The organism is Alkalibacterium pelagium (genome assembly GCF_900109325.1).
Lineage (GTDB): Bacteria > Bacillota > Bacilli > Lactobacillales > Carnobacteriaceae_A > Alkalibacterium > Alkalibacterium pelagium.
Genome location: NZ_FNZU01000002.1, coordinates 1 through 57,671 on the forward strand (window position 1 = coordinate 1; position 57,671 = coordinate 57,671).

55 protein-coding genes, 8 tRNA genes, 1 other RNA gene and 1 pseudogene (1 of these 65 running past the window's edge) are annotated in these 57,671 nt (G+C 42.5%); 10 read left to right on the plus strand and 55 right to left on the minus strand.

Going from position 1 to position 57,671, the window contains the following annotated elements; all coding sequences use genetic code 11:
* Positions 1 to 247 (plus strand): transposase (locus BMX79_RS01665; protein ID WP_143059405.1); only part of this gene is annotated, 247 nt, incomplete at its 5' end.
* A gap of 111 nt (positions 248 to 358) precedes the next feature.
* Here BMX79_RS01665 and BMX79_RS01670 read toward each other — a convergent pair.
* The 4 genes from BMX79_RS01670 to BMX79_RS01685 all read right to left on the minus strand — a co-directional run bounded on the left by BMX79_RS01670 (position 359) and on the right by BMX79_RS01685 (position 3,715).
* On the minus strand, positions 359 to 1,147 hold the full coding sequence (locus BMX79_RS01670) for a mechanosensitive ion channel family protein (protein ID WP_091478600.1): 789 nt from the start codon (positions 1,145 to 1,147) through the stop codon (positions 359 to 361).
* A 66-nt stretch (positions 1,148 to 1,213) separates the two neighbouring features.
* Positions 1,214 to 2,098 carry a bile acid:sodium symporter family protein gene (locus BMX79_RS01675; protein WP_091478601.1) on the minus strand — a complete coding sequence of 295 codons (885 nt, stop codon included), beginning with the start codon at positions 2,096 to 2,098 and terminating at the stop codon, positions 1,214 to 1,216.
* Positions 2,099 to 2,881: 783 nt separating this feature from the next.
* Positions 2,882 to 3,256 carry a DUF6933 domain-containing protein gene (locus BMX79_RS01680; protein WP_091478603.1) on the minus strand — a complete coding sequence of 125 codons (375 nt, stop codon included), beginning with the start codon at positions 3,254 to 3,256 and terminating at the stop codon, positions 2,882 to 2,884.
* Positions 3,257 to 3,715 carry an 8-oxo-dGTP diphosphatase gene (locus tag BMX79_RS01685; protein WP_091478604.1) on the minus strand — a complete coding sequence of 153 codons (459 nt, stop codon included), beginning with the start codon at positions 3,713 to 3,715 and terminating at the stop codon, positions 3,257 to 3,259.
* A gap of 250 nt (positions 3,716 to 3,965) precedes the next feature.
* On the opposite strand from BMX79_RS01685, the gene BMX79_RS01690 reads away from it, so the two are divergent.
* From BMX79_RS01690 to BMX79_RS01700, 3 genes are all read left to right on the plus strand, one after another.
* Positions 3,966 to 4,193 (plus strand): DUF378 domain-containing protein, encoded by a 228-nt coding sequence (locus BMX79_RS01690; RefSeq protein ID WP_091478606.1) that lies wholly within the window; start codon positions 3,966 to 3,968, stop codon positions 4,191 to 4,193.
* A 227-nt stretch (positions 4,194 to 4,420) separates the two neighbouring features.
* Positions 4,421 to 5,737, plus strand: a complete 1,317-nt coding sequence (locus tag BMX79_RS01695; protein WP_091478608.1) for a Na+/H+ antiporter family protein — start codon at positions 4,421 to 4,423, stop codon at positions 5,735 to 5,737.
* Between the two features lie 180 nt (positions 5,738 to 5,917).
* On the plus strand, positions 5,918 to 6,154 hold the full coding sequence (locus BMX79_RS01700; protein ID WP_143059406.1) for a hypothetical protein: 237 nt from the start codon (positions 5,918 to 5,920) through the stop codon (positions 6,152 to 6,154).
* Positions 6,155 to 6,243: 89 nt separating this feature from the next.
* Here the strand turns inward: BMX79_RS01700 and ndk are convergent, their stop codons facing one another.
* The 5 genes from ndk to gpsB all read right to left on the minus strand — a co-directional run bounded on the left by ndk (position 6,244) and on the right by gpsB (position 9,209).
* The gene (gene ndk / locus BMX79_RS01705) at positions 6,244 to 6,648 is read right to left on the minus strand and encodes a nucleoside-diphosphate kinase (protein ID WP_218025339.1); all 405 of its coding nucleotides are present in this window, start codon (positions 6,646 to 6,648) and stop codon (positions 6,244 to 6,246) included.
* 72 nt (positions 6,649 to 6,720) lie between these two features.
* A complete protein-coding gene (fosX, locus tag BMX79_RS01710) occupies positions 6,721 to 7,125 on the minus strand; it encodes a FosX/FosE/FosI family fosfomycin resistance hydrolase (RefSeq protein ID WP_091478611.1) in 405 nt (134 codons plus the stop codon).
* A gap of 147 nt (positions 7,126 to 7,272) precedes the next feature.
* On the minus strand, positions 7,273 to 8,397 hold the full coding sequence (locus tag BMX79_RS01715) for a THUMP domain-containing class I SAM-dependent RNA methyltransferase (RefSeq protein ID WP_091478613.1): 1,125 nt from the start codon (positions 8,395 to 8,397) through the stop codon (positions 7,273 to 7,275).
* 99 nt (positions 8,398 to 8,496) lie between these two features.
* Positions 8,497 to 8,875: RNase P RNA component class B (rnpB, locus tag BMX79_RS01720), an RNA gene on the minus strand.
* Between the two features lie 19 nt (positions 8,876 to 8,894).
* Positions 8,895 to 9,209 carry a cell division regulator GpsB gene (gene gpsB, locus BMX79_RS01725; protein WP_091478614.1) on the minus strand — a complete coding sequence of 105 codons (315 nt, stop codon included), beginning with the start codon at positions 9,207 to 9,209 and terminating at the stop codon, positions 8,895 to 8,897.
* A 222-nt stretch (positions 9,210 to 9,431) separates the two neighbouring features.
* On the opposite strand from gpsB, the gene BMX79_RS01730 reads away from it, so the two are divergent.
* A complete protein-coding gene (locus BMX79_RS01730; RefSeq protein WP_091478616.1) occupies positions 9,432 to 9,701 on the plus strand; it encodes a hypothetical protein in 270 nt (89 codons plus the stop codon).
* 33 nt (positions 9,702 to 9,734) lie between these two features.
* On the opposite strand, the gene BMX79_RS01735 is transcribed toward BMX79_RS01730, so the two are convergent.
* A complete protein-coding gene (locus BMX79_RS01735; protein WP_246117623.1) occupies positions 9,735 to 10,328 on the minus strand; it encodes an SLOG family protein in 594 nt (197 codons plus the stop codon).
* 46 nt (positions 10,329 to 10,374) lie between these two features.
* Here BMX79_RS01735 and recU point away from each other — a divergent pair, with 46 nt between their 5' ends.
* Both recU and BMX79_RS12490 read left to right on the plus strand, forming a co-directional pair.
* The gene (gene recU, locus BMX79_RS01740; protein ID WP_091478618.1) at positions 10,375 to 11,001 is read left to right on the plus strand and encodes a Holliday junction resolvase RecU; all 627 of its coding nucleotides are present in this window, start codon (positions 10,375 to 10,377) and stop codon (positions 10,999 to 11,001) included.
* A gap of 129 nt (positions 11,002 to 11,130) precedes the next feature.
* Positions 11,131 to 13,713 carry a transglycosylase domain-containing protein gene (locus tag BMX79_RS12490; RefSeq protein ID WP_170230951.1) on the plus strand — a complete coding sequence of 861 codons (2,583 nt, stop codon included), beginning with the start codon at positions 11,131 to 11,133 and terminating at the stop codon, positions 13,711 to 13,713.
* Between the two features lie 674 nt (positions 13,714 to 14,387).
* Here the strand turns inward: BMX79_RS12490 and BMX79_RS01750 are convergent.
* The 12 genes from BMX79_RS01750 to perR form a co-directional block, all read right to left on the minus strand.
* A complete protein-coding gene (locus tag BMX79_RS01750) occupies positions 14,388 to 14,582 on the minus strand; it encodes a hypothetical protein (RefSeq protein ID WP_091478621.1) in 195 nt (64 codons plus the stop codon).
* Positions 14,583 to 14,734: 152 nt separating this feature from the next.
* Positions 14,735 to 14,806, minus strand: a tRNA-Gln gene (locus BMX79_RS01755).
* A gap of 6 nt (positions 14,807 to 14,812) precedes the next feature.
* A tRNA-His gene (locus tag BMX79_RS01760) sits at positions 14,813 to 14,885 on the minus strand.
* A 59-nt stretch (positions 14,886 to 14,944) separates the two neighbouring features.
* Positions 14,945 to 15,015: transfer RNA gene (locus BMX79_RS01765), tRNA-Trp, on the minus strand.
* Between the two features lie 6 nt (positions 15,016 to 15,021).
* Positions 15,022 to 15,102 (minus strand) — tRNA-Tyr (locus tag BMX79_RS01770).
* 9 nt (positions 15,103 to 15,111) lie between these two features.
* Positions 15,112 to 15,184 (minus strand) — tRNA-Phe (locus BMX79_RS01775).
* A gap of 10 nt (positions 15,185 to 15,194) precedes the next feature.
* A tRNA-Glu gene (locus tag BMX79_RS01780) sits at positions 15,195 to 15,266 on the minus strand.
* 18 nt (positions 15,267 to 15,284) lie between these two features.
* Positions 15,285 to 15,372 (minus strand) — tRNA-Ser (locus BMX79_RS01785).
* A gap of 9 nt (positions 15,373 to 15,381) precedes the next feature.
* A tRNA-Asn gene (locus tag BMX79_RS01790) sits at positions 15,382 to 15,454 on the minus strand.
* Positions 15,455 to 15,721: 267 nt separating this feature from the next.
* Entirely contained in the window at positions 15,722 to 17,386 is a 1,665-nt protein-coding gene (locus BMX79_RS01795; protein ID WP_091478623.1) for an alpha-amylase family glycosyl hydrolase, read from the minus strand.
* A gap of 97 nt (positions 17,387 to 17,483) precedes the next feature.
* Positions 17,484 to 18,389, minus strand: coding sequence for a diacylglycerol/lipid kinase family protein (locus tag BMX79_RS01800; protein ID WP_091478624.1), 906 nt, complete (start codon positions 18,387 to 18,389; stop codon positions 17,484 to 17,486).
* 114 nt (positions 18,390 to 18,503) lie between these two features.
* Complete coding sequence (gene perR / locus BMX79_RS01805) at positions 18,504 to 18,941, minus strand: peroxide-responsive transcriptional repressor PerR (protein ID WP_091478626.1); 438 nt, start codon at positions 18,939 to 18,941, stop codon at positions 18,504 to 18,506.
* 165 nt (positions 18,942 to 19,106) lie between these two features.
* On the opposite strand from perR, the gene BMX79_RS01810 reads away from it, so the two are divergent.
* Entirely contained in the window at positions 19,107 to 20,195 is a 1,089-nt protein-coding gene (locus BMX79_RS01810; RefSeq protein ID WP_091478627.1) for an FUSC family protein, read from the plus strand.
* Positions 20,196 to 20,291: 96 nt separating this feature from the next.
* Here BMX79_RS01810 and BMX79_RS01815 read toward each other — a convergent pair whose 3' ends face one another.
* The 7 genes from BMX79_RS01815 to BMX79_RS01845 all read right to left on the minus strand — a co-directional run bounded on the left by BMX79_RS01815 (position 20,292) and on the right by BMX79_RS01845 (position 26,279).
* The gene (locus BMX79_RS01815) at positions 20,292 to 21,140 is read right to left on the minus strand and encodes an SGNH/GDSL hydrolase family protein (protein WP_091478629.1); all 849 of its coding nucleotides are present in this window, start codon (positions 21,138 to 21,140) and stop codon (positions 20,292 to 20,294) included.
* 104 nt (positions 21,141 to 21,244) lie between these two features.
* On the minus strand, positions 21,245 to 21,781 hold the full coding sequence (gene ntdP / locus BMX79_RS01820; RefSeq protein WP_091478631.1) for a nucleoside tri-diphosphate phosphatase: 537 nt from the start codon (positions 21,779 to 21,781) through the stop codon (positions 21,245 to 21,247).
* A gap of 121 nt (positions 21,782 to 21,902) precedes the next feature.
* Positions 21,903 to 23,072, minus strand: a complete 1,170-nt coding sequence (mutY, locus tag BMX79_RS01825) for an A/G-specific adenine glycosylase (protein ID WP_091478632.1) — start codon at positions 23,070 to 23,072, stop codon at positions 21,903 to 21,905.
* Between the two features lie 8 nt (positions 23,073 to 23,080).
* Positions 23,081 to 24,043 (minus strand): recombination regulator RecX, encoded by a 963-nt coding sequence (gene recX / locus BMX79_RS01830; protein ID WP_170230950.1) that lies wholly within the window; start codon positions 24,041 to 24,043, stop codon positions 23,081 to 23,083.
* 179 nt (positions 24,044 to 24,222) lie between these two features.
* The gene (locus tag BMX79_RS01835) at positions 24,223 to 24,474 is read right to left on the minus strand and encodes a hypothetical protein (protein WP_091478636.1); all 252 of its coding nucleotides are present in this window, start codon (positions 24,472 to 24,474) and stop codon (positions 24,223 to 24,225) included.
* Positions 24,475 to 24,493: 19 nt separating this feature from the next.
* Positions 24,494 to 25,366, minus strand: coding sequence for an SDR family oxidoreductase (locus tag BMX79_RS01840; RefSeq protein ID WP_246117622.1), 873 nt, complete (start codon positions 25,364 to 25,366; stop codon positions 24,494 to 24,496).
* 22 nt (positions 25,367 to 25,388) lie between these two features.
* Positions 25,389 to 26,279: a general stress protein gene (locus tag BMX79_RS01845; RefSeq protein ID WP_091478637.1), complete on the minus strand. Its 891-nt coding sequence runs from the start codon at positions 26,277 to 26,279 to the stop codon at positions 25,389 to 25,391.
* 358 nt (positions 26,280 to 26,637) lie between these two features.
* On the opposite strand from BMX79_RS01845, the gene BMX79_RS01850 reads away from it, so the two are divergent.
* A complete protein-coding gene (locus BMX79_RS01850; protein ID WP_091478639.1) occupies positions 26,638 to 27,405 on the plus strand; it encodes a helix-turn-helix transcriptional regulator in 768 nt (255 codons plus the stop codon).
* A 68-nt stretch (positions 27,406 to 27,473) separates the two neighbouring features.
* Here BMX79_RS01850 and BMX79_RS01855 read toward each other — a convergent pair whose 3' ends face one another.
* From BMX79_RS01855 to hisS, 5 genes are all read right to left on the minus strand, one after another.
* Positions 27,474 to 28,412, minus strand: a complete 939-nt coding sequence (locus BMX79_RS01855) for a tocopherol cyclase family protein (RefSeq protein ID WP_091478641.1) — start codon at positions 28,410 to 28,412, stop codon at positions 27,474 to 27,476.
* Positions 28,396 to 29,079, minus strand: coding sequence for an NAD(P)H-hydrate epimerase (locus BMX79_RS01860; RefSeq protein WP_091478643.1), 684 nt, complete (start codon positions 29,077 to 29,079; stop codon positions 28,396 to 28,398). The genes BMX79_RS01855 and BMX79_RS01860 overlap by 17 nt, the downstream gene beginning before the upstream one ends.
* 79 nt (positions 29,080 to 29,158) lie before the next feature.
* Complete coding sequence (locus BMX79_RS01865) at positions 29,159 to 30,058, minus strand: deoxyribonuclease IV (RefSeq protein ID WP_091478644.1); 900 nt, start codon at positions 30,056 to 30,058, stop codon at positions 29,159 to 29,161.
* Position 30,059: 1 nt separating this feature from the next.
* On the minus strand, positions 30,060 to 31,844 hold the full coding sequence (gene aspS, locus BMX79_RS01870) for an aspartate--tRNA ligase (protein WP_091478646.1): 1,785 nt from the start codon (positions 31,842 to 31,844) through the stop codon (positions 30,060 to 30,062).
* 1 nt (position 31,845) lies between these two features.
* Positions 31,846 to 33,153, minus strand: coding sequence for a histidine--tRNA ligase (hisS, locus tag BMX79_RS01875; RefSeq protein WP_091478647.1), 1,308 nt, complete (start codon positions 33,151 to 33,153; stop codon positions 31,846 to 31,848).
* Between the two features lie 507 nt (positions 33,154 to 33,660).
* Between hisS and BMX79_RS01880 the strand changes: the two genes are divergently transcribed.
* The gene (locus BMX79_RS01880) at positions 33,661 to 34,992 is read left to right on the plus strand and encodes an N-acetylmuramoyl-L-alanine amidase family protein (protein ID WP_091478649.1); all 1,332 of its coding nucleotides are present in this window, start codon (positions 33,661 to 33,663) and stop codon (positions 34,990 to 34,992) included.
* A gap of 91 nt (positions 34,993 to 35,083) precedes the next feature.
* Here the strand turns inward: BMX79_RS01880 and dtd are convergent, their stop codons facing one another.
* From dtd to BMX79_RS01985, 21 genes and pseudogenes are all read right to left on the minus strand, one after another.
* Positions 35,084 to 35,530 carry a D-aminoacyl-tRNA deacylase gene (gene dtd, locus BMX79_RS01885; RefSeq protein ID WP_091478650.1) on the minus strand — a complete coding sequence of 149 codons (447 nt, stop codon included), beginning with the start codon at positions 35,528 to 35,530 and terminating at the stop codon, positions 35,084 to 35,086.
* A 28-nt stretch (positions 35,531 to 35,558) separates the two neighbouring features.
* Positions 35,559 to 37,772 carry a RelA/SpoT family protein gene (locus tag BMX79_RS01890; protein ID WP_091478652.1) on the minus strand — a complete coding sequence of 738 codons (2,214 nt, stop codon included), beginning with the start codon at positions 37,770 to 37,772 and terminating at the stop codon, positions 35,559 to 35,561.
* Between the two features lie 144 nt (positions 37,773 to 37,916).
* Entirely contained in the window at positions 37,917 to 38,585 is a 669-nt protein-coding gene (deoC, locus tag BMX79_RS01895) for a deoxyribose-phosphate aldolase (protein ID WP_091478653.1), read from the minus strand.
* Between the two features lie 5 nt (positions 38,586 to 38,590).
* Positions 38,591 to 39,544, minus strand: a complete 954-nt coding sequence (prmA, locus tag BMX79_RS01900) for a 50S ribosomal protein L11 methyltransferase (RefSeq protein WP_091478655.1) — start codon at positions 39,542 to 39,544, stop codon at positions 38,591 to 38,593.
* A complete protein-coding gene (locus BMX79_RS01905; RefSeq protein ID WP_091478656.1) occupies positions 39,522 to 40,073 on the minus strand; it encodes a DUF3013 family protein in 552 nt (183 codons plus the stop codon). The genes prmA and BMX79_RS01905 overlap by 23 nt, the downstream gene beginning before the upstream one ends.
* Positions 40,074 to 40,086: 13 nt before the next feature.
* Entirely contained in the window at positions 40,087 to 40,710 is a 624-nt protein-coding gene (locus tag BMX79_RS01910; RefSeq protein WP_091478658.1) for a DNA-3-methyladenine glycosylase, read from the minus strand.
* Positions 40,711 to 40,741: 31 nt separating this feature from the next.
* Complete coding sequence (locus BMX79_RS01915; protein WP_091478660.1) at positions 40,742 to 42,013, minus strand: HlyC/CorC family transporter; 1,272 nt, start codon at positions 42,011 to 42,013, stop codon at positions 40,742 to 40,744.
* 272 nt (positions 42,014 to 42,285) lie between these two features.
* The gene (lepA, locus tag BMX79_RS01920) at positions 42,286 to 44,109 is read right to left on the minus strand and encodes a translation elongation factor 4 (RefSeq protein ID WP_091478661.1); all 1,824 of its coding nucleotides are present in this window, start codon (positions 44,107 to 44,109) and stop codon (positions 42,286 to 42,288) included.
* Positions 44,110 to 44,350: 241 nt separating this feature from the next.
* Positions 44,351 to 45,514 carry a molecular chaperone DnaJ gene (gene dnaJ, locus BMX79_RS01925; protein WP_091478663.1) on the minus strand — a complete coding sequence of 388 codons (1,164 nt, stop codon included), beginning with the start codon at positions 45,512 to 45,514 and terminating at the stop codon, positions 44,351 to 44,353.
* A gap of 165 nt (positions 45,515 to 45,679) precedes the next feature.
* Positions 45,680 to 47,521: a molecular chaperone DnaK gene (dnaK, locus tag BMX79_RS01930; protein WP_091478665.1), complete on the minus strand. Its 1,842-nt coding sequence runs from the start codon at positions 47,519 to 47,521 to the stop codon at positions 45,680 to 45,682.
* Between the two features lie 35 nt (positions 47,522 to 47,556).
* On the minus strand, positions 47,557 to 48,129 hold the full coding sequence (gene grpE, locus BMX79_RS01935; protein WP_091478666.1) for a nucleotide exchange factor GrpE: 573 nt from the start codon (positions 48,127 to 48,129) through the stop codon (positions 47,557 to 47,559).
* A 21-nt stretch (positions 48,130 to 48,150) separates the two neighbouring features.
* Complete coding sequence (gene hrcA / locus BMX79_RS01940; protein WP_091478668.1) at positions 48,151 to 49,179, minus strand: heat-inducible transcriptional repressor HrcA; 1,029 nt, start codon at positions 49,177 to 49,179, stop codon at positions 48,151 to 48,153.
* A gap of 154 nt (positions 49,180 to 49,333) precedes the next feature.
* The gene (locus BMX79_RS01945; protein WP_091478670.1) at positions 49,334 to 50,290 is read right to left on the minus strand and encodes a bifunctional riboflavin kinase/FAD synthetase; all 957 of its coding nucleotides are present in this window, start codon (positions 50,288 to 50,290) and stop codon (positions 49,334 to 49,336) included.
* Positions 50,291 to 50,302: 12 nt separating this feature from the next.
* Positions 50,303 to 51,217 (minus strand): tRNA pseudouridine(55) synthase TruB, encoded by a 915-nt coding sequence (gene truB, locus BMX79_RS01950; RefSeq protein ID WP_091478671.1) that lies wholly within the window; start codon positions 51,215 to 51,217, stop codon positions 50,303 to 50,305.
* 118 nt (positions 51,218 to 51,335) lie between these two features.
* Complete coding sequence (rbfA, locus tag BMX79_RS01955; protein ID WP_091478673.1) at positions 51,336 to 51,692, minus strand: 30S ribosome-binding factor RbfA; 357 nt, start codon at positions 51,690 to 51,692, stop codon at positions 51,336 to 51,338.
* A gap of 48 nt (positions 51,693 to 51,740) precedes the next feature.
* Positions 51,741 to 54,209: a translation initiation factor IF-2 gene (infB, locus tag BMX79_RS01960; RefSeq protein ID WP_091478674.1), complete on the minus strand. Its 2,469-nt coding sequence runs from the start codon at positions 54,207 to 54,209 to the stop codon at positions 51,741 to 51,743.
* Between the two features lie 21 nt (positions 54,210 to 54,230).
* Positions 54,231 to 54,530 (minus strand): YlxQ-related RNA-binding protein, encoded by a 300-nt coding sequence (locus BMX79_RS01965; protein WP_091478676.1) that lies wholly within the window; start codon positions 54,528 to 54,530, stop codon positions 54,231 to 54,233.
* The gene (gene rnpM / locus BMX79_RS01970) at positions 54,520 to 54,816 is read right to left on the minus strand and encodes an RNase P modulator RnpM (RefSeq protein ID WP_091478677.1); all 297 of its coding nucleotides are present in this window, start codon (positions 54,814 to 54,816) and stop codon (positions 54,520 to 54,522) included. The genes BMX79_RS01965 and rnpM overlap by 11 nt, the downstream gene beginning before the upstream one ends.
* Positions 54,817 to 55,336: 520 nt before the next feature.
* Positions 55,337 to 56,375: pseudogene (gene nusA / locus BMX79_RS01975) on the minus strand (transcription termination factor NusA); the annotation flags it as partial.
* Between the two features lie 39 nt (positions 56,376 to 56,414).
* Positions 56,415 to 56,885 carry a ribosome maturation factor RimP gene (gene rimP, locus BMX79_RS01980; protein WP_246117621.1) on the minus strand — a complete coding sequence of 157 codons (471 nt, stop codon included), beginning with the start codon at positions 56,883 to 56,885 and terminating at the stop codon, positions 56,415 to 56,417.
* Between the two features lie 163 nt (positions 56,886 to 57,048).
* On the minus strand, positions 57,049 to 57,671 hold the end of the coding sequence (locus BMX79_RS01985; protein ID WP_091478680.1) for a PolC-type DNA polymerase III. Its footprint extends 3,709 nt past the window's final position; only the last 623 of its 4,332 coding nucleotides appear in the window; its start codon lies beyond the right edge, outside the window — the gene reads right to left on this strand; it ends in the stop codon at positions 57,049 to 57,051.

The window sequence follows — 57,671 nt, forward strand, 5'->3', positions numbered from 1 at the left end:
AAAATCCTTGTGGATTAATTATGAGTATGAAGAGCAAAAACTAAAAATTAAAGAACAGCTTTCAACTGAAGAAGGGGCTACATTATACAGGCAGCGAAAAATCGATGTCGAGCCAACTTTCGGACAGGTGAAGGCTAATTTAGGTTTCACTCGATTTTCAGTTCGTGGACAATCGAAAGTGGAAAATGAAACGAACCTGATATTTATGGCAAACAATCTAAGAAAATACAACAAGAGACGAGGCTAATGGGCATTTGAGACAAAGAAAACCGAGTAGGTTTGTACGGGTGTACATTTCTACTCGGTTTTCTTCTGTTTATTGGTTAGCTAGGACTTTTTGTCCCAACCTCTTTTTTATTTAATTAGTCATATGAATATCCATTTGAGGGTAAGGAATTGAAATCCCTTCCTGGTCAAACGATTTCTTAACTTCCTGCAGGACATCAAAGTGTACCGTCCAGTAATCTTCGGATTTGACCCATACTCTCGCAACATATTCGACGGCACTGTCTCCATGAGCAGACAGGCGAATAAACGGTTCAGGATCAGACATGACCAACTCATGATTATTTAAAATACCTTCCAATACATTCAGCACATGCTGAGTATCTGTCTCGTATCCAACACCGAAAGTGAAATCGACTCGTCGGGTGTCATGAACTGAATAATTGACGATTCCAGCATTTGACAGTGTCCCGTTAGGAATGTAGATCATTTTATTGTCCGGAGTAATCAGTTCGGTATAAAGAATCTGGATGGCTTTGACTGTTCCACTGTATCCGGACCCTTCAATATAATCCCCTACCTTGAACGGTCGCATGGTCAGAAGTAGAACCCCTCCAGCCAGATTAGACAGAGCGCCTTGAAAAGCCAGACCAATCGCCAGACTTCCTGCACCTAGAACAGCAACAAACGACGCTGTTGGTATGCCTAGAATACCGATTACAACAATAATAAGAAGAATCTTCATTACGACACTAAAAACAGACAGAAGGAATGGCTTAAGACTTTCATCCATTTTTGATTTCTTAACTTGTCTCGTCAATAGTCTGTTGAAAACCTTAATCAGACTTGATCCAATAATTAAAGTAAGTACTGCCATAACTACAGGTACGGCTTTATCGATAAAAAATGTAATCCAATTCATTATTAATCTCCTTTATACCGAATCCGTAGGTATCACGGCCGGCAAGTAATTTTTTTAATTGAAACCTTATCTAGTTTCGGCCTCTTTAAGTCTTGATTTGCCCATATAGGTGGATAAGGCACTGAATAACACTGTACTGATCATCGTTGTCACAGCAATCGTAAGAAAAATCCCTGGATCAGAAAAGTTGTTTAAAACCACTGCAAATGCTACTGCACCATTCCTCTGTCCCCCTGCAAACCCGGATGTCAGCTGCATTGCTCGGTCAGGATTTTTTGATTCAATAAGGTAGCCGATACCTGCCGACAACAGTACAACAAGAATGCTTGACGTAATCACACCACTCCCGATAAGCTGAACCAGTTCAGGAAGAAGGCCAAGCATCATGCCGTATACTGCTATATTCATCAGTATTTTCTGCGCCTTCAATGTGAAAGGCTTGATTCTCAGCGCCGTCTCTTCGAAAATCAGTCGCATGACAGATCCAGCAAATAAAGGCAGCAGGATACTGGCTACAAGGCTTCCGACAAGGTCCAGGGATGTGATTTCTACTCCTTCAATCATCATCGGTAAAAGAATAGGTAAAATTAGAACTGTTGACAAGGTCAACAGAATCATTGTTGAAACAGCATAAGTGATTTTCTCGCTAGCTTCCTGCACAAACGCAATAACTGTTGAGGCTCCCGCACATAAGAATAGAATAACAAATGCTGCAGAATAAACCGGTTCAATTGGGATGACTCTGAGAAGCTGCCAGAGAATGACTGGTAGAATCACATTGTTGAAAGCGACCAACCTCAGGAAAAAAGCCCAATTATCTTTAACAGTCTTCAAAATCGTTTTCGGATGTTCACTTAATCCTGAATTGAATACTAGGAGTAAGATAAATATCGGCATGATAAAATAACTGACATCATATATCACATTTAAAACACCATTAATCAAGTTCATAATAATCGTCTCCTTTAACGCACTAATATAAAGGATACTATCTATACTTACTTAAAGTCAACTTTTTTTGAATGGGAGAGCGTTATAGGAGCGTATTGAAGGCTCTGATGTCTGGTAGCTAATATCGTCTGGTTAATTTAGTTCCTTCTTCTTTAAGTGACGGGAAGAAAGTTGGGGGAGAATAAGTCTTAGCACCTGCTCATTTGGTTTGTAGTCGATGAGTTGGTCGCAAGATGGATCTTGGAACCCACTTAACTTGATTGGGGTCACTCAGTTGGTTGTAAGATGCGTCTTAGAACACACTCGGTTAGCTCGAAGTTATTCAGTTGGACGCAAGGCAAAGCCACTCACCTTTTCCGCAAAAAAAACAACGAAATACCATCTATATTTGCTAGACAGTCGTTCATTGTTTACAATGCTTTTGTAGGTTGGGGTCCCCCAACCTTCCTTCTTTCTATTGAAAGACACTGACTCGTGGAAAGATTATTTAATTAAAACACTTGATACTTTCACCAGTCAACGTTATTGAATACACTTCTCCTATATTTAATGGATACGCCCTTGCCATTCATCTATCCACAGATTAATCGGCTTATTGAACACCCCATTTTTTGTTCGATAGACTCCGCTTAACCAGACGCTTAACCTTATAGGGTCTATATCCTTTATATTTAAATCTTCATAATAGACATATTGTAGCGCGTCCGTTCCTGTTGAGCTAAGTTGACTGACTTTACTACGGGTCAAAGTCTTAGTTAAAGTTACATCCTTGAAGTTATTAACTTAATCAACCCTAATATGTTCAGGAATGCTAGTTTTCTGCATTAATTGAAGCAGATTGGACTGGAAATCATCTAAAATAGTATTTATTTTACTTAATCTAACAGGCCCGCAAACTATAGGATAATATGTTTTATCATTCATCAGGACAACCAATACAGTCGCCCTTGTAAGCTCCACTACATTGGCGTGCCAGTCGTAAAGTTCATCCGAATCTATCGCATGATCATAATCCATATCGATTGTAACCTTTGAATCTCCAAAGTTACCATCACTATTTTTTATCGCTTTAAGCATTTTTTTAGTACAATGAATTCTCATCTTCTTCTCCTTAATTAAAGTATCCATGACAGCAGCCGGCTTTTCTGTTAAATGCATTTATAATAATTGAAGCTCCCAGTCTGACTCTTCGTTTTGATTACGCACATAATAAAATTCACTTAGTTCATCTGAAATCATCACCTTGTACATATCCATCAGGTCAGGAGCCAGCTTATAATTTTGGAGTTCCGATACGTCTAACCAGAATACTTCTCCTTCTTCGGATGACCTCAATGTACCAGTAAACTGCGTTGCTATGTATAATAGAACGATGTAGCGTTCGTCTTTGTCAGTCTGAAACTGCTTGGTACCGACAAGGACAGGGTCAGAAATGACCAGTCCGGTTTCTTCATAAACTTCTCTTATAACAGCCTTCTTGAAAGATTCAGCATATTCAATTTTCCCACCTGGAAAAGTTATTCCTGACCAGTTCTTATCTCGTCTATCCTGAACAACGACTTGGTTTTCAGGGTTACGTATCAGACACATATTGGTAAGGATGACTTGTTCGCTCATTTAAACACTCCCTATTTTAAAACTGCAATAATCTTTTCTTAAAATACTCACATTTATACAAACAGTATATCAGTTTCATTTATTAATTTCACATAATCGTAAATAAGTAATTGTCTGATAGTCAATTCAAAGACTAAAACTTTTGAGAGACATTACTCCATATTTCGGGGCTTATAACTCGCTATATCAAAGGGTTTGAACTATACTCTAGGTGTCTTAAATATAGAAGAGAAAGGAGGGGAATAAAAAAATGAAAACATTAGACAGAGTCGCTTTAGCCATTTTAATCATTGGTGGAGTCAACTGGTTGTTAGTCGGACTTTTTGAGTTTGATCTGGTTGCATCTATATTTGGAGGTCAGAATAATATAATTGCCCGTATCGTCTATGTGATCGTTGGTCTTGCAGCACTATATTGCATTAAATATTTTATGTATGGTCCTGGGGGATATCGTGATAATAACCGAACAAATCGATAAAGGAAACTTAAAATTTTGGACTGAGGCTGGTCTAAACGCAGGCCTCTTTTTTTGAACCATAAGATATGGACAGTCCGACTACCAGTATATAAATGCTTTATATTTCTCAGTAATAGTTGACACTCAAATAATACTTCGAATTAAAATATTTTCTACTTGAAGCAAATCTATGGTATTATTTTAGTTAAGTTAAAAATTGGTATGATTATAATTAGAGGAGTGAGAAAGTGTTAACTAACCCTGTTTTAATTTCAGTAGTTGTCATGGTTGGATTATCTTTATTCAAGCTGAACGTACTTCTCGCGCTTATTGTTGCGGCGATCGTAGGTGGCCTGGTTTCAGGAATGCCCCTTATCGAAACGCTGGAAACATTGATAGGTGGTATGGGTGGAAATGCAGAAACTGCACTGAACTACATATTACTTGGTGCCTTAGCTGCAGCTATTCACCAGACTGGTGCAGCAAAAATCGTGACCCAACGATTGTCGAGAAGTATTAGAGGAACTGGACGCACACTAATATTTATTATTGCGTTTATCAGCATGTTTTCTCAGAACCTGATTCCGGTCCACATCGCGTTTATTCCGATCCTTATCCCCCCGCTTATTTCTGTTTTCAATAAACTGAAAATAGATAGACGAGCTGTCGCCACTGCGCTGACTTTCGGTTTGAAATCAGCATACATTACAATTCCTGTAGGTTATGGGCTGATTTTCCACAATATCATACGTGACGAAATGGCTCAGAGCGGAATGGACGTCAGCGATATTTCGATCTGGCAGATTCTATGGATTCCTGGACTGGCTATGCTCGTTGGCTTGTTGATTGCCGTTCTTATTACTTATCGTAAACCTCGTGAATACGATGAACATTCAGGCAACAAGTTTGGGTATAAAGACCGAGATGAGTCTGAGGAAGAAGTTAAACTTAATCGTACACACATCTTTGCCCTTATTGGTGCAATCTCTGCCCTGGTTGTTCAACTCGCTGTTGGGTCACTAGTTCTAGGCGCTATCGTCGGGCTGGCGATCATGGTTGTCGGTGGAGCAATCAAATGGACAAATCTGGATGGCATGGTTAAAGATGGGATTGGCATGATGGGCTTCATCGCCTTCGTAATGCTGGTTGCTTCAGGTTACGGAGATGTCATCCGTGCGACAGGCGGCGTTGAAACGTTAGTTGGATCAGTTACAGGGATTATAGGTGACAACCAGCTTCTGGCCGCTACAGGTATGATCGTCTTAGGTCTGTTCATTACAATGGGTATCGGAACTTCATTTGGTACGGTTCCTATCATCGCTGCAATCTATGTTCCTTTAGCTTTAGAGTTAGGTTTCAGTCCTGCTGCGACGATTCTTCTGATCGGTTCAGCTGCAGCTCTTGGTGACGCCGGTTCTCCAGCTTCAGACAGTACGCTTGGACCAACAGCCGGTCTGAATGTGGATGGCCAGCACGATCACATTTGGGACACCTGTGTGGCAACATTCACCCACTTTGATATTCCAATCATCATCTTCGGAATAATCGGAGCGGTTATCTTATAATAATTAGTTTCAATCATCATTCTTAACTATAGAAAGGCCGAGGCAATTGTCTCGGCCTTATCTTTACATAAGCTATCAATAGGAGAAAAAATTGCATATTGACCTACTTGTCATTCTTTTAATAGGCTCAGAAATTATTGACAGGTAAATTAATATAATTGATATTAAAGGTGCTGATAATTGATGAAATCAAAATCTGAAATCCCCCACCCTGAACACTCTACCTGGTGGGACAGACATGAAAGAAAAGTGATTTTGTATCTATTTGTTTCAATGATCATCCTTCTGACCATGCCATTTTTTATTATTCCGCTTGTTATCGAGGCTATATGGATAGGGATTCTATGGCTTATCTTATTCTTCATACATAGTTTTCTCTTTCTGATCCTCAGTCCGAGAAAGAAAGATCTTATGTGAGGAAACTTGTATTCCACACTTTTAGCATACAAAAATAGAGCCCGGAAGGCCTTATCCTTCTGCGCTCTATTTTTTAATTTCGCTCTTATTTATGATTTAGCAAGCCAGATTGCAGATTCATATGCCACTTTTTCTTCAGAATCTGACGCATGAACCGAATTTCTCGTGTGGTCAATGCCAAATCGTTTTCTTAATGTCTCTTCTTCTGCTTCTTCCGGATTAGTTTTTCCATTTAATTTTCTGACACGCTCGATAGCTCCTTTTCCTTTCAATAATAGGACAACAATATCACCGCTCGTCAGATACTCAACTAGTCTGTTGTAAAAAAACTTCCCCTGATGCTCAGAATAATGTTTCTGAACCTGCTCTAAAGTAGGTTTCATCATGTTCATCTGGATGACCTTCAAATCGTTTCTTTCATATATATCTATTATCTGTCCGATCAGATTTCTTTCAACGGCATCTGGTTTTATAATGACTAAAGTCTTTTCCATTATGATCCATCCTCTCAAAACATTTACGAATCTTCACTAGGATTTCTGAGCATATAAAAGTAAAAAATCGACCTACACCTTATTATAACTATCAAGGCGTTCTTCAAGCTTCCCGGTATGCAGTTCGAACAAGTTGTTATCATAGTCGTAAAAATAAAGCGAACGCCCTTCACCCTCTATTCTCGGCCTTGACTCTCTCATTCGGATATCGTAAGCCTCCAGCTTCTTTTTATAGATTTCATATTCAGAATTCGAGATTTTGAATGCGACGTGATGATACGTTTCATTTTTTATATCTTCGCTTTCCATTATAGCAACCCAGACGCCTGCAATAAGAAAGAATTTCTCCTTGAAAAGCGAATGCTTCTTTTCTCCACTGTCATAAACTTCTTCAGCTTCAAATATATCAGAAAACAGCCGGGCTGTTCTGTCAAGATCTGTGACGACCAATGTGATATGACTCAATCCTTCAATCATTATTGCCCTCCTCAACAGTCAGAATCTCTATGTCAGAAGTATAGCTTTTTATAAAGATGACTTCTAGTGAAAATACGAAAAAACCCACCTTCCGCCAGTCTTACATCCTGGTAGTTAATGAGTTTGATCGTTTTTGTATTCTGTTACTTATTTACGCTTACCCCAGTACTGGAAATAATCCGTTCTAAGGTATCCGTTGTACAGTTTACGTTTCTTGGTTGCTTTCTGACCGTAGTGCTCTTCAAAGTCCAGATCACTGGTTATAATATACTTGCTCCAAGTCGTCAGTGGTCTGAAGGCCTGGCCCATATCACGGTAGATCTGGTATGCCTGTTCAGGATCGCCTAATCGTTCCCCGTATGGTGGGTTGGAAACAATGATTCCGAATTCCTTGTCTGTCTTGAAGTCAGCTACCTGCAGCTGTTTGAATTCAATGCTGTGTGATAACCCTGCTTCCAAAGCGTTTGCTTTGGCGATTTCGATCATACGTCCGTCGATATCCGTTCCTAAAATATCCAGTTCAATATCGTAGTCAGCCTGCTCTTCTGCATCCACGCGGACTTTCTGCCACAACTCTTCCGGCATCCAGTGCCAGTCTTCGCACAGGAAGCTGCGGTTGAAGCCAGGAGCGATGTTATGACCGATCAGAGCTGCTTCAATCGGAATAGTCCCGGAACCACACGTCGGATCGACGAATGGACGGTCCTTTCGCCAAGTTGTCAGCATAACCAAAGCAGCAGCCATATTTTCTTTTAATGGTGCGCCACCTTTATCGATGCGGTAGCCTCGCTTGAACAGACTCGGTCCAGTTGTATCGATCGTTAAAAGGACCTTGTCTTTACGGATAGCCACTTCAATGGGGAATTTTGCTCCAGTTTCTGGTAGCATTCCGCGACGATGGTAAACATCCTTTATTTTGTCAGCAATCGCCTTATTCACGATACGCTGAACATCAGGCACACTGTACAATGTTGATTTTATAGATTTTCCGCTGACAGGAAAAGCTGAGTCCATAGCCAGGTAATCATCCCAAGGCAGAGCTTTAGTCTGTTCATATAGATCATCAAATGTCTTGGCTTCAAATTCGCCTACGATGATTTTTACGCGGTCAGCTGTACGGAGCCACAAGTTGGCCTTTGCGATGTCTTCCTTATTCCCTTCAAAACGCGCACGACCGTTCTCCACTTCAACGTCGTATCCCATGTCTTTCAGTTCGTTTCCAACAAGCGCTTCTATTCCGCTTGCTGCTGTTGCCAGTAATTGATACGTCATTTATCCGACACCTCTCTTTTTCTACTAGTATGAATGAATTATCTCTTGACGTAAAGAAAATCCTCCCTGGATAGAGAGGATTTCAGTCACTATGTACATCACTGTAAGCCATGTTCTGTCTAGAATGGACGGTGAAGTCCACTCAGAGATAACCATCTGTCTGCTCGGGCATAATCAGCCCGGCCTCTTCTCTCTGTTCAATTCCAGGAGAAAAGTGCCCCTACCATAAGTTTGGGTTGCTCACTCGAGGGGTTTACCGCGTTCCACCAGACGCGTTTCCCCGTCTGCTTCGTCACTGTGGCACTTTCAAGGGTACTCAAGCATAGGTCTCCCCGTAGCTCTTTTTCCTGCCGTCATCTCAATCACTTGAGAGCCGCAGCTTATTGTTTCGCTGCGCACGAACACTACAGGCATCGCAGCCTGTGTGAGCATGGACTTTCCTCACAGCTCACAAGGAGCTGCGCGATTATCCGTGATGTACACTATTCAAATATTGTTTACTGATTGTCCAATTTTGAACCGAAAACGTGACGTTCAAGATTTGACAGACGTTTCAGAATATCAAAGTTGGTGACATTCGAGCTAGACTGACTCTGGTTCTGGTTTTGAGTGCTCATCTGCTTCGACTGATCATCCAACTTATCAAGCAGACGATTATTTTCAGCTTTCAGTTTATCGATTTCATTTTGAAATGATTCATAATCTCTAATGACCACATCAAGAAATTCATCTACACCTGTTGGATCGTAGCCACGCATTTTAGTTTTAAAATCTTTTTCAAGGATCTCTTTCTGAGTCAATTCCCTATCCATTCCTACACCTCATCTATTATCGATTCATTTATGATGGTTTAAACTCGTTTACTGGATTATGCTATAATTTATACTACAGCCCTTATTATAACAAACTCTACTATAAAAGTGAAGATACCCGTATCTTTATTATGACATAGTTCTTAAATTTGTCTGACTTATCTCAATATTGATGTATCGGGTCATCATATCCAATAATCCAAAGAAAGGTGTTGCAGATTTATGAATAAGAAAGAAAAACAGTTATATGATGCTATCCTCTTCTGCAGCTTCTCATCTTCCTTATCCCCGTTTCCTGAATTACGGCAGGCTCTTGTTGAACAGGCAGAACGTATTTTGTCTGACGATCATTTTCCAGACTTCTGTGCTGATTTATCTAAACTCATCTCTCATTATCTGCTTACTTATGGTGATCAACTCCCTGACCAAGTTAAGCACCTGCACCGCCTGGTTATGAGAGAAACTCTGCAGCAGCGTGGAAGGGCAGACTAAATTTCTGACTTGATATAGTCTTAATGCCTAGTCTTATATCTGGTCAAACTGTTCCTCTTCAAGATCAGTTATGAACCATTGCAGTTCATCAAAAGAGATCAGATCCACTTCATACGTACTCATTTCTTGGTATCTCTTTGCCGCTTCATAGAAAAACTTGACCTTGCCTTCATGCTCTGTATCGTAGAAGAGCAGACAGCCGTCTGTATTTCTTATAATGAACTCCTGATTGTTTTTTAGCTGGCCTGGATTCTGGTAATCAGTATTGGAGGTATAATTCAGATAATCTGCCTTTTCTATGATTGTATTAAAAAGACCCTGATTCTTTTCATTCCAGTTGCTCTGAAAATTTGTGAATGGGAGCAGAACTGCGAGCTTAAGGTCAGGATAGTCCGTCTTTACTTTCAAAACGACCTCTCCCATCCAAAGTTCCGTACCTATATTTCCAGAAATGATCACCCATTCAAGCCCTTCATGAATATAGTCAATCAGTCTTTTCTCAAAATACAGCTTGATATAATGCAGCTTTGGGTCATCTTCAGCAAAAACTGATACCTCATATGAACGGTATCCGCTGACATATAATTTTTTGATAAACTTCTCCTCCCATTCTATATTTAGAAACAATTGTTTGGTAAACTGATAGTATCCTGAATTGAGGGTGTGAAAATTTATGACTATTCGTTACCCTAATGGTCAACCTTATCTCGTTAATGATGACAAAAAGACTAAAAAAAATCAACCGAAGAAGAAAAAAACTGGGTACAGTAATCGGGGAATGACTCTCGAAGAAGATCTGAACCAGACGAACGATTATTATCTCCTCAGAAAAATAGCAGTGATTCATAAAAAACCGATTCCAATACAAGTTGTTAATGTCGACTATCCGAGTCGAAGTGCAGCGAAAATTACAGAAGCCTACTATAAAAAGGCCTCTACTACAGACTACAATGGCATTTATAATGGTTACTACATCGATTTTGAGGCGAAGGAAACTAGAAACAAAACATCTTTTCCTCTTAAGAACTTTCACGACCATCAGCTTTCTCACATGGAAGCCTGCGTCGATCAGGGCGGCATCTGTTTTATCGTTGTCCGTTTCAGCACACTCGATAAAGTCTTCATTCTTGACTTTTCCGTCCTGAAAAAATGGTGGGATCAGCAGTTTGAAAAGAATGGGAAAAAATCTATCCCTTATTCTGTCTTCGAAAAGGATGGCTATGAACTTCAGTATTCATTAGCCCCCCGACTTCCCTATTTGTCCATAGTAGACAAGTTAATTGTGAACAGAGATCTTTAAGAACAGTTTAAGAAAAAAACCGCTCTATTGACGGGCCAGAGAAATTAGTGTAATGTTCTTTTTTGATATAAATAAAGAAAAATGCTGTCTTCCATAACGATTAATTTAATGGAAGAGAAGGAGCGTATTATGTCCCAGAACGATCAGGTAACAAGAAAAAATTATAAGAAAAACAAGAAGAACACAAATCAGCCGAAGAAAAAAGGTGGAGCTGGAAAATGGATCAAACGTGCCTTTCTGACACTGTTTGCACTGATTATGCTGGCTGTGGTTGCTGGCGGATCCTTATTCGTCTATTATGCAGCAAGTGCTCCTGAAATGACTGAAGATGACCTTTTAGGTACCTTTTCTTCCGAATTGGTAGATATGAATGGTGAAGTCTTCTACACACTAGGCGCAGAAAGCAGAAACTTTGCAAATCCCGACGAATTTCCAGAAGTTATGATCAATGCGATGACTGCGATTGAAGATCAGCGTTTCGACAGTCACATGGGTGTCGATCCGATTGGTATTGCCCGTGCAGCTGCAGGATTCGTAACAAATCGTGGCCAGATTTCTGGTGGCGGAAGTACAATTACTCAGCAGCTCGTCAAACTCTCAGTGTTCTCAACAGCGCGTGAAGACCAGACTCTGAGACGTAAAGCTCAGGAAGCCTGGCTGGCTGTTCAGCTGGAACGTCAGTTATCTAAAGAACAGATTATGTCCTTATATTTAAATAAGATTCATATGGCAGGTAATGTTTACGGCGTGGCAACAGCAGCTGAAGAATATTATGGCAAGCACGTCAGTGAACTTGAAATCCATGAAGCGGCCTTATTTGCAGGAATGGCTCAGGCCCCTAACCGGTTCAATCCATATGTCAATCCGGACCTTGCAGAACGCCGACGCAATGTTGTCATCAGCGTGATGCGAAATGAGGGTATGATTACTGAAGAAGAAGCAAATGCAGCAATGGAAACACCAATTGATGAAGGTCTGATCGAGCGGTCTCAGGATGAACAGAATAATATGGTATTCGATGGCTACCTGGTCACTGTCCTTGATGAAGTAAAGGAAAAAACCAGTCTTGATCCCTACACTGCTGGGTTGACCATTGAAACAAATATAGATATGGATGCTCAGCAGAGAGTCTACGATGTTCTTAACTCTGAAGACTATGTCAACTTTGTCAATGATGATATCCAGTCTGCTGTTTCTCTTGTTGAAGCTGAAACTGGAAAGGTCAGGGCTTTAGCAGGAGGACGTAACCAGGAAAGTCAGCTTTCAGCTAATCGATCCACCCAGTCCAGATCAGTCGGTTCTACAATCAAGCCTTTGACAACTTATGGCCCAGCAATCGAATCCTTACAGTATTCGACCTATCATCAGATTATTGATGAAGAATACAGCTATTCAGACGGTACACCTCTTAGAAACTATGACAGACAGTATAGAGGCCAAATCAGTTTAAGAGATGCCCTGGTTGATTCAAGAAACATCCCTGCAGCCAAAGTCATGAATGAAGACCTTGAGAATGCCCAAGTTGAGCAGTTTTTAACTAATCTTGGAATTGATATTGAGACGTTAAACTCAAGTGCTGATTCGCTTGTTGAGCAAAATGCTATTAACGGAAATCTCTCTCCACTGCAGCTGGCAGGATCTTACGCATCATTTGCCAACGGTGGGAACTATACAGAGCCCTATACTGTATCAAGAGTAATTACTCAAGACGGACAGGAAATCGATCTGACTCCAGAAACAAATCAGGCGATGTCTGACTATACGGCTTATATGATTACTGATGTATTAAAAGATGTTGTTTCTGCGAATTACAATACAGTCGGTATATCCAATCTGCCTCAAGCAGGTAAAACGGGTACAACTAACTTTACTCAGGATCAGATGGACCAATACAACTATCCTTCAGGAGCTGTTCCTGATTCGTGGTACGTTGGGTATACAACAAATTACTCTCTTTCAGTCTGGGCTGGATACGACAGCTATGGAGACGGCTATTTAAGCTTGAATGACGGCACCCGTCAACTGCCTAGACAAATCTACCGTGAAATCATGGAGTATGTTTCTGAAGGTATGGATAACAGTGACTGGTCTCGCCCTTCTTCTGTCAGCGTCGTCGATGTTGAGGATGGATCGAATCCAGCTCAATTGCCGGGACCTAACACCCCGTCTGATAATATCGTCACAGAACTCTTTGTGGCAGGAACAGAGCCTTCTGACGTCTCAACCTCTTATGGTGAAGAACTGTCCGCTCCAACTGGTCTGTCTGCCGATTACGATGAGGAATCTGACGAACTGACTATCACTTGGGATGAGTACACTTTAGACAATGAAGATGAATCACTCACTTATAATCTGTCAGTGGACGGTCAGTCTACTACTTTAAGCGACACTGAAGCGGTCATCACCGAGCCCCCTTCCGGCTCATTAACGATCACCCTCTCTGTTTCTGCATATGGAAACACTGGGCCTGAATCATCTGTCTCCATCACGATTCCTGAAAGAATCGAAGAAGAAGAGGAATCTGAGGAAGAAGAGCCTGAAGAGGAACCTGAAGAAGAGATCGAAGAAGAACCTGAAGAGCCTCAGGAGGAAGAAGAAACAGAAGAAGAACCCCCTGGAACTGAGCCGGATTCTTCTGAAGAGGAGCCTGAGGAAGAAGAGCCTGAAGAGGAACCTGAAGAAGACGATACGGAAGAAGATTCTGAAGAATAATTTATCGTCACTTCTCACCTTCTGATTGAATACAAACTTATAATGTAAAAAGCTTCCGACCTATATTGAGTAAACTTTACTCTTATAGGTTCGGATGCTTTTTCATTTGGTAGTGTGATTTTACTTTTACGCGTTTTAAGCTGCCCTATGGATAAGTATTAGAAGCTTAGAGTTTCAATATTACTGTTTACTTGTACTCTGATATCTTATTTCCTCTATGAGTTACTATTAAGAAGGGTTCTACTTGTAGTTTACTTCTGACTTTCCTCCATATTATTTAACTACACGGCTTCTAGCTTTAGTACACGTCTTATTTAAGTCCAAAGATACAGCTAGAAGGCTTCTAATTAGAGAATCCAATAGAATTTGAATGTTAAGCTATAACTAGATGGTACCTAATGACACTTCCAAATTCATATGCATTTCTGTAATGTAAGTAGACTGATTTTAGCTATACCTTACTCCCCATTTCAACCTGAACGTACGATTAGGCTCTCCCTGCTCTGACATCACCAAGCAATTTAAAAAGTAATCATCTGAAATTAAGCATCTACACGACTTATTACTATCTTCTTCTTTGATCAAATCAGGAAAAACATTGAAGGAAGTGCCATCTTAATAACAAAAAAAGAGCGTGTACCCTTTTACAGGTCATTACGCCCTACTCACTTATTCTACTCGTCCTCATCATTGAATCGTGAACCAAAGAACCATTTCCCTCTGATTGTTCGTATACCTATGAAGATGTTCCAGATTCCTATTAAAAGACCTACTCCACCGACAATCGGATCTAAAAAGACTATATAAATAGACAGCACTAAAATGATGATTCCCATCGACAGCAAAAAAATGCCATGTTTCTTACCCATGATAAAAACCCTTTTCTGTTTAGATTATGCACCCCAGTCAATCGCGCGAACTGGAAAAGCACGTGATATACAAAGAAAACTCAATGCATCGGCATTGAGTTCCATATGATCAGCACTTGCATGACTTAGTCAGTACAAGGATTGATATAAAACTGGGCTACTAGGATTCGAACCTAGGAATGACGAGACCAAAACCCGTTGCCTTACCACTTGGCTATAGCCCATTGAAGGGCGACTGATGGGGATCGAACCCACGAATGCCGAGACCACAACCCGGTGCGTTAACCACTTCGCCACAATCGCCATATTCTTATTAAAAGCATAGCATACTTGTCAAAAGATGTCATGCAAATTTACGCTAACAGGGGTAGCAGGAGTCGAACCCACATCGATGGTTTTGGAGACCATAGTTTTACCATTAAACTATACCCCTAAAGAATGGAGGGAGTAGGATTTGAACCTACGAACCCGAAGGAACGGATTTACAGTCCGCCGCGTTTGGCCACTTCGCTATCCCTCCAGAATATAATGGCGCTGGACAGAGTCGAACTGCCGACACACGGAGCTTCAATCCGTTGCTCTACCAACTGAGCTACAGCGCCTATTTATGTATGACCCCTACGGGATTCGAACCCGTGTTACCGCCGTGAAAGGGCGGTGTCTTAACCGCTTGACCAAGGGGCCGTGATAAAATTAAAACTACGGAGAATGAGGGATTCGAACCCTCGATACGGAAAAACCGTATACACGCTTTCCAGGCGTGCTCCTTCAGCCACTCGGACAATTCTCCATAAGAAAACTCCGCAAGCAGGGCTCGAACCTGCGACAACACGATTAACAGTCGTGCGCTCTACCAACTGAGCTATTGCGGATAGTTAATTTGTTCAGCAACTCTTATATCATAACACCTGTCTACCACAGTGTCAATACAATATCTTGCTGATCATATAATGATGATACTCGTAACAAGAAGTAAATACGCTTACTTCTCCTATAATTATATCAATCTGTACAGAAAGAAGCAATACCGGATTAATGACCGGAAAAATTGCTTCAGTACTATAAAGACAGAAATCCCCGAATTCGTCACTGTGACAGCACGTCCGGGGATTCAACTATTTCTTATACAGTTGATTTAATCAGTTCACCAAGACGCATGAACTATATGGACCTAGAGTAATTTCAGTATCAGTAACATCAACTTCTCCTACCGACAGGACCATTTCTCCAGGAAAGTCTGATGACTTGATCTGATACGTTTCTGTTTCTGAAGAGAAGTTGCAGCAGACAAGGCCTTTCTGATCCTGGTAGGTTCGTTCATAAACATACAGATTCTCTCTAGTCTCATCGTCCAGCGACCAGTCTCCATCTTTAAATAAATTGGTCTTCTTCAAATCGAGCAGCTTTCTGTAATAGTGCAGAATGCTGTTCTCGTCTTTCTCCTGATCTCGTACATTATACTTCCTTTCCCGGTTATACTTTATCCAGGGATCAGCATCATCAGTGAAGCCAGCATATTTGTCGTCCGTCCACTGCATGATCCCTCGACTACCGTCTCTAGCAGTTAGATTGATATTTTTCATCGCTTCTTCATGACTCCAGCCATATTCCCTAGCCGAGTTATAAAATTCTCTGACACCTGAATCCGTCACGTTTCCCGGATCGTCAAACCAGGCATTATTCATCCCGATTTCTTCACCGTAATAAATGATTGGAATTCCTCTTTGAAGATACAGTAAGGTTGCCATTGTTTTTGCTGTTTCATCACGGTATTCTTCCATATCTCCGTATTTTTGAGGTGCACGCGGACGATCATGATTATTCCAGAAAAGAATAGGACCTCCTTTATCGGACAAGGTTTCCTGAAACGCCTTCTGCATGTCCTTAAACTTAGTCATATCTAAGGGAACATGCTGTTTCTCTTTAGGCAGATCTTCTATCTTATCTTCTTCTTTATCAGTAAAATGCTGAAGAGAAATAATTTTGTCGACCATATTATCATTTGTATACCAATGGATCCTCTCAGCATCAGCACTAGTGGCTTCACCAATCATAAAAATCTCTTTTTCTTCTTTATTGATCCGTTCATTCATTTCTGTCAGGTACTCTTTAATCAGTTTTCCGTTCGAACTGACTTCTTGAGCTGAACCGAAATCTTCAGGATGTTCAGGAAACTCCTTGTCAATGTCGATATAGATGAAGGCATCCATTCTTACACCGTCTACTCCCTGATCTGACCAGTAATTAATCACTTCAGCCATTTCTTTTCTCAAAGGCTCGTGATCCCAGTTCAGGTCTGGCATCTGCTCCATAAACAGGTGGAGATAATACTGGTCTCCGTTCATCTCTTTAGTCCATGCCGGACCTCCGAAGCCAGCCGTCCAGTTATTTGGATAAGGATCTCCTTCTGAGTCTGCCCAGATATAATAATCGCGGTATGGATCATCTTTTCCTTTCAAAGCACTTTTAAACCAGGGGTGCTGATCGGATGTATGATTAAGGGGAAAATCAAAAATCAGTCTGAATTCCCTCTTTTTGGCTTCCTCGATAAAGGATCGGCTGTCTTCTTCCGACCCGAACAAAGGATCTACTTTTGTATAGTCGATCACGTCATATCCATTGTCTACATGATTGGACAGGACAACAGGGTTGACCCACAAAGTATTGACGCCTAGACTTTTAATGTAATCAAGTTTTTCCTTAATCCCATTGATGTCTCCGATTCCATTACCTGTGCTATCATTGAAACTCATTGGATAGATCTGATAAATGATTGCATCTTCCCACCATGACTGTCTGTTCATTTAATCATTCCTTCAATATGGATTGTGAACTTGTTTTTATACTATAATAACAGAACCGTTTTTAATAGTCTTTTGGTGTGTCTCAGACATGGCAAATTCAGCCTTTTTCAGAAGGAACAAGGAATGTCAGAAAACCTGGCAAAACTTCGACATGTGCCGGGAAAGAAGGCCCTTTTTCACCATCGATGGCTACATGTACATCAGGATGGTCAGTTTTTATCTCCGCTTGTTTGAACGGCAGAACAAACGCTTTCTCCTGTGACTCATTCAAAGTTGATTTCCTGCTCAGCAGTTGGGAAAAAATCGACAGTTTTTCACTTATAGTGGACTCTTCTACACCTAACATATATAGATGTCCATCATCCACTCCAGCATCATTGAAAAATTGAGGAATACCCATTACTGAATGAGAGGCCCCTATCAGCAGCAGACTGAGCTTTTTATTGTGACTGACGCCATCCACTTCCATTTCAAAATCATAGCACTCTTCTTCTCTTAATGTTCGGATTCCTTCTATAAAGTATGCAGCTGTACCGTACCGCTCTTTCTGATCATCACTGACTTCCCAGACCGTTTCAGGCAGGGATCCGGCCGAAATCGAACTCAAAAAGAGCTGCCCGTTAATTTTTCCGACATCCGCTTTCTGTTCGCGACAGGCTGTCAAATCCCTCACTGCCTCTTCAGGATTTACTGATATATTTAGTCCTCTTGCTATATTGTTGACAGTTCCCGACGGTATGATACCAATCGATGGTTTATAGTCCTGATCGATCAGCCCATTGGCCAGTTCAGATACCGTACCGTCTCCCCCAAGCACAATAATTGATTTATACTGTTTGCAGGCTGCTTCTATTGCAAGATTAGAAATGTCTTCCTTCTTCTCCGTCAATCTGATCTGTGCTTCTCTATTCTGTTTACCCAGGACATCACGGGCTTTTTTTGCATATTCTTCTGCTTGTTTTTTTCCGGCAGACGGATTTGCAATAATCATGATATCGTTCATTACTATCCCTCTATTCTATATTTCACCTATGGGCATATTGTACTACACTTGTTTCGATATATAGAGTAAAAAAGACTGGCGACGTTTATCACGACACCAGTCTTCAACACGGTATTAGTTATTCTCTATATTTTTCTGGCAATCAGGACAGAGTCCGTAAATTTCAAGACGATGAGAATTGACTGCAAAACCAGTCAGGTTACTAGCAACTACTTCGACATCATCCAGACCAGGGTAATAAATGTCTTCAATTTTTCCACATTCAGAACAAATTGCATGATAATGCTCGGTAGAAGCAAAATCGAACCGGCTTGAGTTGTCTCCGTACATCATTTCCTTGACCAGACCGAGTTCAGTAAATAGTCTCAGATTATTGTATACAGTGGCTACACTCATACTCGGAAAACGACTTTCGAGTGCCTTGTAAATTTCATCAGCGGTAGGATGATTATCCTGATCGATCAGATATTCCAGTATGGCATGTCTTTGCGGGGTGATTCTAATATTATTGAATTTTAAGCGTTCAATGGATTGTTCAACCAGGTAACTCATTACTTATCCATCCTTTTGGTATATTTCCTACTGTCTAAACAAATGATACAGTTTTAAATCATTTTTTGCAACAAGATGTCAGCCTTATGTTCGGTTTTTATTAAAGTTTTAAAGTGTTTGTAGTATACTTAGTCTAATCATACCAGAAAGAGTGAATCAAACGATATGAAAATCGGAGCTAGAACATTTAAAACAAGTCTTGCCGTCTTCCTTTCCTTGCTCATCCCGCTTACTTTAGGTTTTGAAGAAGGCGCCTCACTTGCAGGTATTTCGGTCGTTGCTTCCATGCAGCCATCTGTCAAGAAATCGTATCAGACTCTGGTGGATCGTCTGGTTGCGAATACCATCGGCGGTTTCGTCGCCGTGCTCATGGCCAGTGCTTTTGGAACATCCATCGTCATTATCAGCTTTGCAACAGCCATACTTATTGCCATACTTCATCAGATGAAGCTGAACAATGTGATCGGTCTGTCTACAATGACACTAATCATCATCATGCTGTCCACTGATGGAGACATCTATACGAATGCGACGATTCGTGTACTTGCTACATTTATCGGAGTCGGGATTGCATTCCTAATCAATCGCTTCATTCTCCCGCCTAACTACGAAGAAAAACTATTTCATCTGACTAATCAGGTTACTGATGACCTTACTCGTTTTACGCGAGTCAGCCTTCGAAAAAATGTTCAGTATTCTCTTATGAGAACTGATCTGAAATCTATAGACAAATCTATCAGTGACATGAAAACATTTCTGACTTTCCTCCAGGATACAGAGTGGAGCCGCTGGAGAAAACATGGCGATACATCACTGACTCGTCTTCTAGTTGTCTATCGTCAGTTTATTCGAACGACCGAAGCAGCATATCACCTGGTCAAGACCTTGCATCAGTCGGAAAATGTTTACAATCATTTCCCTGAAGAACTTCGCGTCCTCCTTAGAGAACGTCTGGAAACCCTGATGTCTGCTCATGAACAGATCATCCTGAAATGGAACGGACGAGTTTTACCGCAGGAAGTCAATTTCATCGCCTACAAATCAGATCTCAGGATTACTTTTATGCAGTCATTCTTTAATGAAGCCAGCCTGGAGTCGTATCTGGAAAACGATTATGGTCAGAGCAATACGGTTATTCATCTGATGTCAGTTGTTCTGATTTATGAAGAAAACCTTCAGCATCTGAATAAGCTGGTAAGCAGCTATAAGACCAGTCATAGAAACAATGTGTCAACCGTTGATTCGTTGCATTAAAAAAATAAGGCCCATGAGATGCAGGAATGAACCAGTTCACTCTGGACTATCTCTGCACCTCATGGGCTTTTCGTTACCTATTAAATTAATCTCACATTATTCCCCATCAGGAAGACTGACAGGTTCATTTAACTGGTCGGTTACTATGTCAGCAGCGAGCTGCTCACCTTCAGCAGTCAGTGAAAAATCGTCAGGATTATAATAAGACTCAAGTCCGCTTTCCTGTGCTCTCTCTGTGAACTCTGAATGAAGCGAAATAACTGGGAGATTTCTGACTTGAGCCAGTTCTCTCATCCGGTTCAGGTAGCTCCGGTAGTCCAGTGAGCGTGAATTAAGCTGATCAATTTCTTGTACGACCGGATAAGGTTCCAGTAGGATTAGTTCAGATACTTCAAGAGCGGCAAAACTGTTTAAGATGCTGGTCATATACTGTTCTGTTTCAGCAAGTCCAATATCTCTTATTTTGTCAGGAAGAGCTGGAAGACCGAATAAAATCATGTCCGGATTCTCTGCAACGAGAGGCTGTGAGGTCTGTCTGATATACAGTTCGTAGGAATCAAGACCAGCTTCTGTGTAATCAAGGATATCTGCCCCATTTGTTGCTGCAGATTCGATGGCTTCTGTAACTGAGTTCATCCACTCTGAATTTAAGTCAATATCTCCAAAAAATGCCACGGAAACCTCTTCATTAACTAGTGACAGGTAATCAATTCGATCGATATGCGACAATGTATCCAGTCGCCCTTCGTAATCTTCTAAGTCGGCAGAAGGCTCGACAGGTTCTTCTGCAGGCTCATCTTCTCCATCTACAGGTTCCTCCTGAATTGTTTCCACTTGCTCTTCGGTCATTTCTTCTCTCTGGTTGGCTGCGTAGCGCTGCCCGAAGAAAATAGTCAGAACACAAGCGACAAGAAGAATCGGAATACTAATGATGCTCTTTTTCATATTCAGTTGTCCTTTCTTATGTATGATAACTATACTTATTTAAGCTTAAACATAAGGAAACAGTAGAAGGCTGGGCTGCCTTTCTACTGTACCGTTCCTCACAATCATTTCTTTCCGGTCAGCTGTTTGTACCGGTCATACCACAAGTCTACATAACCTTCTGAAAAAGGGCCTTTTTCCTCGTTGATCCATTCAACTAGAATCTTTATATGCTCCTTTAGAATCAGATCGATTTCATCCGGATAATCCCATTTTCTGCCATGCTCTTCGTATTCATCTACGTCCAGCAGACGTTTTTCACCATCTGGAAAAACTTTGACATCAAGGTCGTAGTCGATATATTTAGCTCCTTCTTCATCGATCAGAAAAGGCGAAGCCATATTGCAGTAATACGATGTCCCTTTTTGTCTAATCATAGTGACGATGTTGAACCAGTAGTGTTTATGGAAATACACAAGTGCGGGTTCTCTCGTTTTCCATCGTCGTCCGTCGGATTCAATGACTAAAGTGTGATCGTTACAACCTATCAGGGCATTCTCTGTAGTTTTGAGAACCATTGTATCGCGCCAGGTACGGTGCAGACTGCCATCGTGCTTATAGCTTTTGATTGTGATGAACTCCCCTTCTTTCGGAAATTTCATCTATGTTCCAACTTTCTAATCATTTTAGAAAAAGTATAGCCTGTTTCCCAAATCTCAAGAGTAATTATATCATAAAATACTCTTGAGGGAAGAATGATTAAACAATTCGGGCATCTAATCTCTAAAATAAGGTGATTGCATTGACCATATTCCATACTTTTTGAGTCGGAACTGGAAAAGCTATGTCAGAAAAATCATCTGGATGGATCGGATGAAGCGAGTGACCTGTTACAGTTTCAGCCACTACTTTTGCCTCATATATGGACAGATGCCACTTTAAGTGAGAGAAAATGTGTGTATAAGTCCCTTTCAACGAGTTGTTAAATGCAATAATCAGACCATACTCTTTTTTGATGTAGTCAACCAGAATCTCAGATTGAACCTGTGTTAATGATTCAGCTGATCCACCGAATGATTTCCATCCGTCTTCATCAAGTATGTCTGCAGGGATCATGAGAAACGTCCACATACCAGAAAGAACGCCCTCCGATCCTCTCTTTTGAAACAGATATTCTCCTTTATCGTTCGAAACGGCTAGAGCGATGTAAGCTTCTTCTCTGACTTTTTTCTTCCCTTGTTTTATCGGGTATCTTTCCCATGTTTCATTTAAATATGACGCATTAAAGTCCTTGACCGGGCTCGTTTCAGGTTTGTAATTCTTGGGTGTACAAATAGTGGCGCCGAGGTCCATCAAGGCTTGATTAAAATCTCCTGGCCGTTCCCGATCGATCAGTAATCGAATCATCTCCTCGAAAACCTTACGGCTTGAAGGCTTGCCGATATCAAGCTCGATTTCAAACAGACGGCTCAGCACGCGCATGACGTTGCCATCCACTGCCGGCTGAGGCTGGTTGAAAGCTATGCTGCTTACCGCTCCTGCTGTGTAAGGCCCGATTCCTTTCAGACTTTTAATGGCCTCGTAATCTTCAGGAAAGATTCCGTTATGATCAGCCATGATTTGTCCTGCTGCCACCTTCATATTTCTCACTCTGGAGTAATAACCGAGACCTTCCCATAATTTAAGCAGCGTATCTTCAGAAGCTTCTGCCAGATCATTGATTTCCGGCAAGGTGTTAATAAATCTTTCATAGTAAGGAATCACCGTATCAACCTGGGTCTGCTGAAGCATGATTTCTGAAATCCAGATGTAATAAGGGTTGGATGTTCTTCTCCAGGGCAGATCACGCTTGTTTGCATCATACCAGTCAAGGAGGGTTTTCTGGAACGCCTCTATCTTATCCTCGTTCCACATAATAATGCTTTTTTCTTTCAGTAAGTCTTTATTCTTCATACAATTAGTCACTCATCTTCCTTTTTTTCGTTAATGAACTGATCAATCAGTTCAGATGGATAGCCTTTTGAGTACAAGAAAGCTTTGGTCCGACTGAAAAGATCATATCCTTTATATTTCCTGGCATAACGGGTCCAGGCTTTCTCTCCTTGTTTCTTGAGCGCTTCATATTCCTCATCATCCGACTGGTCTACATCCAGATCATCCATGACCAGCTGGATCACATCTGAATCGAATCCGCTGGTCATCAGCTGCTGACGTACTTTCTGATTCATTTCTCTACTTGATTTGTTACGCTGGCGTTTAAGTACTTTTTCTGCAAGCTTTTCAGCATTTTCGACCTGGAGTTCAGGAGAGTATTCATCCAGTCCGGTCAGAATGTCTGATTTGCTCAGCCCCTTTTCAACCATAGCGCGCTCGATTTTTCGGGGACCTTCCAGTTTCAGCAGACTATTTGTACGTACGAAACTCTTGGCATATTCTTCGTCATTGATCAGTCGATGAGTTTTCAGTTTTTCAATGATCGGCTCGATCGTCTGGTATTCCTTGTCAATTAAATAATCGACGATTTCTTTTTCTGACCTCATTTTATAATTCAGGTAATGAAGAGCAGCCTGATAGCCTTTACTCATTTCTCCTTTTTCCCTGAGGGTATCGATTTCTTCTTTAGTCAGCTCTTTGCCTTTAATCAGTCTATGCTGAACAAGGAGATTGTCATCAACTGGAAATGCGTACTCATCATTGATGTAAATATTGAATCGGTTCTTAGCCTTTTGAGCCTGAACTTTCGTGATAATATAGGTGTCCGGTTCAGCTGTCTTATTATTCTGATTTTTCTCTTTCCGAGAGTTGCCGTTCTTACGAGCAGCAGACTTTTTCTTCTGTTTCGGATCAGCATCACTGTTTTTTGGACTTGACGGTCCCAGTTCGATCAGTTTTGCTGCTTTTTTTATTTCATCTTCACGAGTCATTCTGTCCCCTCCTCTATGTCGTGTCTTGTCCCAGTATAGCATGTTTATCCTAAGTTTTTAATGGTGCGCAGCTCATAGTCGGGATTTGTAAATGTCAGCTCGCCCTCTTTACCAGGCAGTCCTAAATTCTGTAAAAAAAGCTAGAACACTCTCAACTGGAGTATCCTAGCTTAATACTATTAAACAGTATCGTCTTTACTTTCAGTATCTGGATTAGGGTTTAAATCCAGCTCCACTTCGTTTCCGGGAGACTCTCCTTTGGCTTTCCTGTCCACTTCTTCTTCTGACAGTTTATCTCTCAAGGGACGATCCTTGATGTACCCAAGAGGAGCAGAAGTGTCAGGAGAAACGACATGATTATATGCGGGGTCGTCTCCACCATTATTTCTTTCATTATGGTTAGGTCTCTTTAACTCATTATCTTTTGACATACTATCATCCTTTACTTTGTTATCCGTTCACTATCACTCCACCGTTTACATGAATCGTCTGTCCTGTAACATAGCTAGAATCATCGGAAGCGAGGTAAACATAGGCAGGAGCAAGTTCATAAGCTTCTCCCGGTCTACCAAGTGCGCCGTCCTTACCAAACTCCTCCAGAGCCTCTTCAGGAAACGTTGAAGGAATCAGAGGGGTCCAGATAGGTCCTGGGGCAACAGAATTGACTCTGATTTTCTTATCTAGAATTTCCTGATTCTGTGCCAGAGAACGTGTAAACGCAACTCGAGCCCCGTTTGTTCCAGAATAGTCCATAAGTGTCGGATTACCTTTGTATGCTGTTATAGAAGAAGTATTGATGATCGAAGCCCCTTCTGACAGATGATTCAAAGCTGCTTTTACAAAGTAGAACATACTGAATATATTTGTTCTGTAGGTCCGGTCAATCTGCTCCGCCTTGATATCAGTGATACTTGACTGGTATCTCTGTTCACCGGCATGATTGACAAGCACATCAATGTTGCCCCATTTGTCAGTTAGACTGCTGATCACCTCTTCAGCAAATGATTCGTCACCCACATCTCCTTTAAACACGAGAACTTCTGCTCCGATTTCTTTCAGTCGATTTTCAGTCCTGGTAGCATCTTCATCAGACGAGTGATATGTGAACGCAACTTTTGCGCCTTCCTTAGCAAATAGAATCGCTGTAGCTGCTCCAATTCCGGAATCTCCACCCGTTACCAGAGTAACTTTTCCTTCAAGTTTCCCTGCTGCTTTATAGCTGTCGGATTCTATAAGAGGTTTCCTGTCCATATTTTTTGATTCGTCATCCATGAAATAATCTTTTTTAGGTTCCTGTGTTTTTACCTTATCCTTTTCTCCCACTTAAAATCGCTCCTTGGTTTATTTAATTTTCTGATTTCATCCCAGCATCTTCTGAGTCTTCTGGATAATTAGCGTCTGATTCGGGTGCATCGGATTTCTCCGAAGGGTCCTTTTCGTGCTTATCTTGAGTATTTAAAGGACTTTTAGGTTCTGGTTTGACGACGCCTTTTGCTACATCATTTCCATACCCATGCTCTGACTCCTCGACTTCGACTGTTTCTTCTTCTCCGGTAAGATCCGGATCTTCTTCTTTATTCTGTTTCAGATCTTCACCGCTGTGATCATTATCGGATGATGAAGAAGCTGTCTCAACTTCTTCTTTACGCGTATGCTCAGCCTGGCTAGGGTCGATAGAATCGGTCATTGACTCATCATCGGTTTCAGATGTTTCAACATCTTTAGGTTGCTTATCCTGACTTTCATCATTTTTAATTGCTGATTCTTCTTCAGAATTTACCTCGTCTAGTGGTGCATCTCTTTTGTCTTTATCTACCATGTTTGTTCTCTCCTCTTTTACTATTTCTTCATTTACTTCTGATAACTCAGTTGTTCGTGGTGCATCACTGTTAGCCAGAAGGATGATCTCTCCTTCATGCAATGCATCCATATAATGTTCGGCTCTGTCATGCGGGACCCCGTAGTCCTCAAGAACTGAATGAGAAGCATCACTGTCATAAGAACCAAAAGAGAATGTTTCTTTAATCTTTTCCCAGACATTGTCATCCGCTTCTTCAACGGTCACTTGATCAACTTGAACATTTTTCAAATTGTCCAGTCTCTCATCGTACTCGTTGTGTTCGTCCATAACCAATGCAAGTTCATCCGGAGAATAGCCTTCTTCACTGATCAGGCGGTTAACTTCTTTAATTGTATCTTTTTCATTTGAAAAAGTACCCAAGATGTGACGATCCATTTCATCACCCTTTCAACATAAATTTTGTCATATTTTATTCACTTATTTATATGGTTAATGGTATCATTGAACCAATAAGTTGTAAAAGAATACGCTTATTAGGGGATTCTCTTTGAATAAAAACTAATAATGTATATTTATTAAATTATGCAAATTTTAATAGTGAGCCAGTATCATTAAATAATAATTCTAATATAGTATTATACTGCTAAAAAAATTAATATTTTACCCTTTCTAAAAAAAAATTCTCGAAAAACACCCGTTTTTTATGCAAATATTGTTTATTTTCTTCAATGTTATGGTATATTTAACATAGGAGATGTTATCGATTATAGCAATTGGGAAAGGATTAGATCTTATGAAGAGTCATGAGAAAAAAGAAGCCTTGAAGAAAGAACGGATCAACAAACTCAAGGAGCTCACAAGTGAATCAATGAATTACCGATATTTAATCCAGGATCAATTGTCAGATGCCATAACAGCCGGTAATAGCCAACTACTTGAAGAAACACTTGATTTAATCGATGTAGAGAAAGTTCTGGAATATCTGGATCAGACCAGTGACTACGACCTCATTCATCGGTTTAAAAGTCATCTTGTCACTGTCAATACGTATGCTCGTATCGCTGCTAAAAACGGTGGGGTGCTTCCCCTTTACCTTCATCTGATTTTTGAGCGGTTTTCAATGATTATCAACGACGCTGATTCAATAGATTATTTAGTAGAACACGTTTATTTCCAGATTTTCAGAGAGTACTGTCACGCAGTCATTCATTTTTCTACTTCTGGTTATTCTACAGTCATGAAAGAGATTGTCAGCTACATCACAGAGAATCTGACAGGCGAACTGACGCTGACAAACATTGCTTCTATTTACGGTATGCACCCTGTACATCTTGCCCGAAAATTCAAGCAGGAAACGGGAAATACTTTTATCGGCTATGTTAATCAGCAGCGTGTCTATCTGGCAAAGTATTACTTCCATTTAGGAGAACATCAGTTAAGTGAAGTAGCCAATCTGGCAGGATTTAACAGTCACTCCTATTTCACAAAAGTATTCAAAAAAATTACAGGTCAGACACCGACTAAGTATTTAAAAGAATTGCCTGATAGAGAAAAAATTTAAAACTAGATGCAAAAAGGCCTGGACAATTGTCCAGGCCTTTTTTTGTAAGTGCTAACCAGTTCACTTGTCTACCAATTAACCAGCTCTCCTGCCCCACTCGTACTTTTGAGATGATAAGTCGGTCCATTCTTTTGGGTGAATGTCATTGTAATATCAGATTTGACCGTCTCTTTAATCGGATAATCCATGCCGGCATTCATAGGAGCAATCAGCTCTGACCCGTTTTTCAAACTCACTGTTACTTCAAGTTTTTTGAACGGATCCTTCATAGTAATCGTATAAGACTCGTCATCTGGACTGACCGTCAGATTAGTTACTGTTCCATAATAAGTAGCGAACCGATGCTCTTCTTTTCCATCATGAAAGATGGCGATAGCCCCTTCTTTTTTCAACAGGCCTTTTTCCAGTTCAGCAGCAGAGAGAAACAGTGTAGCTTCACTGTTATGTTCAAATCCATTTGCATGAGCCCAGGCATAACGGCTAGGGAAAGTACTGCCCCTGTCCTTTTCGATATAACCCAAAGCATCAGTCAATTCGATTACTTCTCCATTAATACTGATTCTGCCTTTGACGGTATGCCTCAGACTTACAATGTCGTGGTTACATGGCATGTTCAAGTATTCGAGCGGCCCCATAATGCTTGGAGTATAAATACTCTGTCTTATAGGTAGAAACAGACCAAAATCAAAGTCGATAAGCAGCTCAGTATCTCCGTCTTTCAGGCTCGCCTTTACCCCTTTTTCATTAAAGACGAATTTGGGCATCATGACAGTCTGGGGATCTCCAACAACATCGAATTCATCTCTGCTGAAAGTTATTTTACCACTATAATAAGTATCTTTATAGACGATATTATATTGAACAAATGATTCCTGCTCTGAAAAATGTGCAACTCCAGGGATTAGGGCAACAGATAAATCATTTTTCTTATCGTTCGTCTTGATAAACCATCCTTCAAAATAATTATCTCTTCTGTTTTCTCCTCTAAAATTAAATCTGTTCGCCATTATTTTCCTCCTGATCTATTATACGAGTCAACTCAGATAATGATGGATAGCCAATATCCAGAAGTCTTATCTCTCCTGTATAAGTTCCAGATTCTTCATTGGAAAATCCGTTTTTCCAGAAACCGATACTGTATGTTTTATCAGCTTTTATAGCATCTCCGAATACAGAGCCGGTGTCTGCAGACAAACCGGAAGGGACGTCGATAGATACTGTTCTGAATGTCCCATTATTTACTCGTCTGATTACTTCCAGATAAGGATCTTCTACCTCCCGGTCAAGACCTATGCCGAATAATGCATCGACAATCAGCGTGTCTGAGTCATCCGGCCAGCTGTCCTCAAGGCTGTTTATACATCGCACGTTCAAGTTCCGAACCATCTTCAGCTGCGCAGTTGTTTCTTCAGAAGCATGTTCTGGATCACCGACAAGGGTTATCGTGACCGCTTTGCCCGCCTGATGAAGCAGACGCCCTACTGCTACTCCGTCTCCTCCATTATTCCCAGTTCCGCAGAGAATAAGGGCACTGTTGAACTCAAAGTCTTTTAGAATAGCGTCTACTGTAGCTAAAGCAGCTCGTTCCATCAGCACAAGTGAAGGCATGCCAATCGACTCGATCATATACTGATCGATTGCTTTGATCTGCTTTGCACTTAGACCTTTTTTCATGTCCAGACTCCTTCCATATAGTATTGCAACTAGTATAACAAAAAAGGAGTCTGCTTTTACACAAACTCCTCTCGGGTAATCAGCTATTCATAATATCTTCATATAAATCGGGATTGAACTCTTTTTCCTTCAGCATGATGATTTCATGCTTGTATGGCGGTTTCTTGTTCTTCTTATCTTCGCCAACAAATGGTGTTTCAAGAATCTTTGGAAGGTGTGCCAGTTTCGGATGATGAACCACCTGGCTCAACGCATCAAAGCCAATTTCACCAAATCCGATATTGGCATGTCTGTCCTTAGCCGCACCCTGAATATTTTTTGAATCATTGACATGAATGACTTTCAGCTTGTCCAGACCGATGATGCGGTCAAACTCATCCAGAACCCCTTCAAAATCTTCTCTGACGTTATATCCGCCATCATGAATATGGCAGGTATCCATTGTGACGGATACCTTGTCTTTCAATTCGACTTTTTCAATGATCTGAGCCAGTTCCTCAAAAGATCGACCGATTTCGGTTCCTTTACCGGCCATCGTTTCCAAAGCAATCTGCAAAGTCTGATCCTTGTGGAGGATTTCGTTCAGCCCTTGAGCAATCTGATCGATAGCCGCTTCCGGGCCCGCTCCGACGTGTGCGCCAGGATGCATCGTCATCTGAGTCGCTCCCAGAGCTTCTGCACGTCTGATCTCATCTTTCATGAATTCTACCGCAAATGCATAGTTTTCCTTCTTAATCGTATTCCCTAAATTAATGATATACGGAGCATGAACGACAATATCGGATACATTAATTGCATTTTCCTGCATGAACGCCTGACCGGCCTCAATGTTCATATCTTCAATCGCTTTGCGTCGTGTATTCTGAGGCGCACCTGTATATATCATAAAGGTGGATCCGCCGTATTGAGCTGCATCTTTCGCGGCTCCAAGCAGCATGTCTTTCCCTTTCATCGATACGTGTGACCCTAGTAAAACCATTTTATTCCTCCGTTTTTTCCTCTGTTGTCTGAAGTGACAGTTTCAGTTCATCCAGCTGATCCTGCGATACTACTGAAGGTGCACTAGTTAATGGATCAATTGCTTTTCCGTTCTTAGGAAAGGCAATCACTTCTCTGATGTTCTCTTCTCCGGCCAGGATCATGACCAGTCTGTCCAGACCGAACGCGATACCTCCGTGTGGCGGGAAGCCATACTCCAGCGCATCAAGTAGGAATCCGAACTGATTCTGAGCCTCTTCTTTAGTAAACCCTAATGCATTGAGCATATCTTCCTGCACCGCTCGATTATGGATCCTGATTGATCCTCCACCGATTTCATATCCGTTCAGCACGATATCATAGGCATCAGCCATTGCTTTTTCAGGAGATGTCTTAAGCAGCTCGACATCAGATTCTACAGGCATGGTGAATGGGTGGTGGGCCGCATTATAACGGCCTTCCTCCTCGTCATATTCAAGCAGTGGCCATTCGACGATCCAGGCAAAAGCCAGTTTTGAGTGGTCGATCAGCTCCAGTTCCTTACCTAGATGGCTTCTTAAAGCACCTAGTGCGTCGTAGACAACCTTATCTTTGTCTGCAACAAACAGCAGCAGGTCTCCCGGAGCAGCATCCATTTTACTCATCAAGGCTGTCTGAATGTCTTCTTCCGAGAAGAATTTGGAAATCGGACCAGTCAGGCCTTCATCTGTCACTTTCATCCAGGCTAAGCCTTTCGCTCCATAAATCTTCGCTACTGATTCCAGTGCATCGATATTCTTACGGGAGTAGGAATCTGCTGCACCTTTGACAGTCAGCCCTTTAACCATGCCGCCTGATTCGACTGCAGAAGAAAAGACTTTGAATGAAGACTGTTCGGCAATATCCTTCAAGTCCACAAGTTCCATGCCGAAGCGCAAATCAGGTTTATCGCTTCCGAAGCGTTCCATCGCTTCTTTATAAGTCAGTCGAGGGAATGGTTTTTCTACCGTCAATCCTTTTACATCTTTAACCAGACGAACCAGAAGGTCTTCCATAAGCTCTTGGATGTCTTCTTTTTCGATGAAGCTTGTCTCGATATCCACCTGGGTAAATTCAGGTTGTCTGTCTCCACGCAGATCTTCATCTCGGAAGCAGCGGACGATCTGATAGTATTTGTCATAACCTGAACTCATTAAGAGCTGTTTAAAGAGCTGAGGCGACTGTGGCAAAGCAAAGAATTTGCCCTGGTTTGTACGAGCCGGAACGAGATAATCACGTGCGCCTTCTGGAGTAGATTTAGTCAGGTAAGGTGTCTCAATATCGAGAAAGCCCTGATCATCCAGAAAGTCTCTAAATGACTTCTTCACGTCGTGACGGAGTTTCATGTTCTTCTGCATGCGTGGCCGTTTCAAATCCAGGTAGCGGTACTTCAGACGGATGTCATCGGATACGTCGACAGCATCACTGATATCAAATACAGGCGTCTTGGATTCACTTAGTATTGAAATGCTGTCTGCTACTATTTCAATGTCTCCAGTAGCCAGATCCTTATTTTTCTGTCCTTCGGCACGGGAAACCACTTTCCCTGTTACTTCCAGGATATACTCAGAACGGATCGTTTCAGCTGTTTTTAAAGCTTCTTCACTGATTTCCCCGTTAAATACGACTTGAACGATGCCTTCGCGGTCTCTCAGGTCTACAAAGATCATCCCCCCGAGATCTCTTCTTTTCTGGACCCATCCTTTAACTGTGACAGTCTGGTCTTCATGCGACTGTCTGACTTCCCCACAATATACTGTTCGTTTCATGTTATTCTTCTCCTTTTTCTGTTGATCTGATCATTGCCGAAAACGTCTCATCGAAGCTTGACGCCAGTTCCGACAGACTCACTTCTGTCTGGATGCCAGTGCTCAGGCGTTTAACCTGAACGATTCCATTATCGATTTCCTGGTCTCCCAAGGTAAAGACGTAATCGGCATTCAGTTTATCTGCAGTCTTGAACTGTTTTCCGGCTTTTCTATTCATGAATTCCCGTTCAACGGAAAGTCCATTCTGTCTCAAGATTCTTGCCAGTTTATTTGCAGACTGGTCAGCACGGTCTCCCATAGTAACAATGTATGCATCGAGCGGATTCAATTCCGGATAGTCAAAATCCATGTGTTCAAGCAGAAGAACGAGACGCTCCAGTCCGCATCCGAATCCAAAAGCAGGAGTGGACGGTCCGCCGACTTCCTCTACAAGCCCATCATATCGTCCTCCAGCACACACTGTTGCATTGGCTCCGAACTTCGGATTTGTGGTGATCACTTCAAAGATCGTATCATTATAGTAGTCCAACCCCCGTACCATGTTAGTATCAATGACGTACGGAATTTCCAAATCTTCAAGCATCCCCTTGACCGCTTCAAAGTGAGCTTTAGACGCTTCATCCAGAAAGTCCAGAATTGACGGGGCATCTTTGACGATTTCTTTATCCTTCTTATCTTTACTGTCCAGTACTCTCAATGGATTTTTATATAGTCTAACCTGTGAATCCTTACTCAAATCATCCAGGTGAGGCTCCAGATAGGCAATCAGTTCCTCTCTGTAAATCTTTCTAGTCTCTGAGCTCCCCAGCGAATTGATAACCAGTTTCAGATCAGTAATACCAAATTGCTTGAAGAGGTCCATTCCCAGAACCATCGTTTCCACATCAACTGACGGATTTCGGCTACCGAACACTTCTACCCCAATCTGGTGGAACTGACGCTGTCTGCCGCTTTGAGGCCGCTCATAACGGAACATCGGTCCCATATAGAACAGCTTAGTCGGCTTGTGATATTCAGGTCCATACAACTTATTCTCAACATATGCTCTGACTACACCAGCAGTTCCTTCAGGTCGTAGTGCAATGTGCCGGTCCCCCTTATCCCTGAAGTCATACATTTCTTTAGTGACAATGTCACTTGTTTCTCCTACCCCTCTGGCAAATAGTTCAAGCTGTTCAAACATTGGTGTTCTAATTTCATTAAATTGGTACGTTCGCATCAAATCTCTTGCTTTATCTTCAATAAACTGCCATTTTCTAGTTTCTTCAGGCAACAGATCAACTGTTCCTTTCAGCTTCTGATAATTCATTTTACTTAGTCCTCCACTCTATATGCATGTTTTTTCCCACAAAAAAAGCCTTTTCCCGTTCAGATAATGAACAGAAAAAGGACGTGTCAGGTTATCACGTGGTGCCACCTTAATTCAGACAGTACGAAATGATGTACTCTCACTCAACAGATTTATCGCTCTCACGTGACGAGCCTCCTCGTCAGCCCTCTAAGGTGTCATTCAACTGTCTATCTGAATCTCTTTCAGCCAGGGAGATTCTCTCTTTGAGACGAGTCAGTTTTCAGTCCTCAGTACGGGGATCATGCTATTTGAATTGTTCTTTTAGCTTACAAGAAAGCTTAAAGAATGTCAATACAGCTTGACGCTGTAACCCTTTTCAACTCGTTATGGCATTCATATAATTTAAAATGTATAATGAACTAAACGTATTTAGCTGATTGCCATGCTTATTTTCTAAAATATATTGCTAATATTTTCATAAATTGAGTATAATATAAGAAAACAGATGAAAGGAGAGATTTAATAATGGATCAAGCAAGCATACATAATCGATTTAGTAAACGGACTTTTATCTTTCTGATCATCGCCCTTCTTACCCTGCTCATGGGTTCTCTTGTGGCATTAGCGAATGAGAACAGAGTAACTGTACTTGCCAGTACGCTGAATGTCAGATACGGTCCCGGTCTGTCGCATGAAATTCTAACTCAGGTTCATCAAGACGAGCATTTGCATGTGCTTGGCGAAGACAATCAGTGGTATAAAGTCAGACTGTCAAATAATGACATCGGCTGGGTAGCCAGCTGGCTTGTAGAAAATGAGGAGGTTACTGTAGATAATCGAGCGACTGGACGCATCACAGGGAACGAAGTGAATGTTCGCCAGTTCTCCACTACAGAGTCCCCTATCCTTGGCACCGTACATTCAGGAGAAGAGTATGAGATTCTGTATAGTGAAAATAACTGGATTCAGATCCTCTTCAATAACCGAGTAGCCTGGATCCACTCCGATTACGTTGAACGCCTTGAAGGAACACCTGCCACACTGGCATCTTCAGACAATGAAGTAAAACAGATTCGTATTGGCATGGGACCTACTAATCTGAGACAAGGCCCAGGTACTGATACACCTATAGTTATGACAGTCAATGACGTATCCGAATATACTGTCATAGAAGAAACAGACGACTGGTATGGAATCAGACTGACAGATGGAAAACTGGCGTATGTCGCAAGCTGTCTGGCTGAAGCAGTGGACACTGAAGATTCTTCAACTGTACAGGCTGCTGAAGCTGCTCCTCAAGCACAATATGCGAGCAGTCTGGCTGAAGCAACAATCGTCATCGATGCCGGTCACGGCGGGCATGATCCTGGTGCAGTTGCCAAAACTGGCTTTACTGAAAGTGAAGTCGCACTGAGCACGTCATTAAGACTTGCCGAGATATTGGAAAGATCCGGAGCAAATGTCATCCTAACCAGAAGTGATGACTCATTCGTTACTTTGAATGACCGTGTTTATTATGCCCACCGTGCTAGAGCTGATGCCTTTATCAGCATTCACTATGATGCGCTTGAAATCCCAAATACGATGAGCGGCACAACAACCTACTATTATTCTGAATCCGAAAGAGACTTGGCGGATACCATTAATACAAAACTGAGTCAACAAGGACCACTTAAAAACAACGGTGTCCGTCACGGCAACTATTCCGTTCTTAGAAATAATGCTCAGCCATCCATTCTGCTTGAGCTTGGCTATCTGGATAACGATCACGATATCACGATCGTCAATACCCCTGGCTACCAGCAGACAGTCGCTGAGGCCATCCATCAGGGGCTGGGAGAATACTTTGCTCCATAAAGCTAAAGAAAAAGATATCTTTTATTAGAAAATACAATTCAGAACAGTAGAAAACCCCTGATCCATAATTGATAGGTCAGGGGTTTTTGTCTTATTTATTTTTTGAATCGATAAGGATCGTAACAGGACCATCGTTAACCAGACTGACTTCCATGTGGGCACCGAATTTTCCAGTTGCTACATTGATCCCCTCAGCAGAGAGCTGGTTATTGAAAGATTCATATAAAGCAGCAGCCTGTTCCGGGCCTGCAGCAGCTGTAAAACTAGGACGATTACCTTTTTTAGTGTCCGCGTGCAAAGTAAACTGAGATATTGATAAAATCTCACCTTCTACATCTTTAAGGGACCGGTTCATTTTTTCATTGTCATCCTCAAAGATTCGCATATTGGCAATTTTCCTGACTAGATAAACGACATCTTCTTCTGTATCACTTTCTTCTACACCAAGTAGAACGACAAATCCCTTTCCAATCGCTCCAACGGTTTCTGCTTCCACTGTGACCTTTGCTTTTGATGCTCTCTGTATGACGGCTCTCACAATAATCCTCCTGTAGTCTCGTTACTTTCTAAGATGTAATTCGTTTGACTGAATAAACATCCGGTACTGTTTTTATTTTATCTACGATCTGTTCCAGTTCTTTCAGGTTCTGTATAGACAGCGTCAGTTTAATAATGGCTGTCCCACTCTTGTCGAGCTTGCCGTTGACATTGCTCAGCTTGCTTGTTTGAGAATTGATGACCTGAAGAATTTCATTAAGAAAACCGGAACGGTCGTAGCCTTCAATCTGCAGTTCAGCGTCGTATTCTTTTTTAGAATCACTGGATTCCCATTCGACATCGATCAGGCGATTAACCTGGTCATCTGTCCCCTGTATATTGGGACAGTCGACCCTATGAATCGATACCCCTCTACCTCGGGTGATGTACCCAACAATTTCATCACCGGGAACAGGGTTGCAGCACTTGCTTAAACGAATCAGCAGATTATCTGCTCCCTGAATGACGACTCCACCTTCATGACGAATCTTCATTTTTTCAGGTTCTTTTTTGTTCTTGAGTTCAATGTTTCCACTCTTATCATCCAGTTGAATCTGATCTTTTTCTCTGTCTCTGCGTTCCTTATCAGTCAGGCGGTTGGCTATCGTTGCGCTTTTCAGCTCACCATAACCGATTGCAGCATACAAATCTTCTTCATTATGATAATTGAAACGTTCAGCAACTTTAAGAATATTATCTTTCTTTAGAATCTGCTTAGGATTGAACTCCATATCGATCAGAAGCTTCTCAAGAATCTCTTTCCCTCGTTCAACATTCTGCTCTTTTTCCTGAGTCTTGAAGAAACGCTTGATCTTATTCTTAGCTTTGGACGTATTGACATAGTTCAGCCAGTCTCTACTTGGACCGAATGAATTTGACGACGTCAGCATTTCAACGATATCTCCGGTTTTCAGCTTGTAGTTCAACGGAACGATCTTCCCGTTCACTTTAGCCCCCATCGATTTATTTCCCACTTCTGTATGGACATGATAAGCAAAATCAAGAGTACTTGATCCTGAAGGGAGTTCCATAACGTCCCCTTTAGGACTGAACACGTAAACTTTATCCTTAAAGATATCCTGCTTGATTGAATCCATAAAGTCGCTGGCATTTCTTGACTCGCTTTGAAGTTCAAGGATGTCTCTGAACCATGAGATATGTTCACTCAACTGATCATTATCCAGTTTAGTTGAAATACCTTCCTTATAAGCCCAGTGAGCAGCTACCCCGTACTCAGCAATTTCATGCATTTTAATGGTTCGAATCTGTACTTCCAGCGGCGTTGCATTTGGACCCAGAACAGTCGTATGAAGCGACTGATACATGTTGGCTTTCGGCATGGCGATATAATCCTTGAATCGGCCCGGCATCGGTTTCCATCTGGTATGGATTGCTCCCAATACCGCATAGCAGTCCTTGATGGATTCAACAATGATACGAATCGCCAGCAGGTCATAAATTTCATTGAACTGCTTTTTCTGACTTTTCATTTTCTTGTAAATCGAATAGATGTGCTTCGGACGTCCTGTTATCTGAGCTTCGATACCTAGTTCTTCTACGGATTCCTGAATGGCCTGTTTCGCATCATCAATATAATTTTCCCGGTCTTCTCTTCTTGAATTCATCAGATGAACGATTCGGTAATACTGCTGAGGGTTCATGTAGCGCAAAGAAGTATCTTCCAGTTCCCACTTCATCCGGTTGATCCCTAAACGGTCCGCCAGCGGCGCATAGATTTCAAGTGTTTCAATAGCTATGTCTCTCTGCTTTTCTGGTCGGTGATGTTTGAGTGTCCGCATATTATGCAGTCTGTCAGCCAGTTTCACCAATACGACTCGTACATCCTGAGCCATTGCTAGAAGCATCTTACGATGATTCTCTGCCTGGTGCTCCTGTTTCGATTTGAATTTAATTTTACCTAGTTTTGTTACTCCATCGACCAGATCGGCAACTTCTGGTGAAAAAATATCTGAAAGATCCTGGTAAGTGTAGTCCGTATCTTCGACGACATCGTGGAGAAATCCTGTGGCAACCGTGACAGGGTCCATTCTAAGTTCAGCAAGAATGCCTGCAACCTGAACCGGGTGCATGATATAGGCTTCTCCGGATTTTCTCATCTGGCCTTCGTGTGCTTTATCTGCAAGGTCAAAAGCCTTCTTTACGAACGCTACATGCTCGCTGTTCATATATGTTAAACAGAGGGCAATGACCTCCTGAGGCGTATAATCTTTATTCTGTGGCACATCGTTCACCTTCATTCCATATTAGGTTCTTAAATGATTTAATTTAAATGATAAGAAAACCAGCACCTCAGTGAGTGCTGGTTGCTTCTTCTATTAGTATATCGTTTTTGAGAAAAGACTTCAAGAACACGTCGCTGATCTTAATTAATAAGACTCTGTTGCTTCGTTTCCTTCAACCAGTGCGATTCCGTTGGACGTACCGATACGTGTCGCTCCGGCTTCGATCATCGCTTTGGCGTCCTCGATCGTACGGACTCCGCCAGATGCTTTGACTCCCATTTCTTTTCCTACAGTCTTGCGCATCAGTCTGATGTCTTCCACTGTTGCTCCTCCTGTAGAGAAACCAGTTGACGTTTTGACAAAATCAGCACCGGCACGTTTGGAAATTTCACATGCTCTTACTTTTTCATTGTCAGTAAGCAAACTTGTTTCAATGATCACTTTTACAATTGCTTTGCCTTTAACTGCATCGACGACCGCTTTAATGTCATCATGTACCATAGCAAAATCTTCACTCTTAAGTGCCCCTATATTGATGACCATATCCACTTCGGTCGCGCCATCTTTAACAGCCTGTTCAGCTTCAAAAGCCTTGACTTTAGTTGAATTTGCTCCAAGAGGAAAACCGATGACCGTACAGGTGTTTACATCAGAATCCTTAAGTAAGTCAGAAGCGTACTTTACCCAGACAGGCTGAATGCATACGGCTTTGAATTTATATTCTTTTGCATCCAGACACGCCTGCTGAATAGCTAAATCTGTTGATTCTGGTTTAAGCAAAGTGTGGTCAATATATTTTTCAATGTTTTCCATTGTGATTACACGTCCTTATTTTCTTTTTTTGCAATGATAACGATCCAGTCTTTCATCTGATTGACCTGGACGATTTCAAAGTTATATTTAATGAGTTCTTCAACAACCTGGTCTTTCTTTTCAGAAATAATACCGGATGTGATGAACAGTCCATTATCATTAAGTTTCTCGTAGGCATCTTCTACAAACAGCAGGATAATGTCTGCTAGAATATTCGCTACAATAATGTCTGCTTTTTCATCGACACCTTGAAGCAGGTTATTAGCTCTGACATCAATGCTCTCTTCAAGATTATTCAGCTTGATATTAGAGCGGGCGGATGTCACAGCCACTTCATCAAGATCATACGCCTTGATCTTACCTGCGCCATATAACGCACTGGCAATCGACAGGACACCAGATCCTGTGCCGACATCCAGTACCGTATCCCCTTTTTTGATAACTGTTTCCAGAGCTTGAATGCAGAGCTGAGTTGTCGGATGTGTTCCTGTCCCGAAGGCCAGACCCGGATCAAGATAGCATATTCGTTCATCAATGAACTGAGGCGTGTATTCTTCCCACTGCGGAACAATAGTCATAAAACGCGTCACAGGTACAGGATGGTAATGCTTCTTCCAGGCGTTAGCCCATTCTTCTTCTACGACATCCGTCACTTCGATTGAGTAAGATCCAGTAGTAATGCCATATTCTTCAAGTCTGGCGATCCGGGCATTCAGCTCTTTTTCGACAGTCTCCAGATCGTCATGGTTATTGAAGTAGCCTTTAATAATGACCCCATCTTTTGGAAACTTTGATTCGTCAAGCTCCCACAGTGTGTCGAATCCGTACTCTGGAAGTGTGAGAAAATCATTACGATCCGCTACCGACACACCTGCAGAACCCAGTTCACTCATTATAGCTGAAACAGGTTCAGATGCTTCACTGCTAATCGCTACACTAAACTCTTTCCACTCCGTCATGCTCATCATCCTCTGTTAATTTTTCAAAAAATGACTGGTCATCTTCCAATATCATTTTAAGTTTGGTTTCATCGTACCGGTCTGTATCTTTCATGGTCTGAATCAGGCTATCCATATTCTTCTCGTTCCAGTTCAACTTGAACTCACCAGCAAAATCATCTTCGAGAAATTCTCTCAGATCGACCATCCCCTGCTTTGTAGTCAAGTTGATCTGTCTAAGAACGGCATCGACGTAGCCCTTTTCAAGCCCAGCATGGCTGTCGAACGAAATTGCAGTCAGATAATTCTGCGGTCTGACGTGGGAATACGCCGGATCATAGAAGCACAGGACATCCTCGAATTGAACGATCCCCGGCTCATTGTTCTGACCCACCGCATCCTGAACCTGTATGTCATCTTCAGTCTCAACGTGAAAGGTCACATACAACTCGATCATCTTTTTCTTGCTGTCCTTAACCAGTCTCCATTTGAAATTAGGCAGTAACTTTTTCAGCTCATCATCAATATAGTCAATCAAACTGTCAGTCATTCTTGCTCCTCCTCTAGTCTAATACAGAACGCCATCCATTGTTATCCGCAGTCTTTCCTTTTCTACGTGACACGTAAGGGTTCCCTCTTACACTATATCTTAACAAAGCATCAGTCCATTGTCCTTTATTAGGTATTCCGATACGTTTAGAACGTTCAACACTACCTGGCAGCCGTCTCGTCGACGGATCGATATAGACTGGAGGAGCATCAGACACTGATCCGTTATCTGCCATAGTGACAGCCATTGCCTTAGTCAGTTTACCAGGTCCATCTGTGGCCTGAATACCAGTCTTGTTTCTTCGTTCTTCCAGCACGGATATCCCTTCGTAAGGTTCAATGGCTCGAATCAGTACAGCTTCGGGTTCTTTAGAAGACCGCGTAACGATATTGAGCATCTTGTGCGTATGCATTTGATATACGTATAGCGTACCGGCTTCCTGATACATAGATTCGAGTCTCGGTGTCCGCTTGCCTTCAAAGCTGTGACAGGCCTCGTCAATGACTCCGACATATGCTTCTGTCTCAACGATCCAGCCGGATGTCTGAGTCTCTCCATGCTGACTGATCAGCAGACAGCCTAAAAGCTTCTGTGCGACTTCTTCAGTTGTTAACATAGGATTTTTCAAAAATGTCATAGGAACGGTTTACTCTCTCCTGTCCATCTGTCTAGTCTTCTTCAATTGGCGTATAGTCAATCTGGATTTCAAGCACGCGTCGGTTTCGAACCAAAGTGACCGTGACTTTCATGTTGTGATAGACGAATTCGTCTCCCTCTTCAGGGAACTGCCCGAGTTCTTCAATGACAAATCCACTCACCGTATTCGATACGTACTGATCTGCTTCCTGAATGCCAAAGATTTCGAAAATCTTATCAAGATTCGCAGTCCCTTTAACCTTATAGCGCGTCCCTTCAATAATTTCTTCAACTTCTTCTTCAATAATATCGTACTCATCCCAGATTTCTCCAACCAGTTCTTCCAGAACATCTTCCATGGTCGCTATCCCGATCGTCCCACCATGTTCGTCAGTAACTACTGCCATATGCGTCTTTTTCAGCTGCATGGTTCTGAGAAGCTTAGACAAGTTCATGACGGGCGGCACAAAGATCACTTCTTTCACTACGGTCAGAAGTGACGGGTTTCGTCCAGCCTGCTTCTTGGCTTTCAAATACCGGTTAAAATCTTTTTCATGAAGAACACCGATGACGTCATCAATCGTATCATCGTAAACAATCAGTCTGGAGTAATTGTGTGTCATGAACAAGTCTTCGATTTCTTCATCTGGTGTATCGAGTTCACAACCGATTACATCCACCCTGGGCATCAGAATTGAGGACACTTCAAGGTCATCGAATTCGATTGCAGATCTGACGAGCTGGTGCTCATGATCCTCAATACTTCCGCCACTCTCGGCTTCATCTACAATGGAGAGCAGTTCGTCCTCACTGATGACTTCATCCCCATCAAAATTAAAGACTTTATCAAGCATAACTTTCCATTTCTGAAGCAGCCATAGAACAGGTTTAAATACAAGCATAAGAAAATGTATCAGAGGCGTCGCACTTTTTGCAAGCTGCTCTGATTTTTCCTTGGCTATGGTCTTAGGTGTAATTTCCCCAAACAAAAGAATGATGACAGTCATGACAATCGTTGCTAAAGTTGGTCCGTATACCGGAAACCAGTTCACAAACAACAATGTCGCAATAGCTGACATCGCGATATTTACAATATTATTACCTATTAAAATTGTCGATAAAACAGAATCGAAACTTTCTGCAAGTTTCAACGTTTTTTTGGAGCGCTCATCTCCATTTTCCGCTTCATTTTTTAGTCTGATACGATTAGCTGAGGTAAAAGCTGTCTCCGAAGAAGAAAAATACGCTGAACACAAAACAAGTAAAACCAGCAGAATGATACTCCTGAAGCTGTCATTATCCATTAAATCTCTATCCCTACTTTCCAGTAATGTCCTATCTATTGTACCATATTTCAGCATCTTTTCAGAGTTTTTCTGATTAAGAAGTGTGTAAGAATAGTTAAGTAATGACTTATTCCCTCCAATTATAACACCACTCCTAATCTTAACTTCAGGCTTCTATATATGAGATTTTTCTTTGTTCCATGTGATTAAATAAGCCTTCCATCTCTTGTTGTAGAAAGATGGAAGGCTTATTTGATTCAGTTAAGTGACTAATATACTTTTCATTGCACTCATTCGTCATCCAAATTAAGAACACTCATGAAGGCCTCTTGTGGAATCTCCACATTTCCGACGTTCTTCATGCGTTTCTTACCGGCTTTCTGTTTCTTCAGAAGCTTCTGACGACGGGTGACGTCTCCTCCGTACAGCTTGGCCGTAACGTCTTTACGGTAGGCTTTAACTGTTGAACGGGACACGATGTTCTGACCGATTGCAGCCTGAATTGGAATTTCAAACTGCTGTCTTGGAATCGTCTGTTTCAGCTGTTCCACAACTGAACGTCCTCTGGCATAAGAGAAGTCCTTGTGCACGATGAAGCTCAAGGCATCGACTTTGTCTCCGTGGATCAGGATATCCATTTTCACCAGGTTGCTGACGCGGTAGCCGGCTTCCTGATAATCCAGGGACGCATAGCCTTTAGTGCTTGATTTCAGACGGTCGAAGAAGTCATAGACGATTTCAGACAGTGGCATGTAGTACATGACATTGACTCGGATGTCGTCCAGATATTCCATCGTGATAAAGTCGCCACGCTTACGCTGAGCAATTTCCATGACGGCACCAACATAATCATTTGGTACAGTGATCGTCGCTTTGACATACGGCTCTTCCACTGATTCGATTTCCTGCGGTTCAGGCATATCAGCAGGGTTAGAAACAGTAACTTGTTCTCCGTCGGTCTTGTTGATGTGATAGATAACAGACGGCGCTGTCGTAATCAGGTCGAGGTTGAATTCCCGCTCCAGACGTTCCTGGATGACATCCATGTGAAGCATGCCAAGGAATCCACAACGGAATCCGAAGCCTAGAGCCTGAGAGGTTTCTGCTTCGAATTTCAGTGCCGCATCGTTCAGCTGCAGACGTTCGAGGGCTTCACGCAAGTCTTCATACCTGGAAGAATCAGTCGGATACATCCCGCAGAATACCATCGGAACCATTTCACGGTAACCCGGCAGGGCTTTATCTGTCGGATTATTTGCTAAAGTAAGGGTGTCCCCGACTTGTGTATCTTTAACTGTCTTGATGTTCGCCGTGACGTAACCTACGTCCCCAACCATCAGGGCCTCTCTCTCGATCGGTTTAGGCGAGAAGACACCGACTTCAGTCACTTCGAATGTCTTGCCGTTACTCATCATCTGAATGGTATCGCCCTTCTTGAGTGTCCCATCCATAACTCTGATGTTCAGGACTACTCCTCTGTATGCATCATAGGCAGAATCAAAAATGAGTGCTTTCAGTGGGTTATCAATGTCCCCTTCAGGAGCAGGAACTTTTGCGACAACCTGTTCCAATATTTCCTCAATACCAATTCCTGTTTTCGCACTGGCCAGGACAGCTTCACTTGCATCCAGACCAATAATATCTTCTACTTCTTTTCTGACACGTTCGGGATCTGCAGCAGGCAGGTCGATCTTGTTTATAATCGGCAGGATTTCCAGTTCATTATCCAGTGCAAGATAAACGTTAGCCAGTGTCTGTGCTTCAACACCTTGTGCCGCATCCACTACTAGAATCGCTCCTTCACATGCAGCCAGACTACGAGAGACTTCATAGGTGAAGTCGACATGTCCAGGTGTATCGATCAGGTGAAGGATGTAGGTCTCCCCATCTTTAGCCTGGTACTGAACTTCGACGGTATTCAACTTGATCGTGATTCCGCGTTCTCTTTCAAGATCCATAGAATCAAGCAGCTGTTCCTGCATTTCACGGTCAGCTACTGTATGTGTCAGCTGAAGAATCCTGTCGGCCAAAGTGGACTTCCCGTGGTCGATATGGGCAATGATCGAAAAGTTTCTGATTTTCTTCTGTCGTTCTCTTGCTTGTTTTTTATCCATTGCTATATTTTCCTCATTCCTCTAAAAACATTCCTTACTATTATACCAACGATGGCAGGAGAGTACAATGTCTGCCTGGCTTCCTCACTGATCTTGGTCTCTGTTGTGACACATTATAACCTGAATACTTTCACATTTATTATCTGACAACTACAGATGACTCACTCTGTTAGAAAAATATAAAATCACGCTCTCATTAATGCAGACATGCTGGTCTGCTTTAATGAGAGCGTGTATCTGATTATTTATTCTTGTCCTTAAAGGCGTCCTTTACTTTCGAAAAAAACGAACCATCACCCTGCTCGACCACGTCATCATATTCGCTGGCCTGCGCAAAATTTCTCAGGTGCTTAGCCTGTTCTTCCGTGACTTTTTCAGGAACAACGACACGGACTTTGATGTGCTGATCCCCGTTTCCGGTACCTCTCAGTCTTGGTGCCCCTTTACCTCTCAGTCTGAAAGTCGTGCCTGGCTGTGTACCAGCCGGGATCTTGAACTTCACTTTACCGTGGACAGTCGGCACTTCAAGCTCATCACCCAAAGCAGCCTGAACGACATTGATCGGCAGTTCAAAGTAAATTTCTGATCCTCTGCGGTCAAACAGTTCAGAAGGCTTGACTCGGAATACGACATACAGATCCCCATAAGGGCCACCGTTGACTCCGGCATCTCCCTGGTTCTGTACGCGCATCTGATTGCCGTCTTCAACACCGGCAGGTACAGTCACTTTAACAGAATGCTGTTTTTTGTTGTGCCCTGATCCATGACAAGTCGTACACTTCTCTTTGATTTCCTGTCCGGACCCATTACATGTCGGGCAGGTCTGCTGGGTCATGACGCGTCCGAATGGCGTGTTACGCTCAACATTCACCGCACCGGCACCGTGACACTGTGAACAGGTCTGTGGGCTGGTGCCCGGTTTTGCTCCGGATCCGGCACACGTGTCACATGTCTCTTCACGATTATATCGAATTGTTGTTTCTTTACCAAAGATGGCTTCTTCAAACTTAAGATCCATGACATACTGCAGATCCTCACCTTGACGAGGGGCATTCGGATTACGACGTCTTGAACCGCCCCCACCAAAGAACTGGTCGAAGATATCTTCGAATCCGCCGCCGAATCCACCCTGGCCACCGCCGAAGCCGCCACCAAAGCCGCCTCCTGCACCGAAGTTCGGATCAGTTGAGGCATGTCCATACTGATCGTATGCTGCACGCTTCTGGTCATCACTCAACACTTCGTAGGCTTCAGAGATTTGTTTGAACTTCTCGTCAGCATCCGGAGCGTCACTGATATCCGGGTGATATTTTTTTGAAAGCTTTCGGTAAGCTTTTTTAATTTCATCTTTAGAAGCATTTTTAGAAACTCCTAGTAGGTCATAAAAATCTTCTTTTTCAGGCATACTATTCCTCCATTGCTACTGTCCCGCGTCTCTGTAGAGCTGAGTCCTACGACTGTTAGGCTTCTTGCACAGCAGCTACAGGGGCTGTATCTCATTTCAAAAAGAAAGAAAGCACTTGTTTGTGGTGCTTTAAAAGTGCTTTCTTCTCTTCTTATCTTACTTCAATTATTCTTCGTCGTCTACTTCTTCAAAGTCTGCATCGACAACGTTGTCGTCAGCTGAACCGGCGTCTGTCTGAGCATCGCCTTCTGCTCCTTCAGCTTCTGCCTGCTGAGCTGCAGCCTGTTCATATAGTTTGACTGACATTTCCTGAACAATTTCATTCAGTGCGTCACGCTTCGTCTTGATTTCTTCAAGGTCATCGTTTTCAAGTGCAGTTTTCAGCTCATCACGAGCATCTTCTGCTTTCTTGATGTCTGCTTCGTCAACCTTACCTTCAAGCTCTTTCAAAGTCTTGTCGATCTGGAAGACTAGCTGGTCAGCTTCATTACGCAGTTCAACTTCTTCTTTACGTTTTTTGTCTGCTTCAGCGTTTTCTTCTGCTTCTTTCACCATACGCTCAATTTCTTCTTCAGAAAGACCAGATGAAGATTTGATTGTGATTTTCTGTTCTTTACCTGTTCCCAAATCTTTAGCAGAAACATTTACAATACCGTTCTTGTCGATATCGAATGAAACTTCGATTTGAGGCACTCCACGAGGTGCTGGTGGAATATCCGTCAATTGGAAACGGCCCAGTGTTTTATTGTCTTTAGCCATTGGACGCTCACCTTGAAGCACGTGTACGTCAACCGCAGGCTGATTGTCGGCAGCAGTAGAAAATACTTGAGATTTACTTGTTGGGATCGTTGTATTTCTGTCGATCAGTTTAGTAAATACGCCACCCATTGTTTCGATTCCTAGAGATAGTGGGGTTACATCAAGCAGAACGATGTCTTTAACTTCACCTGAAATAACTCCACCTTGGATCGCTGCTCCCATAGCAACAACTTCATCAGGGTTTACGGAACGGTTGGGCTCTTTGCCTGTTTCAGCTTTAACAGCTTCAACAACAGCTGGGATACGCGTTGATCCACCGACAAGGATGACTTCATCGATGTCAGATTTAGATAGTCCAGCATCTTTAAGTGCCTGACGGACAGGGTTCTTCGTGCGTGTAACCAGGTCGTCAGTGATTTCGTCGAACTTGGCACGAGTCAGTGTCATTTCAAGGTGCAATGGACCAGATTCTCCTGCACTGATGAACGGCAGGCTGATCTGAGTAGAAGATACGCCAGATAAGTCTTTTTTAGCTTTTTCAGCTGCATCTTTCAGACGCTGAAGAGCCATTTTGTCTTTACCTAAGTCTACGCCGTTTTCTTTCTTGAATTCAGCAACTAGATAGTCGATGATTTTTTCGTCAAAGTCGTCTCCACCCAAGTGGTTGTCTCCGGCAGTTGCCATAACTTCGAATACGCCGTCTCCCAGTTCAAGGATAGATACATCGAATGTTCCGCCACCTAAGTCAAATACCAGGATTTTTTCGTCTTTATCTACTTTATCCAGACCATAAGCAAGTGAAGCAGCAGTCGGTTCGTTTACGATACGGTCAACTTCCAGGCCGGCAATTTTACCAGCATCTTTTGTAGCCTGACGCTGTGAATCATTGAAGTATGCAGGAACAGTGATGACTGCGTTAGTTACGTCTTCACCGAGGTAGTCTTCTGCATAATCTTTCAGGTGCTGAAGAATGAATGCTGATACCTGCTGAGGTGAATAAGACTTGCCTTCAGCTTCAACTTTAAAGTCTTCACCCATGTGACGTTTGATAGAGATGACAGTGTTCGGGTTTGTGATAGCCTGACGCTTAGCCACTTCCCCTACTTGAATTTCTCCATTTTTAAATGATACAACTGATGGAGTTGTACGGTTACCTTCTTTATTAGGAATAATTTTAGCTTCTCCGCCTTCAAGAACTGCGACTGCAGAGTTCGTTGTTCCTAAGTCGATTCCGATTACTTTACCCATATTCAAATCACCTTTTGCTTTCTATAGAATTTTTTTTATAGTGTAACTGATACTTTGGCTGCACGTAACACACGGTCGTGCAGTTTATAGCCTTTTTCAAATACTTGAGCCACTTCATTGCTGCCCTGATCCTCATTTGCAGGTACTTGCGTATACGCTTCGTGATAGTTGGGATCAAACGGCTCTCCAACAGGATCGATTACTTCAATGCCTTCTTTTTCCAAAGCCTGCTGCAGGCTGTTGTAGACCATCTCAATACCTTTTTTCAGGTTTTCTCCTGCTTCAGTATCGACTTCGATACTTAAAGCACGCTCGATATTGTCCAGTGCAGGAAGCAGTTCTTTCGCCAGAGACTGTGAGCTGTAGCGAAGAAGATCTTCGCGGTCCCGCTGATTACGTCTGCGGATGTTTGCCAGTTCTGCCTGAAGACGATAATACCTGTCTGTCATGTCGTCCAGTTCTTTCTGCTTTTCTTCCAGTTCAGAAGAGCCGCTGCTCTCTTCTTCTGTGGACTGCTCATCGCTTTCAATCTGAACGTCTTCGTCAGCTGTTTCTTCCTGTTCCGACGATACGTCTTCATTCAACTCTTTTTCATCTTTTTCATCCACGTGACATTCCTCTTTTCCTTATTATTCCAGATAGTAATTTAATAGTGTGTGTGTCAGCTGTTTTCTGAATACGTCCAGCACGCCGAATGTCTCATCGTAGGACATGCTGGTCGGGCCTAACACGGCAAGTATCCCTCGGCCATGGCCGCTGACCTGATAGGCTGCGGTCACCAGGCTGAAGTTGGTAAACAATTCGTTGTCGAATTCGTCTCCGATCTTCACGACGAAATCTTCATGAATCGGATCGATCAGCACATTGAGGTTTCCTTTATTGTCCAGTAGAGAATATAAGGATTTAAGCTGCTGTTTGTCCATATCTTCAGTGAAATCCAGCAGATTCATCTTGCCGGAAACATGATAGCGGTCTTCTGCAGAAGCATTGAACGCCGATTCAAGCGACAGATACATATCCATCGCATTGGACGCGTACTTTCTGATTAAAAACGGAATGTCCTTTTCCAGTTTTCTCGCGACCTCCATTAATGGCAGGCCGACCAGATGCTGGTTGAATATATTGGCCACTTTGACCAGATCAGACTCATCGATCGGTTTCGGCAGTCTGAAGACTTTATTCTCGATCAGTCCGCCATCTGTCTGAACAATCGCCATGATCAGATTATCATTCAAGGCAACCAGCCTGAATCCGGTCAGTCGACTGGACTCAGCTTTCGGTCCAAGAACGATGGCAGTGTAACTGGTCAAGTCGGACAGAAGCTTGGCTGACTGGTTCATGATATCATCCATCTGCTTGACATGGTTACCAAGGACTTCATTAATGATCTGTAGCTTGTCCTTCGCTACTTCCTGAGGTTTCACGAGATGATCGATATAATACCTGTACCCTTTCATCGACGGAACACGTCCTGAAGACGAGTGGGTTTTCTGGATGAATCCAAGTTTTTCAAGAAAGCTCAGTTCATTTCTTATTGTAGCTGAACTGGCATCGATAGCCGTTTCAGTCATGATTGTTTTCGACCCGATTGGATGCCCTGTAGACGTATAGAGTCTGATGAGAGCATCAAGTATATTTATTTGCCTCTTTGTCAGCATGTGCATCACTCCTTGGCACGAAGACAGACCTCAAACGTAATAATTTACTGGCTGAGCACTCACACCGCTTCAATTCATTCATTAAATTAGCACTCGAACAAACCGAGTGCTAACACATTTATAATTTATCAAATAGACACTTGTCTGTCAACAATTAAATCTGATTTATTTTGACCTTTGCCAAACTCTCTCTCGCTTCTATCTCATCCTGATCCAGTCTTTCGATAAGAGCATCGACAGAGTCGAACTTGATCTCGTCTCTCAGATATGACACCCATTTGACAGAAACATCTTCGCCGTATATCTCTTCGCTGTAATCAAAGAGATGGACTTCGATCGAATAGCTCGGCCGATGACCGAATGTCGGGTTGTAGCCTATTGAGGCCATACCATCATGCCATTTTCCATTGACGCGCATTCTGACAGCATAGACGCCACGTTTAGGCACCATGACATACGGGTGTGGATAGATATTTGCAGTAGGATAGCCCAAGTCTCTTCCCCTGGCATCCCCGTGAATCACGAAGCCACTGGTTTCATAGACGTATCCCAATAGATTGTTCGCCCGTTCAATCTGACCTTCACCGATATAGCGTCTGATACGGGTAGAGCTGATCTTATCTCGGTCGTCCTGCATTTTTTCTACTTTCATAATATCAAAACGCCCGTCAGCGTAAGTATGCAGGGTATCCATATTGGCCAAATGTGCCTTGCCATAAGTATAATCGAATCCTGCCACGACAATTTTGGCGTTCCAGTTTACAATGTACTCATCGACAAACTCCTGTGGTGAGAGACGACCGAAGCTGGATGTGAAATCGACTTCATAAAGAATATCCACACCTAAATTTTCCATGATCTTTTCTTTTCGATCCAGCGGAGTCAGATAATTATGCTTATCCGGATCGAAGCTGCGGTAAACGAAAGCCGGATGTCTGTTGAATGTCATGACCGCCGATTTTATCCCTTTTTGAGCTGCAATCTGTACGCCTTTTTTTATGACCGCCTGGTGTCCGCGGTGCACCCCGTCAAAGAAACCCAGGATCAGAACGATATCGCCGGAGTATATATCTTTTTTATCATATGGGTGATGAATCTTTATAATTTCCATGAGTTCCACCTACTATTCATTTCGTAAGACTTTTATCGGTTTGATAAACTGACTTTTACTTGGATGTGAGCCATATATAGCGACCGCTCTGTTTTCTTTCATAAAAACAAGCCGGTCAGATTCATCCGGTGTATAGTCTGCTTTATCCATAAGTGCGCCATTCTTGACCTTGGCATATTCTTCTTCCGTCAGCTCGTGTTTCTTTATTTCCGTCAGCACACTTTCCAGTGGAAAAAGTGCCTCGTCTATATTGTTATCTTCCATAAGCTGCTTTACTTCAGCTAAAGTGAAGGCCTGTTCGCTGGAATAACCTCCACTGGATGTCCGGGTAAGCTGAGACATATGTGAGGGATAACCTAAGGCCTGGCCTAAATCTACAGCCAGTGTACGCACGTAAGTCCCTTTTCCGCAACGGACTTCGAAGGTGAACCGGAGAGTCTGTTCTTTTTCATCAAACACTGGATCTGACGTCCTCTGAAAATCATGAACTTCAATAGTACGCGTCGGACGGTTTACTTCGATTCCTTTTCTCGCATACTCGTAAAGTCTTTTCCCGTTGACTTTGACTGCGGAATACATTGGAGGTGTCTGCTCAATTTTACCGGTCAGCGCAGCAAGCGCCTCATCGATTGATTCGAGGGAAATTGCTTCTGAAACAGCTCTACGGTCTACGATATCTCCAGAGCGGTCTTCAGTCGTTGTTGAATAGCCTAATGTAATTTCTCCAGTATAGATCTTGTCAGAGTCCATCATGTACTCGATCATCTTAGTGGCTTTTCCTATTGCTACCGGAAGCACTCCATCTACATCAGGATCCAAAGTTCCGGAATGACCCACCTTTTTTGTCCTTAATATCTTTCTCAGCTTAAATACCACGTCATGACTGGTCATTCCTGCTTCTTTCCATATAGGCAGTATCCCTTCCATGATATCCTCCTTCTGACCCACTTATATATGTACTGGCAAAAGAAAAGAGAATCGATGTCTTAATAACAAAGATTCTCTTCTTTACTGCTCAGTTGATCGCTTATTTGGTTAGAGAAACTTATTCCTCATGTTCTTTTTTTATTTGATTGAGAAGTGAGTCGATCTTGTTTCCATAAGCAATCGATTCATCTCTTGAAAATTTAAGTTCAGGTGTCTTGTACAGAGTCAGACGGCTGCCCAGTTCCTTACGAACCAGTCCAGTTGCTTTGTCGAGACCTTCCTGAGTGCTTTTAATTTCACTCTCTTCCTCAGACAGCGTGCTGTAAAAAATCGTAGCCTGCTGAAGATCGCCTGTGACGTCTACACCTGTTACAGTTACTCCATCAACTCTAGGATCTCTTACTCGTTTACGGAGAATGTCTGTTACTTCCTTCTGAATTTCCTGAGATACTCTACCTACTCTATAGTTCGGCAATGTATTCACCTGTCCTTTTTAAATAATTTTGGATTTGATGGGATAATTTTATTTTCTTTCGATTTCAACCATTTCGTACGCTTCGATCACGTCATCCATTTTGATGTCGTTATAGCCTTCAATCGTCAATCCACATTCATATCCGTTTCTTACTTCTTTTGCGTCATCTTTGAATCGTTTCAAGCTTGAAAGTTCCCCTTCATACTGTACAATACCATTTCTGATCAGTCTAATGGAACTGTTACGCTTGATCACTCCGTCAGTAACGAAACATCCGGCAATCGTTCCTACTTTAGAAACAGCATACGTTTCTCTTACTTGAGCCTGACCGGTAACTTTCTCTTCGAATTCAGGATCCAGCATACCTGTCATTGCTGCTTCGATTTCATCAATCGCATCATAGATGACACGGTGTGTTCGGATATCCACTTCTTCACGATCTGCACTTTCTTTGGCCTGAATCGTCGGACGAACATTGAAGCCGATGACGATGGCAGAACTTGCAGAGGCTAGAGTAATATCACTTTCGTTAATCGCACCTACACCTGTATGAATAATGTTGACTTTGACGCCTTCAACTTCAATTTTCTCAAGACTGGCAGCAAGAGCTTCAACCGAACCTTGTACATCAGCTTTGACGATAACGTTAACTGATTTCAGTTCGCCTTCTTCCAGGCTGTCGAACAGATTCTCAAGCGTCACTTTATTTGTAGTCGAACGCTGCGCTTCTGTAGCTGCAGACGCTCTGGATTCACCGACTTGACGTGCTGTCTTTTCATCTTCAAAGACAACGAATCGATCTCCAGCTTGTGGTGTTTCGTTCAACCCAGTGATTTCCACTGGTGCAGAAGGTCCGGCACTTTTCACTCGGCGGCCTTTATCATTGGTCATTGTACGGACACGTCCGAACGTATTACCGACAACGATCGGCTCACCTTGTCTCAGTGTTCCTTCCTGAACAAGCAGGGTAGCAATCGGTCCTTTAGCTTTGTCCAGTCTTGCTTCGATAACAGTACCGATAGCCAGACGTTTAGGATCAGCTTTCAGTTCCTCTACCTCTGCGACAAGCAGGATCATTTCAAGCAGTTCTTCCAGGTTCTGGTTGAATAGTGCTGAAATCTGAACAAAAATAGTATCTCCGCCCCAGTCTTCTGGAACAAGTTCGTATTCAGTGAGTTCCTGCATGACGCGGTCCGGATTGGCACCAGGCTTATCGACTTTGTTGACCGCTACGATGATCGGTACGCCAGCTGCTTTAGCATGGTTGATTGCCTCAACCGTCTGTGGCATTACTCCGTCATCAGCTGCCACTACGATGATTGCGATATCTGTGATATCTGCTCCTCGCGCACGCATAGTTGTAAAGGCAGCGTGTCCTGGCGTATCCAGGAAAGTGATCAGCTTCCCGTTTTCTTCAACCTGATAAGCACCGATATGCTGCGTAATTCCGCCAGCTTCCCCTTCTGTTACATTCGTTTCACGAAGAGTATCTAGTAAAGTCGTTTTCCCGTGATCGACGTGTCCCATGATAGTAACAGTCGGCGGACGGGTAACAAGGTTTTCTTCTACTGGTTCCTGTTCAAAGAAGGTATCAAAGTCAGTCAGATCGATCTGAACTTTTTCTTCCGTCTCCATACCGTATTCGGTAGCAAGAAGTTCGATAGTTTCTTTATCCAGGGACTGGTTCTGAGTAGCCATGACTCCCATCATGAACAGCTTCTTGACGATTTCAGCTGGTTCACGGTGAATCTTCTTAGCCAGCTCGACGATCGTCATGCCATCAGTATATTCAAGGACTTTAGGAAGCTCTTTGAATTTACGTGGTGTTGGAGGTGTCTGTGACTTCTGATTCTTTTTCCCTTTACGCTTGCGTCCTGCAGGTCCGCCATGAATCCCGCGGTGCTGACGCGAGTTACGTTTTTTCTTATTGTCGAATTGCTGTTTCTGTTTCTCGTCAGTAGTACGTTTAGGCGCATCTGCCCCTGCACGGCTAGCGTCCGGTTTTTTATTCGTATTTCTATTTTGTGATGATGGTTTGGTATTAGACTTATTTATGTTGGATTGTCCTTTTCTATTGTTGGATTTAGTTTCTGACTTATTGCTTGGCTGATTGTCAGAAGACTTACTATTTGGTCGGTTGTTCGGTCTGTTTGAGTTACCAGTCTGATTCGATTTGTTCGATTGAGCCGGTCGGTTGTTCTGCTGTGACCTATTTGAATCAGCGGGTTTTCTCTGCTGATTGCGATTTGAATTCTGATTCGCCTGGCCAGTCTTTCTGCTGTTGTCCGATCTGCTTGTATTCTGAGCAGATGCTTTTGACTCAGACTGGGAAGATTCCGCTTTTTTCTGAGGTTTAGCCGGTTCCTTAATTGCTTTAGCCAGCTTGTCCACGTCTCCGTCGTTCATTGTTGACATGTGACTGCTGTACTTGATCCCCATACCTTTAGCTGTTTCCAGTACTTTCTTGCTTGGTACGTCATTTTCCTTCGCGAATTCATAGACTCTTTTTTTGCCCATTTAATCACCTTCCCATTCATTTTACAGCAATTTTTGAAGGGAATGCACAAAGCCTTTATCTAAAAGGGCGCATACTGTCCGATCCTTCCCTAAAGCATGAGAGAGCTCTTCTCTGGAAAACTCTGTTACAACTGGGACGTTGTAATACTCACACTTATTCAAAAATTGCTTTCTCGTGTTCTCACTTGCATTTGATGCCAAACATACTATTTTTGCTTTTTTAGATCTGACTGCCTGAAGCACCAAGGCTTCTCCAGATATCAGCTGACCGGCTCTCTGGGACAGGCCTATCAGATTTAATGCACGTTGTTTATTGTTCATTTTCAATTTCCATCCGCGCTTGTCTGTACTCGATATACTCGATCAGTTCATCATAAAACGACTGCTCGATCGTTGCGTTCAGCGCCTGACTGATCAGTTTTTTGTCTTTCGCTTTATGAACCAGCGCAGTGTCAAGAGAAATATAGGCTCCTCTGCCATTTTTCTTGCCCGAAGGATCAATGGATACGATCCCGTCCTTGCTGCGGACCAGACGTACCATCTCTTTCTTAGGCTTCATTTCTCCAGATGCAATGCATTTTCTCATTGGTACTTTACGATTCTGCATGACTGCCCACCTTAATTGATCTCTTAACTTCCCAGGTTCTCATCATCAGAAAATGTAGTTTCCTGATTTTCAGGGAATGTGTTCTTTTCTGTGTCAGTAAATGGCGGTTCACCTTCGCCACCATCAGCTAATGTATACTCATCATCTTCTGAGAATGTCGCTTCTTCGATTTCTTCCATTGATGCTTCGGTTGCGTCCTCTTCGCCTCTGCCGTCTCGTTCTTCAGCAAATTCGATCAGATCTTCTACATCGCTGGAGTCAAGTTCACCAGACTGAAAATCTGTCTCCATAACAGGTTCTCCCGGCTGTGCATCCAGCTGGTCATTATCTTCAGCATAAACAGTAGAATCTCCTGCATCAGAGACTTCCTCTTCATCAAGTGGTTCAACTTCTGTCGTTTCATCTTCAGCAAACAGTGTATCAGCATCAGCTAAAGCATCTGCCTGCTGCACTGCTTCTTCGCTATCATTGTTCAAAGCATCGAAGAACGAATCGTCTTTAAGCTCTTCTGCTTCTTTGGCAAGAGCTTCCATATCAGACTCGGATTTGATGTCGATTTTGAATCCAGTCAGTTTTGCTGCCAGGCGAACATTCTGTCCGCGTTTACCGATAGCCAGTGACAGCTGATAATCAGGAACAACAATCACACAGGAATGCTGATCTTCATCGAACTGAACATCAATGACCTGAGCCGGATTCAATGCATTTTTGATATAGACTGAAGGGTCTTTGTCCCATTCGACGATATCCATGTTTTCACCGTTCAGCTCATTAACGATTGCCTGTACACGAGCCCCTCTTGGTCCGACACACGTTCCGACAGGGTCGACATTTTCATCTCGGGAGGACACAGCAATTTTCGCACGGTCACCAGCTTCTCTGGCAATCGAGACGATTTCTACTATGCCATCATAAATCTCAGGAACTTCCTGCTCGAAGAGACGTTTAATCAAGTTCGGATGTGTTCGGCTGACAAAGACTTGAGGTCCTTTTGTCGAGTTCTCCACATTGCTGACGTAAACTTTTATGCGGTCATGTGTCGCATACGTTTCGTTTTCGATCTGATCACGCTTGGAAAGCACGGCTTCCACTTTTCCTAAGTTGATGTAGATGAACTTGCTGTCCTGACGCTCGACTGTACCTGTCATCAGATCATCTTCATAGGCAATATATTCGTTGTAGATAATTGAACGCTCGGCCTCACGCATACGCTGCATGATTACTTGCTTAGCTGTCTGAGCTGCAATACGTCCGAAGTTCTTAGGCGTCACCTCAAACTTGATTTTATCTCCGACTTCGTAAGCTTTGTTTCGCTCGCGTGCTTCTGTCAGACTGATTTCCAGCTGTGAGTCATACACATCTTCTACCACTTCTTTAACCTGGTTGACCGTTATCGTACCGGTATCTTCGTCAAAGATCACTTCGACGTTCTGAGATGTCCCATAGTTACGCTTGTAGGCTGAAACGAGTGCAGCTTCCAGTGCGTCAATCACGATTTCTTTGGAGATGCCTTTTTCCTGTTCAAGTGTCTCAAGAGCAGCTGCCAATTCTTTACTCATATTTATACCCCTTTATAAAGTAGTTACTTTTTATCTGAATTAAAATTCGATGGCGTATCTCGCCTTAGCGACCTGACCTTTAGACAGAACCAGTTCTTTGCGACGTGTCTTGATCATTACTTCCATGACCAGTTCATCGCCGTCGTAGGATTTCAAATGGCCTTCATAGGCATCGAATCCTCCTATTTCACCATTTAATGCCACATAGATGTACTTGCCGACAGCTTTCTCGAAATCTTCCTCTGTTTTTAAAGGTCGTTCCGCTCCCGGTGAGGACACTTCCAGATAATAAGCGTGCGGAATCGGGTCTGGTTCAATGGCATCCAGTGTCTCTCCAACTTTTTCGCTGAACAGTGCACAGTCATCAAGATCGACACCAGATTCTTTATCGATGTATAATCTTAAAAACCAGTTTTTACCTTCTTTAACGTATTCTACATCTACTAGTTCGTATCCTAATTCATCTGCCAATGGCTCTGACAGTTCTCTTACTTTGTCTATTGTATTCAAATACTTCACTCTCCTCTCAAATGAGTACGATGTTGTCGCAGCATTCGTCAAGGCTGTGAAAAAGAGTGAGCGGATTCGCTCACTCTTTACACGGTCTATCTCGCTCGATTCGTCTACTAGTGTACCACACCTGCCTAAACAAGGCAACTTTAAGGGCATCAGACTAGATGTCGAACAAAGAAAGCTGATTTTCATCTGGAAGTCCTTTTAAAGCCTGGTTTGTTTCCAGATATTCCATTACGGTTTTTGATACTTTCCCTCTTCTTGAAAGATCCTCTTTCGAAAGAAACGGCTCGTCTTCTCTCGCCTCTACAATCGCTCCTGCTACGCTAGCTCCAAGAGAGGGGACAGCTCTGAATGGTGCGATCAGTGCATTGTCTTCAATGATAAAGTCAGTGGCGTGTGATTTGTCCAGATCGACCATCTTGAACTCAAAGCCGCGCTCGACCATTTCGTTAGCCAGTTCCAGTACCGTCAGCAGGTTCTTTTCCTTTGTGCTGGCATCCATCCCTTTATCCGTAATTTCTTTCATTCTTGACTTGATGCCCTCTTTCCCCTGACACATCGCTTCCAGATCAAAGTCACTGGCTCTGATGGAGAAGTATGCGGCATAGTAATAAAGCGGATAATGCACCTTGAAATAGGCTACCCGAAGTGCCATAAGGACGTAGGCAGCTGCGTGAGCTTTAGGGAACATATACTTGATCTTCAGGCAGGAATCGATATACCATTCCGGCACGTCTTCTTCACGCATGACCGCCTGCCACTCATCCGGTATCCCCCGAC

Bases quoted from the DNA above. Each gene is read 5' to 3' on its own strand.
- lepA (WP_091478661.1), bottom strand. From the start codon at position 44,109: ATGGATAAAAAACAAGCAAGAGAACGACAGAAGAAAATCAGAAACTTT.
- BMX79_RS01670 (WP_091478600.1), bottom strand. From the start codon at position 1,147: ATGAATTGGATTACATTTTTTATCGATAAAGCCGTACCTGTAGTTATG.
- BMX79_RS01800 (WP_091478624.1), bottom strand. From the start codon at position 18,389: ATGAACGATATCATGATTATTGCAAATCCGTCTGCCGGAAAAAAACAA.
- prmA (WP_091478655.1), bottom strand. From the start codon at position 39,544: ATGACGGAGTGGAAAGAGTTTAGTGTAGCGATTAGCAGTGAAGCATCT.
- truB (WP_091478671.1), bottom strand. From the start codon at position 51,217: ATGGAAGGGATACTGCCTATATGGAAAGAAGCAGGAATGACCAGTCAT.
- deoC (WP_091478653.1), bottom strand. From the start codon at position 38,585: ATGGAAAACATTGAAAAATATATTGACCACACTTTGCTTAAACCAGAA.
- BMX79_RS01680 (WP_091478603.1), bottom strand. From the start codon at position 3,256: ATGCATTTAACAGAAAAGCCGGCTGCTGTCATGGATACTTTAATTAAG.
- BMX79_RS01750 (WP_091478621.1), bottom strand. From the start codon at position 14,582: ATGGGTAAGAAACATGGCATTTTTTTGCTGTCGATGGGAATCATCATT.
- recU (WP_091478618.1), top strand. From the start codon at position 10,375: ATGACTATTCGTTACCCTAATGGTCAACCTTATCTCGTTAATGATGAC.
- ndk (WP_218025339.1), bottom strand. From the start codon at position 6,648: ATGGAAAAGACTTTAGTCATTATAAAACCAGATGCCGTTGAAAGAAAT.
- mutY (WP_091478632.1), bottom strand. From the start codon at position 23,072: ATGAAGAATAAAGACTTACTGAAAGAAAAAAGCATTATTATGTGGAAC.
- BMX79_RS01965 (WP_091478676.1), bottom strand. From the start codon at position 54,530: ATGAACAATAAACAACGTGCATTAAATCTGATAGGCCTGTCCCAGAGA.
- hrcA (WP_091478668.1), bottom strand. From the start codon at position 49,179: ATGCTGACAAAGAGGCAAATAAATATACTTGATGCTCTCATCAGACTC.
- BMX79_RS01845 (WP_091478637.1), bottom strand. From the start codon at position 26,279: ATGGATCGTCACATCTTGGGTACTTTTTCAAATGAAAAAGATACAATT.
- BMX79_RS01675 (WP_091478601.1), bottom strand. From the start codon at position 2,098: ATGAACTTGATTAATGGTGTTTTAAATGTGATATATGATGTCAGTTAT.
- BMX79_RS01910 (WP_091478658.1), bottom strand. From the start codon at position 40,710: ATGACATTTTTGAAAAATCCTATGTTAACAACTGAAGAAGTCGCACAG.
- fosX (WP_091478611.1), bottom strand. From the start codon at position 7,125: ATGATTGAAGGATTGAGTCATATCACATTGGTCGTCACAGATCTTGAC.
- BMX79_RS01865 (WP_091478644.1), bottom strand. From the start codon at position 30,058: ATGGTTTTACTAGGGTCACACGTATCGATGAAAGGGAAAGACATGCTG.
- aspS (WP_091478646.1), bottom strand. From the start codon at position 31,844: ATGAAACGAACAGTATATTGTGGGGAAGTCAGACAGTCGCATGAAGAC.
- gpsB (WP_091478614.1), bottom strand. From the start codon at position 9,209: ATGGATAGGGAATTGACTCAGAAAGAGATCCTTGAAAAAGATTTTAAA.
- recX (WP_170230950.1), bottom strand. From the start codon at position 24,043: ATGACTCGTGAAGATGAAATAAAAAAAGCAGCAAAACTGATCGAACTG.
- BMX79_RS01795 (WP_091478623.1), bottom strand. From the start codon at position 17,386: ATGAACAGACAGTCATGGTGGGAAGATGCAATCATTTATCAGATCTAT.
- ntdP (WP_091478631.1), bottom strand. From the start codon at position 21,781: ATGAAATTTCCGAAAGAAGGGGAGTTCATCACAATCAAAAGCTATAAG.
- BMX79_RS01685 (WP_091478604.1), bottom strand. From the start codon at position 3,715: ATGAGCGAACAAGTCATCCTTACCAATATGTGTCTGATACGTAACCCT.
- BMX79_RS01905 (WP_091478656.1), bottom strand. From the start codon at position 40,073: ATGACTGACAGTTTGATTGACTATATTGATGATGAGCTGAAAAAGTTA.
- BMX79_RS01880 (WP_091478649.1), top strand. From the start codon at position 33,661: ATGGATCAAGCAAGCATACATAATCGATTTAGTAAACGGACTTTTATC.
- infB (WP_091478674.1), bottom strand. From the start codon at position 54,209: ATGGGCAAAAAAAGAGTCTATGAATTCGCGAAGGAAAATGACGTACCA.
- BMX79_RS01855 (WP_091478641.1), bottom strand. From the start codon at position 28,412: ATGGCGAACAGATTTAATTTTAGAGGAGAAAACAGAAGAGATAATTAT.
- hisS (WP_091478647.1), bottom strand. From the start codon at position 33,153: ATGAATTATCAGAAGCTGAAAGGAACAGTTGATCTGTTGCCTGAAGAA.
- dnaJ (WP_091478663.1), bottom strand. From the start codon at position 45,514: ATGCCTGAAAAAGAAGATTTTTATGACCTACTAGGAGTTTCTAAAAAT.
- BMX79_RS01835 (WP_091478636.1), bottom strand. From the start codon at position 24,474: ATGTCAAAAGATAATGAGTTAAAGAGACCTAACCATAATGAAAGAAAT.
- BMX79_RS01810 (WP_091478627.1), top strand. From the start codon at position 19,107: ATGAAAATCGGAGCTAGAACATTTAAAACAAGTCTTGCCGTCTTCCTT.
- rnpM (WP_091478677.1), bottom strand. From the start codon at position 54,816: ATGCAGAATCGTAAAGTACCAATGAGAAAATGCATTGCATCTGGAGAA.
- BMX79_RS01730 (WP_091478616.1), top strand. From the start codon at position 9,432: ATGAATAAGAAAGAAAAACAGTTATATGATGCTATCCTCTTCTGCAGC.
- BMX79_RS12490 (WP_170230951.1), top strand. From the start codon at position 11,131: ATGTCCCAGAACGATCAGGTAACAAGAAAAAATTATAAGAAAAACAAG.
- dnaK (WP_091478665.1), bottom strand. From the start codon at position 47,521: ATGGGTAAAGTAATCGGAATCGACTTAGGAACAACGAACTCTGCAGTC.
- BMX79_RS01915 (WP_091478660.1), bottom strand. From the start codon at position 42,013: ATGGATAATGACAGCTTCAGGAGTATCATTCTGCTGGTTTTACTTGTT.
- BMX79_RS01850 (WP_091478639.1), top strand. From the start codon at position 26,638: ATGAAGAGTCATGAGAAAAAAGAAGCCTTGAAGAAAGAACGGATCAAC.
- BMX79_RS01860 (WP_091478643.1), bottom strand. From the start codon at position 29,079: ATGAAAAAAGGTCTAAGTGCAAAGCAGATCAAAGCAATCGATCAGTAT.
- BMX79_RS01945 (WP_091478670.1), bottom strand. From the start codon at position 50,290: ATGGAAATTATAAAGATTCATCACCCATATGATAAAAAAGATATATAC.
- perR (WP_091478626.1), bottom strand. From the start codon at position 18,941: ATGAGTTACCTGGTTGAACAATCCATTGAACGCTTAAAATTCAATAAT.
- BMX79_RS01815 (WP_091478629.1), bottom strand. From the start codon at position 21,140: ATGAAAAAGAGCATCATTAGTATTCCGATTCTTCTTGTCGCTTGTGTT.
- BMX79_RS01690 (WP_091478606.1), top strand. From the start codon at position 3,966: ATGAAAACATTAGACAGAGTCGCTTTAGCCATTTTAATCATTGGTGGA.
- BMX79_RS01715 (WP_091478613.1), bottom strand. From the start codon at position 8,397: ATGACGTATCAATTACTGGCAACAGCAGCAAGCGGAATAGAAGCGCTT.